At 41.3% G+C, this 56,520-nt stretch carries 58 protein-coding genes; 29 read left to right on the forward strand and 29 right to left on the reverse strand.

Translation table 11 applies throughout. The features are described 5' to 3' along the window. Positions 1 to 252 precede the first annotated feature (252 nt). Positions 253 to 5,358, forward strand: coding sequence for an Ig-like domain-containing protein (locus tag MN869_RS18000; RefSeq protein WP_243308898.1), 5,106 nt, complete (start codon positions 253 to 255; stop codon positions 5,356 to 5,358). A 225-nt stretch (positions 5,359 to 5,583) separates the two neighbouring features. Here the strand turns inward: MN869_RS18000 and MN869_RS18005 are convergent, their stop codons facing one another. Further along, the gene (locus tag MN869_RS18005) at positions 5,584 to 5,919 is read right to left on the reverse strand and encodes a TIGR01244 family sulfur transferase (protein ID WP_004804274.1); all 336 of its coding nucleotides are present in this window, start codon (positions 5,917 to 5,919) and stop codon (positions 5,584 to 5,586) included. A gap of 122 nt (positions 5,920 to 6,041) precedes the next feature. On the opposite strand from MN869_RS18005, the gene MN869_RS18010 reads away from it, so the two are divergent. The 4 genes from MN869_RS18010 to MN869_RS18025 are packed head-to-tail and all read left to right on the forward strand — an operon-like array spanning position 6,042 to position 8,290. Beyond that, positions 6,042 to 6,938 (forward strand): alpha/beta hydrolase, encoded by an 897-nt coding sequence (locus tag MN869_RS18010; protein ID WP_243308899.1) that lies wholly within the window; start codon positions 6,042 to 6,044, stop codon positions 6,936 to 6,938. Then, positions 6,939 to 7,376, forward strand: coding sequence for a thioredoxin TrxC (gene trxC / locus MN869_RS18015; protein ID WP_171553472.1), 438 nt, complete (start codon positions 6,939 to 6,941; stop codon positions 7,374 to 7,376). A 1-nt stretch (position 7,377) separates the two neighbouring features. Beyond that, the gene (locus MN869_RS18020; protein WP_171548552.1) at positions 7,378 to 7,794 is read left to right on the forward strand and encodes an acyl-CoA thioesterase; all 417 of its coding nucleotides are present in this window, start codon (positions 7,378 to 7,380) and stop codon (positions 7,792 to 7,794) included. Positions 7,795 to 7,810: 16 nt separating this feature from the next. Then, positions 7,811 to 8,290 carry a GAF domain-containing protein gene (locus tag MN869_RS18025; protein ID WP_243308900.1) on the forward strand — a complete coding sequence of 160 codons (480 nt, stop codon included), beginning with the start codon at positions 7,811 to 7,813 and terminating at the stop codon, positions 8,288 to 8,290. A gap of 54 nt (positions 8,291 to 8,344) precedes the next feature. On the opposite strand, the gene MN869_RS18030 is transcribed toward MN869_RS18025, so the two are convergent. From MN869_RS18030 to MN869_RS18040, 3 genes are all read right to left on the reverse strand, one after another. After that, on the reverse strand, positions 8,345 to 8,848 hold the full coding sequence (locus tag MN869_RS18030; protein ID WP_243308901.1) for an ester cyclase: 504 nt from the start codon (positions 8,846 to 8,848) through the stop codon (positions 8,345 to 8,347). 67 nt (positions 8,849 to 8,915) lie between these two features. Continuing rightward, complete coding sequence (locus MN869_RS18035) at positions 8,916 to 9,410, reverse strand: DUF4442 domain-containing protein (protein WP_243308907.1); 495 nt, start codon at positions 9,408 to 9,410, stop codon at positions 8,916 to 8,918. A gap of 14 nt (positions 9,411 to 9,424) precedes the next feature. Next, a complete protein-coding gene (locus tag MN869_RS18040; RefSeq protein ID WP_004655922.1) occupies positions 9,425 to 9,913 on the reverse strand; it encodes a YajQ family cyclic di-GMP-binding protein in 489 nt (162 codons plus the stop codon). A 90-nt stretch (positions 9,914 to 10,003) separates the two neighbouring features. On the opposite strand from MN869_RS18040, the gene MN869_RS18045 reads away from it, so the two are divergent. Next, complete coding sequence (locus MN869_RS18045; protein WP_004804287.1) at positions 10,004 to 10,318, forward strand: rhodanese-like domain-containing protein; 315 nt, start codon at positions 10,004 to 10,006, stop codon at positions 10,316 to 10,318. A gap of 85 nt (positions 10,319 to 10,403) precedes the next feature. On the opposite strand, the gene mnmC is transcribed toward MN869_RS18045, so the two are convergent. Genes mnmC through MN869_RS18065 form a run of 4 tightly spaced genes read right to left on the reverse strand, consistent with a single transcriptional unit; the run spans position 10,404 to position 13,720 of the window. Continuing rightward, complete coding sequence (gene mnmC, locus MN869_RS18050; protein ID WP_243308909.1) at positions 10,404 to 12,302, reverse strand: FAD-dependent 5-carboxymethylaminomethyl-2-thiouridine(34) oxidoreductase MnmC; 1,899 nt, start codon at positions 12,300 to 12,302, stop codon at positions 10,404 to 10,406. A 17-nt stretch (positions 12,303 to 12,319) separates the two neighbouring features. Further along, a complete protein-coding gene (locus MN869_RS18055) occupies positions 12,320 to 12,778 on the reverse strand; it encodes a hypothetical protein (protein ID WP_243308911.1) in 459 nt (152 codons plus the stop codon). A 3-nt stretch (positions 12,779 to 12,781) separates the two neighbouring features. Continuing rightward, the gene (locus tag MN869_RS18060) at positions 12,782 to 13,084 is read right to left on the reverse strand and encodes a YciI family protein (RefSeq protein WP_171553467.1); all 303 of its coding nucleotides are present in this window, start codon (positions 13,082 to 13,084) and stop codon (positions 12,782 to 12,784) included. A 24-nt stretch (positions 13,085 to 13,108) separates the two neighbouring features. Beyond that, on the reverse strand, positions 13,109 to 13,720 hold the full coding sequence (locus MN869_RS18065) for a septation protein IspZ (RefSeq protein ID WP_004655913.1): 612 nt from the start codon (positions 13,718 to 13,720) through the stop codon (positions 13,109 to 13,111). Between the two features lie 45 nt (positions 13,721 to 13,765). On the opposite strand from MN869_RS18065, the gene MN869_RS18070 reads away from it, so the two are divergent. Then, on the forward strand, positions 13,766 to 14,629 hold the full coding sequence (locus MN869_RS18070; protein ID WP_243308912.1) for a PHP domain-containing protein: 864 nt from the start codon (positions 13,766 to 13,768) through the stop codon (positions 14,627 to 14,629). Between the two features lie 136 nt (positions 14,630 to 14,765). Here the strand turns inward: MN869_RS18070 and MN869_RS18075 are convergent, their stop codons facing one another. Continuing rightward, complete coding sequence (locus tag MN869_RS18075) at positions 14,766 to 15,659, reverse strand: LysR family transcriptional regulator (protein WP_243308913.1); 894 nt, start codon at positions 15,657 to 15,659, stop codon at positions 14,766 to 14,768. Positions 15,660 to 15,762: 103 nt separating this feature from the next. On the opposite strand from MN869_RS18075, the gene MN869_RS18080 reads away from it, so the two are divergent. Further along, positions 15,763 to 16,809, forward strand: a complete 1,047-nt coding sequence (locus MN869_RS18080) for an aldo/keto reductase (protein ID WP_243308914.1) — start codon at positions 15,763 to 15,765, stop codon at positions 16,807 to 16,809. Positions 16,810 to 16,854: 45 nt separating this feature from the next. On the opposite strand, the gene MN869_RS18085 is transcribed toward MN869_RS18080, so the two are convergent. Together MN869_RS18085 and radC are read right to left on the reverse strand one after the other, a co-directional pair. Continuing rightward, positions 16,855 to 17,766, reverse strand: coding sequence for a bestrophin family protein (locus MN869_RS18085; RefSeq protein ID WP_004655906.1), 912 nt, complete (start codon positions 17,764 to 17,766; stop codon positions 16,855 to 16,857). Positions 17,767 to 17,810: 44 nt separating this feature from the next. Continuing rightward, positions 17,811 to 18,533, reverse strand: coding sequence for a DNA repair protein RadC (gene radC / locus MN869_RS18090; protein ID WP_016543076.1), 723 nt, complete (start codon positions 18,531 to 18,533; stop codon positions 17,811 to 17,813). A 196-nt stretch (positions 18,534 to 18,729) separates the two neighbouring features. Between radC and coaBC the strand changes: the two genes are divergently transcribed. From coaBC to MN869_RS18120, 6 genes are all read left to right on the forward strand, one after another. Then, positions 18,730 to 19,986, forward strand: coding sequence for a bifunctional phosphopantothenoylcysteine decarboxylase/phosphopantothenate--cysteine ligase CoaBC (coaBC, locus tag MN869_RS18095; protein WP_005319215.1), 1,257 nt, complete (start codon positions 18,730 to 18,732; stop codon positions 19,984 to 19,986). A gap of 154 nt (positions 19,987 to 20,140) precedes the next feature. Continuing rightward, positions 20,141 to 20,518, forward strand: a complete 378-nt coding sequence (locus MN869_RS18100; protein ID WP_243308915.1) for a cytochrome b562 — start codon at positions 20,141 to 20,143, stop codon at positions 20,516 to 20,518. A gap of 167 nt (positions 20,519 to 20,685) precedes the next feature. Further along, positions 20,686 to 21,531: a methylated-DNA--[protein]-cysteine S-methyltransferase gene (locus tag MN869_RS18105; RefSeq protein ID WP_243308916.1), complete on the forward strand. Its 846-nt coding sequence runs from the start codon at positions 20,686 to 20,688 to the stop codon at positions 21,529 to 21,531. Then, the gene (locus tag MN869_RS18110; RefSeq protein ID WP_243308917.1) at positions 21,518 to 22,255 is read left to right on the forward strand and encodes a 2OG-Fe(II) oxygenase; all 738 of its coding nucleotides are present in this window, start codon (positions 21,518 to 21,520) and stop codon (positions 22,253 to 22,255) included. Before MN869_RS18105 ends, MN869_RS18110 begins: the two co-directional genes overlap by 14 nt. Positions 22,256 to 22,259: 4 nt before the next feature. Further along, a complete protein-coding gene (locus MN869_RS18115) occupies positions 22,260 to 22,505 on the forward strand; it encodes an Ada metal-binding domain-containing protein (RefSeq protein ID WP_243308918.1) in 246 nt (81 codons plus the stop codon). Next, positions 22,492 to 23,100, forward strand: coding sequence for an alpha-ketoglutarate-dependent dioxygenase AlkB (locus MN869_RS18120; RefSeq protein ID WP_243308919.1), 609 nt, complete (start codon positions 22,492 to 22,494; stop codon positions 23,098 to 23,100). Before MN869_RS18115 ends, MN869_RS18120 begins: the two co-directional genes overlap by 14 nt. Before the next feature lie 12 nt (positions 23,101 to 23,112). On the opposite strand, the gene MN869_RS18125 is transcribed toward MN869_RS18120, so the two are convergent. The 5 genes from MN869_RS18125 to rsgA form a co-directional block, all read right to left on the reverse strand. Further along, the gene (locus MN869_RS18125; RefSeq protein ID WP_243308921.1) at positions 23,113 to 23,601 is read right to left on the reverse strand and encodes a hypothetical protein; all 489 of its coding nucleotides are present in this window, start codon (positions 23,599 to 23,601) and stop codon (positions 23,113 to 23,115) included. Between the two features lie 88 nt (positions 23,602 to 23,689). Further along, positions 23,690 to 24,148, reverse strand: coding sequence for a protein-export chaperone SecB (gene secB / locus MN869_RS18130; RefSeq protein WP_004804306.1), 459 nt, complete (start codon positions 24,146 to 24,148; stop codon positions 23,690 to 23,692). A gap of 32 nt (positions 24,149 to 24,180) precedes the next feature. Beyond that, positions 24,181 to 24,441: a glutaredoxin 3 gene (grxC, locus tag MN869_RS18135; RefSeq protein ID WP_004804307.1), complete on the reverse strand. Its 261-nt coding sequence runs from the start codon at positions 24,439 to 24,441 to the stop codon at positions 24,181 to 24,183. An 11-nt stretch (positions 24,442 to 24,452) separates the two neighbouring features. Next, entirely contained in the window at positions 24,453 to 24,869 is a 417-nt protein-coding gene (locus tag MN869_RS18140; RefSeq protein ID WP_004804308.1) for a rhodanese-like domain-containing protein, read from the reverse strand. 94 nt (positions 24,870 to 24,963) lie between these two features. Then, the gene (gene rsgA / locus MN869_RS18145; protein WP_243308922.1) at positions 24,964 to 26,022 is read right to left on the reverse strand and encodes a ribosome small subunit-dependent GTPase A; all 1,059 of its coding nucleotides are present in this window, start codon (positions 26,020 to 26,022) and stop codon (positions 24,964 to 24,966) included. A gap of 124 nt (positions 26,023 to 26,146) precedes the next feature. On the opposite strand from rsgA, the gene orn reads away from it, so the two are divergent. The 3 genes from orn to MN869_RS18160 all read left to right on the forward strand — a co-directional run bounded on the left by orn (position 26,147) and on the right by MN869_RS18160 (position 28,514). Further along, positions 26,147 to 26,707 carry an oligoribonuclease gene (gene orn / locus MN869_RS18150; protein ID WP_005184949.1) on the forward strand — a complete coding sequence of 187 codons (561 nt, stop codon included), beginning with the start codon at positions 26,147 to 26,149 and terminating at the stop codon, positions 26,705 to 26,707. A 126-nt stretch (positions 26,708 to 26,833) separates the two neighbouring features. Beyond that, complete coding sequence (locus tag MN869_RS18155; RefSeq protein ID WP_005146880.1) at positions 26,834 to 27,568, forward strand: Bax inhibitor-1/YccA family protein; 735 nt, start codon at positions 26,834 to 26,836, stop codon at positions 27,566 to 27,568. 142 nt (positions 27,569 to 27,710) lie between these two features. Beyond that, the gene (locus tag MN869_RS18160; protein ID WP_243308924.1) at positions 27,711 to 28,514 is read left to right on the forward strand and encodes an enoyl-ACP reductase; all 804 of its coding nucleotides are present in this window, start codon (positions 27,711 to 27,713) and stop codon (positions 28,512 to 28,514) included. Between the two features lie 151 nt (positions 28,515 to 28,665). On the opposite strand, the gene MN869_RS18165 is transcribed toward MN869_RS18160, so the two are convergent. Next, positions 28,666 to 29,298: a hypothetical protein gene (locus tag MN869_RS18165; RefSeq protein WP_243308926.1), complete on the reverse strand. Its 633-nt coding sequence runs from the start codon at positions 29,296 to 29,298 to the stop codon at positions 28,666 to 28,668. Between the two features lie 189 nt (positions 29,299 to 29,487). Between MN869_RS18165 and MN869_RS20435 the strand changes: the two genes are divergently transcribed. After that, positions 29,488 to 29,622, forward strand: coding sequence for a hypothetical protein (locus MN869_RS20435; protein ID WP_279324162.1), 135 nt, complete (start codon positions 29,488 to 29,490; stop codon positions 29,620 to 29,622). Positions 29,623 to 29,646: 24 nt separating this feature from the next. Here MN869_RS20435 and MN869_RS18170 read toward each other — a convergent pair whose 3' ends face one another. From MN869_RS18170 to MN869_RS18205, 8 genes are all read right to left on the reverse strand, one after another. Next, positions 29,647 to 31,047: an efflux transporter outer membrane subunit gene (locus MN869_RS18170; protein ID WP_243308928.1), complete on the reverse strand. Its 1,401-nt coding sequence runs from the start codon at positions 31,045 to 31,047 to the stop codon at positions 29,647 to 29,649. A gap of 11 nt (positions 31,048 to 31,058) precedes the next feature. After that, the gene (locus MN869_RS18175; protein ID WP_243308929.1) at positions 31,059 to 33,050 is read right to left on the reverse strand and encodes a MacB family efflux pump subunit; all 1,992 of its coding nucleotides are present in this window, start codon (positions 33,048 to 33,050) and stop codon (positions 31,059 to 31,061) included. 1 nt (position 33,051) lies between these two features. Next, entirely contained in the window at positions 33,052 to 34,395 is a 1,344-nt protein-coding gene (locus MN869_RS18180; RefSeq protein ID WP_243308930.1) for a MacA family efflux pump subunit, read from the reverse strand. 108 nt (positions 34,396 to 34,503) lie between these two features. Further along, on the reverse strand, positions 34,504 to 35,334 hold the full coding sequence (locus MN869_RS18185; protein ID WP_243308931.1) for a Sir2 family NAD-dependent protein deacetylase: 831 nt from the start codon (positions 35,332 to 35,334) through the stop codon (positions 34,504 to 34,506). 42 nt (positions 35,335 to 35,376) lie between these two features. After that, the gene (gene holA, locus MN869_RS18190) at positions 35,377 to 36,372 is read right to left on the reverse strand and encodes a DNA polymerase III subunit delta (protein ID WP_243308932.1); all 996 of its coding nucleotides are present in this window, start codon (positions 36,370 to 36,372) and stop codon (positions 35,377 to 35,379) included. 9 nt (positions 36,373 to 36,381) lie between these two features. After that, entirely contained in the window at positions 36,382 to 36,891 is a 510-nt protein-coding gene (gene lptE / locus MN869_RS18195) for an LPS assembly lipoprotein LptE (RefSeq protein WP_016543094.1), read from the reverse strand. Between the two features lie 157 nt (positions 36,892 to 37,048). Continuing rightward, complete coding sequence (leuS, locus tag MN869_RS18200; RefSeq protein WP_243308933.1) at positions 37,049 to 39,673, reverse strand: leucine--tRNA ligase; 2,625 nt, start codon at positions 39,671 to 39,673, stop codon at positions 37,049 to 37,051. A gap of 143 nt (positions 39,674 to 39,816) precedes the next feature. After that, complete coding sequence (locus tag MN869_RS18205; RefSeq protein ID WP_243308934.1) at positions 39,817 to 40,164, reverse strand: DUF4124 domain-containing protein; 348 nt, start codon at positions 40,162 to 40,164, stop codon at positions 39,817 to 39,819. Between the two features lie 508 nt (positions 40,165 to 40,672). Here MN869_RS18205 and MN869_RS18210 point away from each other — a divergent pair. The 4 genes from MN869_RS18210 (at position 40,673) to MN869_RS18225 (ending at position 46,580) form a co-directional block, all read left to right on the forward strand. Continuing rightward, the gene (locus tag MN869_RS18210) at positions 40,673 to 42,397 is read left to right on the forward strand and encodes an acetolactate synthase 3 large subunit (protein WP_243308942.1); all 1,725 of its coding nucleotides are present in this window, start codon (positions 40,673 to 40,675) and stop codon (positions 42,395 to 42,397) included. Beyond that, positions 42,397 to 42,888: an acetolactate synthase small subunit gene (gene ilvN / locus MN869_RS18215; protein ID WP_004804329.1), complete on the forward strand. Its 492-nt coding sequence runs from the start codon at positions 42,397 to 42,399 to the stop codon at positions 42,886 to 42,888. The genes MN869_RS18210 and ilvN overlap by 1 nt, the downstream gene beginning before the upstream one ends. A 124-nt stretch (positions 42,889 to 43,012) precedes the next feature. Continuing rightward, on the forward strand, positions 43,013 to 44,029 hold the full coding sequence (ilvC, locus tag MN869_RS18220) for a ketol-acid reductoisomerase (protein ID WP_005210468.1): 1,017 nt from the start codon (positions 43,013 to 43,015) through the stop codon (positions 44,027 to 44,029). Positions 44,030 to 44,516: 487 nt separating this feature from the next. Next, entirely contained in the window at positions 44,517 to 46,580 is a 2,064-nt protein-coding gene (locus MN869_RS18225; RefSeq protein ID WP_171553446.1) for an EAL domain-containing protein, read from the forward strand. 67 nt (positions 46,581 to 46,647) lie between these two features. Here MN869_RS18225 and MN869_RS18230 read toward each other — a convergent pair whose 3' ends face one another. After that, positions 46,648 to 47,793 carry an alpha/beta fold hydrolase gene (locus tag MN869_RS18230; RefSeq protein ID WP_243308947.1) on the reverse strand — a complete coding sequence of 382 codons (1,146 nt, stop codon included), beginning with the start codon at positions 47,791 to 47,793 and terminating at the stop codon, positions 46,648 to 46,650. 223 nt (positions 47,794 to 48,016) lie between these two features. On the opposite strand from MN869_RS18230, the gene MN869_RS18235 reads away from it, so the two are divergent. Both MN869_RS18235 and MN869_RS18240 read left to right on the forward strand, forming a co-directional pair. Further along, the gene (locus tag MN869_RS18235; protein WP_243308948.1) at positions 48,017 to 48,391 is read left to right on the forward strand and encodes a hypothetical protein; all 375 of its coding nucleotides are present in this window, start codon (positions 48,017 to 48,019) and stop codon (positions 48,389 to 48,391) included. Further along, positions 48,388 to 48,585 carry a helix-turn-helix transcriptional regulator gene (locus MN869_RS18240; protein WP_243308949.1) on the forward strand — a complete coding sequence of 66 codons (198 nt, stop codon included), beginning with the start codon at positions 48,388 to 48,390 and terminating at the stop codon, positions 48,583 to 48,585. Before MN869_RS18235 ends, MN869_RS18240 begins: the two co-directional genes overlap by 4 nt. 18 nt (positions 48,586 to 48,603) lie before the next feature. Here MN869_RS18240 and MN869_RS18245 read toward each other — a convergent pair whose 3' ends face one another. Continuing rightward, a complete protein-coding gene (locus tag MN869_RS18245) occupies positions 48,604 to 49,035 on the reverse strand; it encodes a GNAT family N-acetyltransferase (RefSeq protein WP_243308950.1) in 432 nt (143 codons plus the stop codon). A 110-nt stretch (positions 49,036 to 49,145) separates the two neighbouring features. Next, a complete protein-coding gene (locus MN869_RS18250) occupies positions 49,146 to 49,379 on the reverse strand; it encodes a hypothetical protein (protein WP_216078116.1) in 234 nt (77 codons plus the stop codon). A 237-nt stretch (positions 49,380 to 49,616) separates the two neighbouring features. On the opposite strand from MN869_RS18250, the gene MN869_RS18255 reads away from it, so the two are divergent. From MN869_RS18255 to arsB, 4 genes are all read left to right on the forward strand, one after another. Continuing rightward, positions 49,617 to 49,844 carry a hypothetical protein gene (locus MN869_RS18255; RefSeq protein WP_243308951.1) on the forward strand — a complete coding sequence of 76 codons (228 nt, stop codon included), beginning with the start codon at positions 49,617 to 49,619 and terminating at the stop codon, positions 49,842 to 49,844. 192 nt (positions 49,845 to 50,036) lie between these two features. Beyond that, entirely contained in the window at positions 50,037 to 50,462 is a 426-nt protein-coding gene (arsC, locus tag MN869_RS18260; RefSeq protein WP_243308957.1) for an arsenate reductase (glutaredoxin), read from the forward strand. A 39-nt stretch (positions 50,463 to 50,501) separates the two neighbouring features. After that, positions 50,502 to 50,822 (forward strand): metalloregulator ArsR/SmtB family transcription factor, encoded by a 321-nt coding sequence (locus tag MN869_RS18265; protein ID WP_243308953.1) that lies wholly within the window; start codon positions 50,502 to 50,504, stop codon positions 50,820 to 50,822. Between the two features lie 6 nt (positions 50,823 to 50,828). Beyond that, positions 50,829 to 51,881 carry an ACR3 family arsenite efflux transporter gene (arsB, locus tag MN869_RS18270; RefSeq protein WP_243308955.1) on the forward strand — a complete coding sequence of 351 codons (1,053 nt, stop codon included), beginning with the start codon at positions 50,829 to 50,831 and terminating at the stop codon, positions 51,879 to 51,881. A 331-nt stretch (positions 51,882 to 52,212) separates the two neighbouring features. On the opposite strand, the gene MN869_RS18275 is transcribed toward arsB, so the two are convergent. Then, positions 52,213 to 53,307 (reverse strand): AraC family transcriptional regulator, encoded by a 1,095-nt coding sequence (locus tag MN869_RS18275; protein WP_171553438.1) that lies wholly within the window; start codon positions 53,305 to 53,307, stop codon positions 52,213 to 52,215. 268 nt (positions 53,308 to 53,575) lie between these two features. On the opposite strand from MN869_RS18275, the gene MN869_RS18280 reads away from it, so the two are divergent. Further along, a partial coding sequence (locus MN869_RS18280) for an ESPR-type extended signal peptide-containing protein (RefSeq protein ID WP_279324161.1) occupies positions 53,576 to 56,520 on the forward strand: 2,945 nt, incomplete at its 3' end.

A 56,520-nucleotide genomic window follows, 5' to 3' on the forward strand; every position in this document is an offset into this window, starting at 1 on the left:
ACTTGCCATGTGAGAGTAAGTCATCGCCAGCTTTTAAATCTAAACACCCCCTCCGCTAACGCAGAGGGGGTGTTTTTTATGGCAAAAAAAAATTAGATAAAAATTAAACATATTAATGTTAAGCAGTTCACTTTCCTAAAGAATAAAGCTGGTATTACGAATTGATAAAATATATTATTTCGAGTAAATTTTTGTACAAAAGTCTTAATCGTATTGTAAGGCTAAATATTAAATAAGATGGAAATTATTGTTATGACATATTTCAAGGGTTTAAAAAAAATCGGGGTAAATACGACAGTATTAGCAACTTCTGTTGCATTGGTCGCTTGTGGGGGGGGCGGTGGTGGATATTATGGAAATAATAATTCATCTGGGGATAATAATAGTAATGGAAATAATACAGGGGGCAATCAGTCGGAAACTGATACTTCGAAAGTAGCAGATAGTCTTAATATTATATTGCAAGATACGGAAGGCAAGACTTTACAAATTGCACAGGACAATAGTCAGGTTAAAGTTGCTGTTAAAGTTCTGAATGTCGATAAAGGTGGTGTTGCTGGTAAAGATGTTCGTTTAAGCATTTCTGATCCTGATAAACTAGGAGTAGAAAGCACCAATTCAAAAGTAACTTCTGATGCAAATGGCGTTGCAGTATTTACTTTGAATATTCCTATGTTACAAGCTGAAGCCGGTAAAGTTCAACTCACAGCTGTTGTTGATGGTACAAAGATTTCTATTCCATATACTTTAAATATTAAAAAAACAACTACGATTGTCAGTGATTATAATCTAAGCGTTCCTCAAGGGGCGATACTAAATTTACCAAATGGTTCTGTTGAGCTTCCTGTAGTTGTTACGGATACTAAAGGTGGAGCAAAAGCAGGACAGACGATTGAATTAAGTCTTCCTCAAGAAATGAGTGGGAAGTTTGTTATAGAGCCAGGTTCATCTTTTACAACTGATGCGCAAGGTAAAGCAATATTTAAAATAATTCCAAATGCAGGACTTACGGTTAGTGATATTTCAAAATTTATTGGAAGTTCACAAAAACTAACGTTTAAATTGATTGATGAAAATCGTGCTGAAAAGCAAGAAGTGGCTTCTTTAACTTTTAAAGATACCTCTAAGATTGTTAATGTTTTAGAGGTTATTACACCAGAAGCTTCGATTAAAGCAAAAGCAGGTACGGCAAAAGTTCGTGTCTTTGCTAAAAATAGTAATGGTGATGTTTTATCAAATACTAAAGTAAAGTTAGCTGTTGATGCTATTGCAGATTCTTATGGTGTGAAACTTGATAAGGTAGAAGCGATAACCAATACACAGGGTTATGCAGAATTTATGCTAACTAGTAATTCAGATTATCCAATCGCTTTAGCTCAACATGGAATTGAGCTTACAGCGACTTATACTGAAAATAGTCAGAATATTAATGGTAAGGCAACCGTTCAAGTTGTAACTGCAGATGAAACAGTTGAAGATCAAGAAGCAATTCAACGGTTAGAAGTTGCCTCATCATATAAAGTTAATGCTGTTGATGATGTTGTTGAAGTTAAAGTCAAAGCAGTTAACTTTAAAGGATTAGGAGCGTCAAAGGGTAAAGTAACACTAAGTTTAAATTCGGAAGCTCAATCAAATGGGGTAACGTTTGACGGCGCTGCAACTCGTGATGTAAATGAAAATGGCTTTGTTATCTTTAAATTAAGAACAATTGCTTCAATACCAAAACCGACACAAAAGACAATTGATGCGCTAGTAAATGCTGGAATTACTGCAACATTTAAGGCAGAAAATAATGTTGAGAATAAAATAGAAATTTCTGTAGAAGATGCAGCAATTTCGACAGAGGCTCTACAATATTTGCAGATAGATCCTATTCTTGAATCATTTGATCCGAAAAAAGATCAAACAATTACAGTTAAGGTAAAAGCTATTGGTATTAAAGGTAGCCCATTAAAGAATGAGAAAATTATTTTTAATTTTTCAAATGAGCAGTTACAACGTTTAGGTTTAAGCTTGAAGGATCAGGCCGAGAAACAAACGGATGATACCGGTTATGCTACTTATACTTTTGAATATAAATATAATACAAAATCTGAGCAACAAGATGCTGCAAATGAAGGAATTATTTTAACATTTTCTTCTCTCTCTAATTCTGCAAAGACACAACCAGTTCAGTTAAATTTTGCTACACGTGATTTGCCAGAACTTGATTATTTATCAGTTGATACGGATGGTGTTAAATCTATTGTTTTAGGTGTGGAAAAATTAATTACAGTAAGAGTAAAAGCAGTTAATAAACAAGGTAAGGCATTGATTAATCAAGAGGTTGGTTTAAGCATTACAGATAGTATTTCACTCACAAAAGGAGTGTCATATGGATCACCAACAAAGGTTACAACTGATAGCAATGGTACTGCTATATTTAATTTAAAAGTTAAACCTCAAAATCAAAGCGATTTTAATACTTTAATGCAAGGTATTGATATAAAGATTACTCCTACTGGAGTTGCTGATACTAAATCTGTTTCGAGACATATTGAGTTATCGGCTTTAACTGTTGATGCAGAGGTGGATAGCAAAGTTGAACAGTTGATGATTGATCCAATTGTGAATGCTTATAGCTCGGTACAGAATCAAAATATTGTAGTTAGAACAAAAGCATTAGACAGTAAAGGTAATCCTTTAGTTAACGCACGTGTAAATATTACGCCATCATTATCGAACGCTGATATGAAAACGTTACAGTTAAGCTTAGTGAGCCAAGCTGAGCAGATAACTGATGCTGAAGGTTATGTAACATTTACATATAGTTATAAATATGATGGCACACCACAGCAGGCAGTATTAGCACACTCAGGTGTGGAGTTTACTGTAAGTTCAGCAATTACAAATAAAATAGATAAAGTTGGGATTAAGTTTAGTTCATTGCCGAAAGTATTGGATTATTTGAATGTAGCTATATCTAATTATGCTGTAACTTTAAATGGTAAGGCTAAAGTAATTACCATCACAGTAGATGCTAAGGATATAGATGGTAATGTATTGCCAGGGCAGATCGTTGGAATTGGTTTAAATGAAGCAGCTTTGCCGAATGGTGTGACATTTCTTACCCCGACTTCAAAGGCCACTGATAGTAATGGTAAGGCAACATTCCAAATTAAGATTGATCCAAAAACAGCAACTCAAATAGATAATTTAGATGCAAATGATTTGACTGTTGCAATTGTGGGTAAACGCCCAGATGGTACACAGTATTCAGCAGTACAGAAAATTGAGTTATCTAAACCTGCTGTAGTACTTCAAAATTTGGCCAATCTAGAAATTACTTCTGTGAATCCGAACCTTTCAGTTTTAGGTGGTGAAACGCGAGTTAAAGTAGTCGCAAGAGATGCAGCAGGTAATGCAATTCCGAATACACCAATCACAGTTGCTTTATCTTCTTTAGTTTCTAGTCGCGTGTCATTAAGTGGTGTACCTACAACAACTAATAGTAAAGGCGAAGCTGAATTTACTGTCACTGTTTCAGAAGGTAAATATGATGAGAGCCTGATCAAAAATGGTATTATTTTTGCCGTTGTTGGTACAAATTTGAATAATGGTGATCGTTTACAACAAACGAGCTCAATTGGTATTACTGCACCTGCAAATGCATTAAATCCACGTCTGACAGCAGACGTAAAAACAGTAACTGCGGGACAAACTGTAAAAGTTTATGCTTCTGTTAAAGATGAAATGGGGCTTAATACTGCAGCAGGCACTCCAATGCGTTTAAGCCTAAATTCAGAAGCGACTGCTGCTGGCGTAAAATTATCTAGCGAAGCTGTAGTTGTGCAAGCAAATGGTTCAGTTGCAGTAGATTTAATTATCCCTAAAGGGGTTAGTTCAGCTACATTAAGTTCTATTGTAGTGACTGGAGCAATTCGTGACCCTCGTGGTAATGAAATTCCAACGAATTTAACGTTCACTGTTCAGGATGCAATCAATCCATATCATTTAACAATTGATAGTAATCGCGTATCACTAAGTTCAGCAGGAGATACTGCGTTAGTTACTGTGAAATTACTAGATAACAATCAGGGTGGGGTTGCAAATCAACCTGTAACTTTATCTATTGCTGACCCTAGAACGGCCACTTCAATTAAAGGATCATCACAGATTGTGACGAATGAGTTTGGTGAGGCTGTATTTGAACTTTCAATGAAAGCCGTTGCTGGTTTAGTCGCTCCAATTCCAAATATTGTACTGACGGCAACTCATACCAATGAAAATGGTGTGGCAGTTTCACAGAATTCACAGCTTTTAGTTCATACTCCGACAGCCCTAGCACCGCAACTTGATTTAAAAATTAAGGCATCTAAAGATAAGTTAAATGTTCGTGGTGATGCTGTAGATGTTTCAGTCCTTGTTACTGATATGAATGGCTCAAGCCAATCAGGTAAGGCGGTTACTTTAACAATTCCAGCTTACCAACAAAATGGAGCGTATATTAAAGGAGCCTCGACACTTGAGAGTGATACAAATGGTTGGGTGAAATTTACTGTAGTAATAGACGAATCTTTACGCGCAACGGGTTATGATTTTGTAACGAACGATCTAGTTGTTGAAGCTGTAGTAAAAGATACTCAGAATACAGAACGTCGTCAAAGTTATACAGTAGATGTTGTCCCATCAGAGGCTCCTGTAACGATTGGCTCAATTGATGTTAATGTGAATCCAACACAAATTGGCTCAACCAATAATGGTATTTATTATACTTTAGAAGGTTCTGTTCAATTATTGGATGTAGATGGTAAACCTGTCGCAAATCAGGATGTAGTATTAGATACTCGTCCGACATCATATTCATTAGGGAAGTGGCTGTTTGCTATTCAAAAAGATCCTTGGGATCGAACAGTAACCCCATTCAAACTAAAAGGTGAATATCCATTTAATGATTTAAAAGCTTGGGTTAAGCCTGGAGATGATTACTATGCATTAAGTGGAGCTACTCCAGATTTAGGTACAACAAATAATACAGTATACGGTTGTGCAATTAATCCAGCTTCTACTTCATGGGTAGCAAATGGTAAAGCGTTACGTGTTGTCCGTTTGATAGGTAGTGACGCAAATCATCCTGCAACTGCTACTTACCGCACAGATAACTATGGGCGTTTTGACTTCCAAATTGAATACCCTAAAGCAAATGCACATTGGTTGAATGTCCAAATTGGTGCAAAAGCAACTCTTGCGCAAACCCCAGTTCGTGGCTATACCAATTTTACTTTACCTGCATTGAAATCTGATTTTGCTACGGATGGTAGTTATGCACCAAATGAAACTAGTCCTTACAATACTCAGTCAATGATATGTTCTGACTAAAAAAAGAATAAAAAACAGCACTTCGGTGCTGTTTTTTTATAAACTTGTACCTACACTCACTGTCGCTGTCGGGCGAACTTGGAAAGAACTACAAGCTGAGATAGAGAGAATACATAACAGGACAATGGCGAGTTTTGACATGGTTCTTGATCTATTGAAAAAGAACCATCATCTTATAAATACAAAGGTTTAACTATTTGGATCAGGTAATAAAATGTAATGAATTTAATCGTCCAGTAAATCCATTTGTTTAGCAATCTGATATAAATTATTTGAACGGTTACCAGTACGGCAGAACATTAAAATTGGTTTTGGCAGTTCATTATAATGATTGGCGAATGTACGGACATCGAGTTCAGTGATTTGCCCGGCAACAACGGGTTGATAGACATAGTCTAGACCTGCACTGCGCGCAGATTCTTCGATTTGGGCACTTGTAGGTTGTTCAGGACCACCTTCCAGATCTGGACGGTTATTAATAATCGATTTAAATCCTTTTTCAACCACTTGCTCAACATGCTCAGGGCCAATTTGACCTGCAAAACCAACATTCTCTGTCATCTTGTCACTCCAAAAACAAACAAAACATTTTATGCTCTATCATAGCATTAAGCTCGATCTTGAGTTTAAATGTCTATAGTAAATAAGTGATGATAATTAAAAGATAAGGCAATGGAGCGCGCATGCATACCTATACCGTTGAGCCGTTGTATGTTGCAAGTGGTGATGAAACCATCGCTGCGGATTTCTATCTACCCAAAACTAATATTAAACCTGCCGTGATTATCATGGCGCATGGCTTTGCGGGTTTGCGTCAATTTAAACTGGTTCAATATGCGCAGCGTTTTGCTCAAGCAGGTTATGCTGTGATTTTATTTGATTATCGCTATTGGGGTGGTAGTACAGGGAAACCACGTGAATTGGTTTCACTCAGTGCTCAGCTTGATGACTGGAAAACCATTGTTCAATATGCTTCGAATTGCAGACTGATTGATAGTCGACGGATTATTTTATGGGGAACTTCACTCAGTGGTGGATATGCCTTAAGTCTAGCAACAGACCTGAAAAACATTCAGGCGGTCATGGTGCAAGTCCCCTATGTTGATGGGGCTGAGACGGCCAAGCTTTACCCTCTACAACGTTATCCTGAAGCATTAAAGCGTTCCAGTCAGGATTATATGGGCTCTAAGATGGGCTTGGTACCTAAAACCTTACCTGTCGTCGATCAATATCGGCTGTGTTTCTTACCCACCTCAGACAGTTACTACGGATATCACTCGATTGTAAATCCAGATTATTACTGGAGTGGGGAAGTTCCTGCGCGAGTCTTCTTTAATTTAATGCGTTATCGACCAATCCAGTTTGTACGGAAAATTAATATCCCTGTTTTATTTATTGCAGCAAAGCATGACACGTTGATTCCAATCGCATCGAGTCGGGAAGCTGCGACCAATATTGCGCCATTTGTGAGCTATCATGAGTGGGAAATGAAACATTTTGATGTTTATCATGGTTCTTGGTTTGAAAAAGCAGTCACAACCCAATTAGAATTTTTACATCAACATATTGGAGTGATGTAGATGATTATTGTCTGTGCATCATGTGGTGCAAAAAATCGTGTACCCGAAGAAAAGTTAGCGGTTCATCCAAATTGTGGGCAATGTCATAAAGCGTTATTGCTATTAGAACCGATTGAATTAAATGAACAAAATTTCAGTAACTTCATCAGCAATTCAGATCTGCCGGTACTGATCGATCTATGGGCAGAATGGTGTGGTCCTTGTAAAATGATGGCACCTCACTTTGCTCAGGTCGCTAAGCAAAATCCATATGTAGTTTTTGCCAAAATTGATACCGAAGCCAATCCGCGTTTAAGTGCAGCTTTTAATGTGCGCAGTATTCCGACTTTGGTCTTGATGAATAAGACCACCGAATTGGCAAGAATCAGTGGGGCATTACGTGCACCCGAATTACAGCAATGGCTAGACCAGCAATTACAGCAACACCAAGGACATTAACATGAGCGAACGCCCAACTCATCCAGAAGGGACTTTATCACTACAAAACATTGCCATGCCAGCAGATACCAATTGGAGTGGTGATGTTTTTGGCGGCTGGATTGTCTCTCAGATGGATCTCGCAGGAGCGATTCATGTTGAACGTTTTAGTAAAGGTCGTTGTGCGACGATTGCGATTAATCAGATGACCTTTCTGGTACCTGTTAAGGTTGGGAATGTGATTAGCTGTTATACCAAAATTTTGAAAGTTGGCAGTAGTTCAGTACAAGTCCAAATTGAGGTATGGAACAGTCATGATGACTCCCGCGAACCAGTGCGTATTACCGAAGGTGTATTTACCTTTGTTGCGGTGGATGTGAATGGCAAGAAACGTTTGATCTCAGAAGAGATTAAACAGGCATTTGCCGCAACACTATAACTGAGTATCTCTAAGCATGGCAGAAGAATTAGTTTTACAGCAAGGTCATAAGGCTGAGCAATATCAAAGTATCCTTCCTCAGATTCAAGCGATTGTTGAGGATGAGTCAGATGTAATTGCCAATCTTGCCAATATCTGTGCAGCATTAAAACAGCAATTTGGCTGGTTTTGGGTTGGCTTTTATCTAGTCAAAGATAATGAATTGGTGTTAGGCCCATTCCAAGGCCCAATTGCCTGTACCCGTATTGGCAAAGGTCGTGGCGTGTGTGGCGCAGCTTGGCAACAGCAGCAAGTGATCGTGGTACCTGATGTGGATCAGTTTCCAGGGCATATTGCTTGCAGTTCTGCATCAAGATCGGAGATTGTCTTGCCAATCATGAAAAATGGTCAGTGTGTTGGTGTGTTGGATGTCGATAGTGATGAGCTGAATCAGTTTGATCAGATTGATGCGGAATATTTGCAGCAGCTGATGCTGATCATTGAAAAATTTATTTAAGTATTTAAAAAATAAAGCCCAAATCAGTTTGGGCTTTATTTTTTTGTGTGCTGTTTAAAACATGCTGTTGGCATTCTGGCTCTTTTCAGGAATATTTTGTATGACATCCCAATGCTCTACAATTTTTCCATTTTCTACACGGAATATATCGATAATCGCTCGACCTCGATCGCTGTCATTTTCTGTAGAATGCACATGCAGGACGACTAAATCTCCTTCAGCTATTGCTTTTTTGATGACATTCTTTGCCTGAGGGTTAATGCTAAATTTTTGGCTAAAGAAGTTTACAAAAGGTGCCTTACCGTCAGGTACATTCGGATTATGTTGAATATATTGATCCCCAATATAACGATCGGCATATTGTTTTACTTGGTGTTTCAAGAAAACACCTTCATAAAAATCAGTAACAATTTTCTTGTTTTGTTCAGCTAAAGAATGGATATGTTTTGAGTGCGTTGGTGCTGAAGAATCAGCGGCGAGCACTTGACTAGAATATGTTGCTAGATTGAGTGCGATAAAAAAATGAGAAAGGAAGAGTATTTTTTTCATTTTTATCATCAGAATACAAAGAGTGATCTTTGCATCCTGATGATAATACGGTCACTAGAGTAGCCTAGATCGGTTATTATTTTTTACGTTTTGGTAACCAAGCCCAAAGCATTTGGCATTGGATCGGTTCATTACCAGAATCATCAATCACGGTCACTGGCACCAATAATTCACCTTTATCATTATCTGCAATAAACTTTTGTTGATCTGCTGATAATGTTGCAGTTGCTGTTAAACCGCCTTGAGCAACTTTTAAATAGTCAACATGCAATGATTTGATCAACAGAATTCGATCGTCTGGTACATGTAAACCGGTTAAAAAGCCCGTTGCTGTTTCTGACAATAAAGCCATCGCTGCCGCATGAACGCCTTTAATATGATTCTGCATATTGCGTTGGTTTTCAATGCGAACAGTGACGTGGTCTTTATCCACTTCTAAATAGCGAATATTTGCTGTTCCAACCATTGGAACCACACGACCAAAAGCTTTGCTCCAGAGCGTGCTACGGATGCCTTTTGGAAATTTAGACGTGGTTTTAACCAGCTTATAAAGTCGGTTATCTGTTGCCATAGTGAACCTATTGCTTAATCTTTGAAATTATTAAATTGCAGTGGCAGACCAAATTGTTGTTCACGTAAAAAGTTCATGACTTGTTGCAAAGTATCGCGCTTTTTATCCGTGACACGGATTTTGTCTCCTTGGATAGAAGATTGCGCTTTGATGCCACTTTCTTTAATGGCTTTATTAATTTTTTTTGCGGTATCTGAGTCAAGTCCATCTTTCAACTTGATCACTTGCACGACATTTTTACCCGAAGCAGTCGCTTTTTGTGGGTCTAAAGCTTGTACATCAATTTTGCGTTTATAGAAGTGATTTTCAAGCATGGTATAAACTTGCTCACATTGGAAATCGCTTTCAGTTGAGATTTTGATTTCTTTATTTTTCTCATTTAACTCAATTGAAACGTCTTGTCCACGAAAGTCAAAACGTGTTGCGATCTCTTTTTCTGTATTTTGTACAGCGTGATTAACTTCAAATAACTCTAATTCAGAAACAATATCAAAAGAAGGCATGGTTAGACCTTTACAAAGGGAAAGAATATTTGAGATGCTAAGGGGGTTTTCTTCATTTGCCAAGTGTTGTTTACATCAAAGGAGTGCACAATGATCCGTAAACAAGAAATTACAACATTTGAGTTCCCAGAAGGTGCTGTCATCTGGGATGTCCGAGATACCAAAGCGTATACAGAGGCTCATGTTAAAGGGGCGGTGAATCGTCCAATTACTGATATCACTGCGGATAGTTTGACTCAAGTTGCAGCGGATCAGCCGATTTATATTTTATGTGGTGGCGGAAGTAAAGCACCGCGTGCAGCAGAGCTGTTAGACGGTATGGATGGTTCTCGTGAATATGTTGTGTTAATGGGTGGCACACGCGCAGCGCGTGATGCAGGCTTGCCTTTAGAACAAGGCGCTTAAAGCACTCAAAAGATTGGCCAAAATACAGCTGTATTTTGGCCAATTCAAAATTTTAGATATCAGTTATTTTAAAATTAAAAAATATTTAACCAGAATAATACGGTTTCTTTGCCTTCATCTTCTTTTGAAAACGCTGTGGATTGAGTTTATCCAATAATGATTGCGGAATTGGACAAAGTTCTCCGAGTACTAAAGCCGCTAATACTTCGCTACACAAGGGCGCAAACAAGAATCCTTTTGAACCTAAACCTGCAAAAGTATAGATTTGCTGGTGATTTTGCATTTTTCCCAGCAACGGAAAGTAATCCAGACTTTGTGCACGCACAGACGCACGGCCTTGCCATGTTTCAGTGGATGCTAACTGTTGTGCATATTCAGGGAAAACACTGTGGATAAGTTCGTAGTTATGCACATGGTCTTCTGCTAATACTTCAACATCCTCTCGATTGGGATAAAAAGATGCACCTAAGATCAGTTGCGCGGCATCCAGTTGCATACAATAACCGCCATAACTATAGGCTTGATCTAAAGTTAAAGCTTGCTCGCGATTTTCAACCCAGCTGACTTGTCCACGAATGGGTTTTAACACGGGGTAGTTTTCAAATAGTTCAGCACTTTGCTTGGCACAACACACAATCACATCATCGACTGTTGCGATGAGTTGTTGTTCTTGCCAAAGCTCAGTTTGCTTGTCAACGTTATTTAAGCGAGAAATTTTTGCCTTTTCGATTTTGATATTCGGATGTAGCAAAATTTCATCACGCAGTTGCTGTGGAGAAACAGCCCCTGCCTGATGTAGCGTCAAGCTTGGATAGCCTGTTTCAGGTGTTACATCCTGCTGATCTTGAGTCGATAACACCGCAACAGGATACTGATCCGCTAAGCCGAGTAATTCATCCGCATTTTTTAAAGCTATTTGCTGGACTTGAATGGGTCTAAATGCTTTGAATTTAGGATAAAAATTCAATGCATGTTGCCAGCTCAAGGTCATCAAGTGTTCATGTGCTTGTTCAATTGGACACAGCTTCGGATTGAGTAGAGCAAGGGGATTGCCTGATGCACCTGAGAGAGGCTCATTTTGCTCGTAAACGGTGACTTGATGGCCACGCTGGGCAAATGCCCATGCTGCGCTTAAACCAGCAATTCCCGCGCCAATAATCGCAATCTGGCGTGGTATTGTTTTCAATGCAGCTTGCGAGCTTGCATGGTTTTGTTCTGAATCAGCTTGGTCAGATGTTGTGGATGACGTATCTAACCAAATGGCTTTCAGCATTTCACGTTTATGACCGAAACCTCGTGGGCGGCTAATGTGCACACCATGTTGTTTCAGTCCCCGTTTCAGTACACCAGCAACACTAAAGGACGCAAAGGTCGTTCCAAACTCAGATAAACGCACCATGTGATTGAGTACATTTTCCTGCCACATATCTGGATTGCATGATGGGGCAAAACCATCGAGAAACCACGCATTCACGGCTTGGGTTTTCGGGATACTTGGAAAAATATCCTGAGCATCACCCAACCATAAATCAATACTAAAACGTTCTTCTGGAAAACTTAAGCGATGGCAGCCCGCGATAGGCAGGGGATATTGCTGAATCAGCTGTTCTGCAAGTGGCTTAAGCTCAGGCCAGACATTCAGTGCACGAATCAGATCGACTTTATTCAGTGGAAATTTTTCAACACTGATGACATGTAAGTGGCTGTGATTATCTGGACGAACCTGCTGCCAAAGTTGCCACAGGGTCAGAATGTTTAAGCCTGTACCAAAACCTGTTTCGCCAACACAAAAGTATTGGAAATCTTTTAGTTCTGATAGGCGTTCAGTTAGGTCATTACCATTTAAAAACACATGGCGTGTTTCAAGTAAACCGTTATCTTTGGAAAAGTAGACATCGCCAAACTGTTTAGAAATGGGAACTTCGATACCATCGACCAGTTCCCAGTCTAATTCGGCTGTTTGTAATTTTGCAGATTGAGACATAAATAAAATATTGGGATTTACCACTGACGACGGCGTTTAGTGTGAACATAACTGGCAAGTAAGAAGCCGAGAATGACGCCCACAGCAATGGTCATTGCGCCATATAAAAACATTTGCGCACTGCGTTCACTTTGTAACACTTGAACTTGTACGGTCAGGTTGTCATTTTTTAACTGTAATTCTTGGTTCTGCGAAAGTGCTTCTAAATTGGCATGTTCCAGTTGTTTCAAGCGGCTAGCTTGATCTTGAATCATAGCTTTGACTTTTGCATCTTGCTGCTGTTTGGCTTTGGCAATTTGTTCAGCGGTCAACGGTTTGGCTGCTGCGGTAGTTGCATTGGCTGGCGCAGCAGTTGTGGCATTGGGTTGCACTGGGGCTGTGTTGGCTGCTGGTGCCGCAGGTGTTGTGGGCTCAACTGCCCATGCAGTAGAACTAAATAAACATAAAGCCAATACGCTTTTTACGACAACTTGCATGATTTACCCTTTTGGAAAAGCTTTGTTGAAAGGTTTTACCTCAATATTTGAGTAAATCCCTTCTTTTAAAAATGGCTCTTCCTGAATCCAAGCATCTAAGGATTCACGACTATCAAACTCGACAATTATAGTACTGCCAAAAAAACCAGCTTGTGGATCATTTGGATCTTTCGGATGTGCACCTGCCGCAATTAAACGTCCCTCATCATCTAACTTTTGCAGACGTTGAATATGTTGTGGGCGGGTGGCTAAACGTTTTTCCAAAGTACCTTCGCGATCAGTACAAGTCAGCACAAAATATGGCATGGCAGTAGCTCGATGATTTAAAATCTATTCAGTGGTTTTAAAATGCTTTCTTAAGAAAAACAGTATAGCAGCTAGGTAACTGATAGAAACGATAATATCGCCGAAAGCGGTGAATTCGCCCCAATATTTTCCTTGCATGTAGACAAAACCAAAGAAGAAATGCAAAGCCGCAAGCAAAAAGAATTGTCCACACCACGCCCAGTTCAATTTGATCCAACCTCTTGGGCTAAGTTCTAATAACGAGCCTAAAAGTTTTTGGATAATTGGCATACGTTCTTTATTAAATAATGGCGTCACCAAGAAGCCTAATCCAATGCCGATATTGATAATGATGGCTTTCATTTTGATGTAGGTCACATCGCTGAAAATCAGTGTGATTCCACCAAAAACGACCGACATGACGACAATAAACCACTGCATTTTTTCCAATTTAAATTTTTGGAAAAAGAACAGGCAGCCATACACCACAAGCGTCGAGATCAGTAATGCACAAGTTGCAACAAGAATATGATTTTGATCGAGATTTCCTGAACTACCCACCAGCTGTAGCAAAGGATGATGACTATCTTTAGGATCGGTGGTTTTATAAAAATAAAAGAAGATAATAATCGGTAGATAGTCGAGCAACGCTTTCATGTTACAGTACGATGATGAAATAGGTCAGATAGCATAATACAAACCATGTTCGGTGTCGATTTACACACACATACACTCATTTCCGATGGTACCTTCTCTCCAGAGCAACTGGTACAGACGGCTGTCGACTTAAAAATTCATACTCTTGCCATCACAGACCATGACACCATGGATGGCTTGCTGCGAGCAAAAGATTATGCACAAGCACATGATATTCAAATTATTTCTGGGGTAGAAGTTTCCAGCCAGTGGTCTCGACCGAATACCAAAAAGAGTTATGGGGTGCATATTGTTGCCTTGAATATGCAAGATGACGCGCCGATCAAAGCCATGTTGGAACAGCAGAAAAAAGTCCGTGCTGAACGGGCAAAAGTGATTTGTCAGCTCTTAGAAAAATGTATCGATTTTGATATTTATCCTGATGTGATTGCCCAAGTCGATGGGGAAGCAGATCGTGTCACCCGAACCCATATTGCCAAAGCCTTAGTCGAAAAAAATATTGTCAGTCGCCCGCAACAGGCCTTTGACCGTTTTCTGAAAGAAGGCAAAAAAGCCTTTGTGAAATTTGAAGGTATGGGACTTAAAGAAACCATTGATGTGATTCATGCCAGTCAGGGTTTCGCCGTGCTTGCTCATCCGACCCGTTATGACCTGTCTGCCACCAATATCCGTTATTTGATTGAGCTATTTGCTGAATCAGGTGGTGATGCCGTGGAACTACCGCCCAGTATCGAACCTGCTTCGACACGTCAAATGGTGGATCGAATGATTCAGCAATTTGATCTAGCGGTTTCGATTGGCAGTGATTTTCATGGCGAGAATATGCCATGGATTAAATTGGGACAGACACCACGGCTTAAAGAGGGGCAGCAAGGGATTTGGGAACGCTTTCAATCCCCCGTGATATGAAAAAATTAGAACTTTGCCTCATCCTTATTTTTTTCATGCTGCTTGTATGGGGTGTGCAATGGATGTTTCATGGTTTTGCAGGAGTATAGTAATCACTGTTGCAAGGCTAAGATTAGTCTGAAGGACTAATGTTTTATCATTCACGCTGCTGAAAGTAATCAATTAAATAATCTAAAAAATGCTGCACTTTTGGCGCGATCAGCTGCCGATGTGGGAACACTGCATAAATTGCCGTTGCTTCAACAGGAAATTCCGGCAAAATCTGCACCAGTTTACCTGTCGCAAGTTCATCCGCCACATGCCAGATCGAATGATTGGAAATACCAAGACCGGCTAAGGCGGCTTGTCGAACACCTTCGCCTGAATTTGTTGCAAAATAACCCTCGACATGAACCTGTTCAACTTTCCCTTCGGCATTGACCAAGTGCCAGTGATTGGTGAGACCTTGACCATGCTGCTGCAAGATACAACGATGCAATTTGAGTTCTGCCAAGCTATGGGGCTGACCATATTTTTCCAGATAGTTGGGGGAAGCGCAAAGTACACGTGGATTGGTACTCAAGCGTTTGGCGATCAAGCTGGAACTTTTTAACTGACCAATGCGAATGGCCAAGTCCATGCCTTGCTGAATTAGGTCGATGTTTTGATCATTTAAATCTAAGTAAATCTTCAGTTCAGGATGTAAGTGGGAAAATCTGGCAATCACGGGCATTAACACCTGAGTACCAAACGTAGCTGAGGTGCTAATCCGTAAAGTCCCTGTTAAGGCTTGATTTGGGGAGGTGAGAGCTTGCTGTAAATGAACAAAATCGTTGATCCAGCCACGTCCATGCTCCAGTACGATTTTACCTTCCTCTGTTAAAGTCAATTTTCGTGTGGTGCGATGAAATAAACGCAGTTGTAGGTTTTGTTCTAAACGTTGTAATTTCTGACTGGCCACCGACACCGAGATATTGGCGTCCTGTGCGGCTTTGCTGATCGAACCCAAGTCTGCAACACGAATAAAAAACTGAAAATCTTCTGTATTCATTATCAATAAAATCAGAAAAGTATTTCTTAATTATCGTGGTTTTTCGAATAAATCCCTAGTGCTATTTTTGTACTGAAGCAATCACAGCTTGAAGAGACAGGTCATGAAATATCATTTTTTAGGAAACTCGGGTTTAAAAGTTTCAGAACTGGGATTTGGCGCAGGAACCCTAGGTGGGCAGGGGCAAATTTTCTCTGCTTGGGGGCAAGCCAGTCAAACAGAAGCCAATCAAATGATTCGTGCTGGTTTAGATGCGGGTATTAATTACTTTGATACGGCTGATGTCTATTCTGATGGAGAATCTGAACGAATGCTGGGCAAGGCTTTGGCATCTGAACGTCAACACAATATTATTTCCACTAAAGTTGGGATTCGTAGTTCAGATCATCTAAATGATGCTGGATTTAGTCGGCGTTATTTATTGTCGGCAGTTGAACAGTCATTAACTCGCTTGGGAACGGATTATATTGATGTATTACAGCTGCATCAGTTTGATAGCTTCACCGCATTACCACAATTAATGAAAACCTTAGATGAGTTAGTGCGTAGTGGCAAAGTTCGTTATATCGGCGCGTCTAATTTTGCAGGTTGGCAACTGATGAAAGCCCAAGCGATTGCGGAGCAATATGGCTATGAAAAGTTTGTGGTCAATCAGGTCTACTATTCATTGATTGGTCGTGATTATGAATGGGAGTTGATGCCCTTAAATGATGACCAGCACATTGGCGCAGTAGTGTGGAGTCCGTTGGGCTGGGGCCGATTGACAGGTAAATTTGATCGCGAGAATCCGATTCCAGCACAGAGCCGTTTACATAATACCGCACAATTCGCGCCGCCAGTCAATGAGGCACATCTCTATGCTGTGATTGATGTGCTCAAACAGATTGCAGCAGAAACTGGCTATACGGTTCCGCAAATTGCCTTAAACTGGTTATTACAGCGTCCAACGGTATCGAGTGTATTGATTGGCGCGCGTAATCAAACTCAACTGCAAGATAACCTTGTTGCCAAAGATATTCAGCTATCGATTGAACAGAGCGAATGTTTAAATCAGGTCAGTGCGATCTATCCGCCCTATCCTTATTATCCCTATTGGAATGGACAGTTCACTGAACGCTTTAAGTCCATCGTCCCGTCACAATTTATTTAACTGATGTTAAGCTGAAAAAAATGCCCTCATTGCAGGGCATTGAAATTAGAGTAAGTTATGGTCATGCGCCTGAATTGGCGGCGGGGTTGGGCGACCTAAAGTTCCAAGTAATTCAATTTCAATTGAACGTACCATCGCATCCAGCGGTAAGTCATTGCTTTGTGTGCCGAAAGGTTCTTCAATTTCAGTACTTAAAGCATCCAGACCTAAGAAGGTATAGGCTAAAATACCCACCAGTAACGGTGTCACCAAGCCCAATAACGAGCCGAGACTGAATGGCAGCATAAAGCAGAAGAAGTACACGGTACGATTCAGTAAAACCGAATAGGCGAATGGAATTGGAGTATTTGCGATCCGATCGCAGCCAGTTTGCATTTCACTGAGTGCTGCAACATGGCGGTTCATCTGGGTATAAATAATATCCGAGATTTCGCCTTCTTTCATGGCTTGTAACAGTTCCCATTGAATTAGGCTCAAGGTGTACTGCGGCGCATTATGCTGTTGATAAAGTTGCGTCAATGCTTGTTGACTCAGACCGCTGGTTTCTGTCAGCTCGGTTGGATTGGCGGTTTGATGACGCAGACGATCACGCAGTACATTGGCAAACACAATCACGTTTTGAATAATACGTTCACGACGTGCTTGGGTCAGGACGCGGCAATCTCGGTCAAAATGGCGCGCAGTGGCAATCAACACCCCCCAGAGTTTACGTGCTTCCCACCAACGGTCATAACAGGCGGTATTCTTAAATCCCAAGAAAATGGACAGTACCACACCAATCAAAGTGAAGCCGACCAAGGGAATTTCAGGGAAACGATACAGATTGACATACTCGACCCCACCTATGATGGCCGAGATCAGCATGACGAAACCAAGTGAGGGCAAAATTTTGGGTAAAATCGTTCCTCGCCATGAGAATAAAACTTTAAAAATACTCGGCTGGTCACGGACAATCATGTTATTTGAATCATTAATTTTATGTCTTGATATTCCTGTTTGATTTAAGCTTTGTCAAGGCGAGATTGCTTGGTTTTAATAGGGTTGAGTAGTTGTTGTTCAGAAAATGAAAAATAGCCTTCAGCTGAAATAATAAAATGATCAATCAAGTGAATTTCCAGCAGTTTGCAGGCTTGTTTGAGTTGTTGGGTCAGATAAATATCTTCTGTTGACGGTTGTGCTGTTCCATAGGGATGATTGTGTGCCACCACAATTTGGCAGGCTTGTTGTTGCAGGGCATAGCGTAAGGTTTGGTTCAATGAAACAGTGCAGGAATGATGTGAACCAAAGAATAGCTTTTTAAAATGTAATTTTCTCAGTTCGGCATCTAAACACAGCACCGCAAAAACTTCCTGTTTTTCACCTTGCAATTCATAACGTAAATAGTCGAGCACTAAGGTTGAAGTATCCAGACAAAGCCGCTGTTGCTGGAAATGATTATTCAGATAACGCCGTCCAAGTTCCTTCACGGCCATCAGCTGTGCATATTTAGTGGAGGCTATGCCATTAAATTGTGATAAATCTTCAAAATTGGCATCAAATATCAAATTAAGTCCGCCAAAATGTTGAATCAAAATACGCGCCAATTCCACTGCAGAGTGCTGTTTTGAACCTGAACGCAGAAAAATTGCCAGCAGTTCAGCATCGGATAAGCTTTGCGGTCCTTGGGACAAAAGTCGTTCTCTTGGGCGCTCTTGTTCAGGCCAAGTTTTAATAGATTGATTCAATCGTTAATGTCCCTTTGATTTTATTGTGATTATTTTTTTAACGGGCAAAAATAATTGCACGTCTTTTCCTTTTATATTGTGTCATGTCAACACGATTTTCGATTATAGTCAGTGCTGAAATGTTGAGGGTGCTACTTGGGTATCCACTTATTTAATGCTATTGTGAGCGCCACTGCAACAGTAAGGTATCCTGTTTGTGAGCTTCGATCTAAGTGTTATTCCCCATAAAAACATTATTTTAGCGGTTACAGGTGGTATTGCTGCCTATAAAAGTGCCATCTTGGTGCGCCGTTTAAAAGATTTCGGTTTTGATGTCCGTGTGGTCATGACCCATGGCGCACAAGCATTTATTACCCCACTTACTTTTCAAGCACTTTCAGGCAATCCTGTGCATACCGAATTGCTTGATCCTGAAGCTGAAGCAGGCATGGGACATATCGAATTGGCACGTTGGGCCGATTTGGTTCTGGTTGCACCTGCCAGCTGTGACAGCATTGCAAAATTTGCCAATGGTTTGGCAGATGATCTGCTCAGTACGCTATATCTGGCAACCAAAGCACCAGTTTGGGTTGCACCGGCAATGAATCAGCAAATGTGGGCAGCAAAAGCCACACAACGCAATTTGCAAACTTTGGTTGAGGATGGCGTGCATGTGATCATGCCAGATGCAGGCGAGCAAGCCTGTGGTGATGTCGGTCTAGGGCGTATGCCTGAACCTGAAGATCTAGCGCGCCAAGTTGCAGCCTATTTCCATAAAGCGCAACGTGCCTTGGCCGAAAAATTCGGTTTGTTAGCTGGAAAGCGAGTCACCATTACCGCTGGCCCGACCCGCGAAGCGATTGACCCGGTCCGTTATATTTCCAACCACAGTACTGGCAAAATGGGCTTTGCCTTGGCCGCAGCGTGTTATGCAGCAGGGGCAAAAGTCACGTTGGTGGCAGGCCCTGTCAGTTTGGATACGCCGAATGGTGTGCAACGTATGAATGTGAGTTCTGCCATGCAGATGCTTGATGTCAGCATGAACCAACTGAAAGACGGCTGTGACATCTTTATCGCAACCGCAGCGGTGGCGGATTATCGTGTGGCACAAGTGGCTGAGCACAAGATTAAAAAAGCAGGTGATGAGCTTGCGGTGGCGTTGGTCAAAAATCCAGATATCGTGGCGACCATTGCACAGCAGGAACAACGTCCATTCATGGTTGGCTTTGCTGCTGAAACGCAAAATGTTGAAGAATACGCTGCTGGTAAACTGGTAGCGAAAAAACTGGATATGATTGCCTGTAATGATGTGTCACGTCCAGATATCGGTTTTGCCTCAGATGAAAATGCCATGACCGTGTTCTTTGCCCAGTCTTATCACATGAAAAAGCGTGAGCTGGAAAAGGCATCAAAACAAGAGATTTCGCAGCAATTGGTTGAGTCGATTGCGGATGCTTTACGCCGTCGCTTATAAAACCTAAACACGATCTTTTTTTATCAAAATGCAACGATTCCGTTGCATTTTTTATGTATGCTAAATCAGCAATCGCCATTGGTGCTTTGAACAAAGCACGATGTTTTGCGCCAAGAAATTAAGCCATAGCCACAGTTTTTGATAGGATATCCTAATGATTAAAAAAACTTTAGCCACCGTTGTGATGTTATCCGCGTTTGCATTGAGCCATACGGCAATGGCTGCGGGTTTAGAAGATGACATGAAAACGCTGGGGAAAAATTATAAAGCGTTTAACCAAGCTGCAACGCCACAGGCGGCAACAGCTGCTTTGGATAATATGCGTGCTGCTGCGACCCATTCAAAACAATATAAGTTGGCGCCGAATACCACTGAAAAAGTGCCAGCATCTACTGCTTTATTCGACCAGATTGTCGGGGAAATTGATAAAGCCAAATTGTTGGTGCAAGCAGGCAAGCTGGATGAAGCTAAAAAACAAGGTAAAAAGATTGCTGAATTACGTGACCAAGGACATAAGTATTACACCCATTAATCTATAAAGATTGGTCATCGAAATGATAGCGCCGTATTTCAAGAAGTACGGCTTTTTTATCGGGATTTGAGACACTACAAAGACAAAACGAAGACTGAGCATGATTCAGATTTTCACAGAATGGCAAAGTTGCTACAGTGAAAACATGAATGATGAGAGGTGATGATATGTCCTCACAACAACGTAATTATGAACGCATTGCTCAAGCGATTCAGTATATTCAACAAAACTTTCAGCAACAGCCGCAACTGGATGAAGTGGCAGCACATATTCATTTAAGCCCAGCGCATTTTCAGCGTTTATTTACCGAGTGGGTCGGCACCAGTCCAAAAAAGTTTTTGCAGTATATAAGTGTTGAACATGCCAAGAAGATTTTAAAACAAGAGCAGGGCAGTATTTTTGATGCAACCTTTGCCACAGGACTGTCCAGTACCAGTCGATTGCATGATCTGTTTATTCAAATCGAAGGGATGACCCCAGCCGAATATAAACATGGTGGACAGAGTCTCACGATTCATTATCAATTCGCAGAGACCTTGTTTGGTGAAGTGTTGATTGCATCCACACATAAAGGTATTTGTGCACTGAGTTTTGTGGAGAATCGGGCTGATGCCTTGCAACAGCTAACAGCACAATTTCCTCAGGCCGTGATTATTGAACAGAGCGATGCATTTCAACACAGTGCTTTGGCCCTGTTTCAAAAGGATCAACCTCAACTGGCAGAGATTAAACTACATTTAAAAGGCACCGAGTTTCAGCTGAAAGTATGGCAAAGTCTGCTCAAGATTCCGATGGGGCAGCTCTCAACCTATGGTGAGTTGGCCAAAGCCATTGAGCATCCCAAAGCTGCACGAGCTGTCGGCACCGCCATTGGCAGTAATCCTGTGGCATTTTTGATTCCCTGTCATCGGGTGATTCAGTCTACAGGTGCTTTTGGTGGCTATGAGTGGGGAACATTGCGTAAAACAGCCTTGATTGGTTGGGAAGGTGCACAAACCCATGCAGCCACCTGAATTGACACAAATCCAAGCGGTGATCGACAAGATTCAAGCTGCGGATTGGGAGGCCATCACTGAGCAAATGCACCAACAAGGCTTTGCCCTGATCGAGCAGGTTCTATCGACCGAGTTATGTGAAATGCTGAAACATGCATATCCGCAAACCGAACTGTATCGTAAAACTGTAGAGATGCAGCGTTATCGTTTTGGTCGAGGTGAATACAAGTATTTTACTTACCCATTACCGAATCTGATTGAGCGGATACGGCATGAGATCTATCCATATTTGGTACCGATTGCCAATGCATGGTTTCGGGTGTTGAAGTTAGAACATTCATTTCCATCCTCTCATCCTGAATTTCTACAGCAGTGCTATCAACAGGGACAAACGCTGGCAACGCCACTGATTTTGAAATATGCACAAGGCGGCTTTAATACGCTTCATCAGGACTTATATGGTGAGGTGTATTTCCCTTTACAGCTGGTAATTGTGCTGAGTCAGCCGAATGTGGATTTTAGTGGTGGAGAATTGGTCTTCACCCAACAAACCCCTAGAGCGCAATCTAAGGCCATGGTGATGCAACCACAGCAAGGTGATCTGTTGATTTTCACCACTCAATTTAAACCTGAAAAAGGTAGTCAAGGCTATTATCGGGTCAATATGAAACATGGTGTCAGCCCCATTCATCAAGGGGAGCGTTATAGCTTAGGCATCATTTTCCATGATGCGGTGAGTTAATCTGATGTGGCGACATTGTGAATTAACACAGCCTGAACTGCATCAAAAATTAAAACGGCAGCAGATTCTGTTTGCAGGCAATGCACAGCTTAAAATTTATGGCAGATTGACCTGTGCATCAGGGAAGCGCATGCTGAAAAAGAATCGGGTATTTTTTGTCGATGAGCAAGAAGCAATTGCACAAGGTTTCCGACCATGTGGACATTGTATGCAGCAAGCCTATAAGAAGTGGAAAGATGCAACTATTTGATATTGAAGCTGATCCAAAGCAGAATCATTTGCCCTATGACGGCACGGTACAGTACTACGGCAAAGTGGTGCAGACCGAGGCAGCAGATCATTATTTTGATCAACTGATGCAAAGCATTGCATGGGAAAATGATCAGGCGCTGATCTTTGGAAAGTTATTGACGACCAAACGTAAAGTGGCGTGGTATGGAGATCGACGCTTTGAATATACCTATTCCAATATGAATAAATATGCTTTGCCTTGGACACAGGAATTACTGGAGTTAAAACAACTGGCCGAAGGGTTAACAGGTGAGACATTCAACTCTTGTTTGCTGAATCTTTATCATAGTGGTGAAGAAGGGATGGCTTGGCATAGTGATGGTGAAACGGATTTAAAAAAAGATGGTGCGATTGCCTCATTTAGTTTTGGCGCAGAGCGTAAATTCGCATTTAAACATAAGCAGAGCAAAGAGAAAGTAGAATTATATCTAGAGCATGGCAGTTTGCTGGTGATGAAAGACACTACACAGACTTACTGGTTACATCGATTACCGCCGACCCAAAAAGTCAGTACAGCGCGGGTGAATCTGACCTTTAGAACCATTGTGGAATAAGGCTACTCAATATTAAACATAGTGATAGAGCTCAACATCGGAAAACGTTGCATTAAAAGCTTCAATCAGGCGATTAATCTGCTCAGTCTGGTCGGGAACCAGCATCCAATAAGGATTCTCATTCGAGATCAGCAGCAAGGCCAGACCATGTTGTTCTGCAACGGCATAGATATTGTCGAATAAAATCGCATAGATATGTTCAGCAAAATCAATTTCATTCTGCTGTTCTGGGGCGCTCTCTGCATATTCAGCAAAGAGTTGCTCAACTTCAGTTTCAATACGATTATTCAGTTGTTCAATATCAACTTGGGCTTGTTGTAGTTGATAGCACTTGTCGGTGTCATTGTCATAGTATTCTTTTAACTCAACATATTGAATGTTGGAATGTAAGGTATTGACCCAATTGATAAATTGATGAAAATCGTGTGCATGAGCAGGATAAGGAACCTGTGTCAGTTCAGGAAAGACCTGCTGGCATAGCGGATAAAGTGTTGTGGTCATGGTTTGTTCTCGTTTTATTCGGATCTTTTTTTATTATGATAAAAAAACCACAGCAATTGCTGTGGTTTTTTTGCTTCGCGATTAAAGCTTATGCTTGACCTTGCGCATCTGCATCCGCTTGGAGGCGTTGCATGTTTGCTTCAAATTCAGCATCAAAGTTAATTGGTGTAAGCAGCAATTGTGGGAAGCTACCTTTAGTCACTAAATCATTGACTGCTTCACGTAAGAACGGGAACAGGATATTTGGGCAGTAAGCGCCTAAGATGTATGGAAGGCGATCTTCTTCTACACCATCAACCAAGAAAATCCCTGATTGAGTTACATCAACGATGAACGCAGTTTCATTTTCGTTGTTTGCTTGAACCACAACTTTTAAAGACACTTCATAGTGTGTCGCATCAATTTTTTCTGCAGCAGAAGATAAATTGATGTTCAACTCTGGTTGCCATTGCTTGGTAAAAACTTGTGCACCTGGAACTTCAAAAGAAATGTCTTTGGTATAGATACGTTCTAACGCGAGTTGTGGTTGAACTTGTTCTTCGCTCATTGTTTTTCCTTAAATCTTGGATTTAGATGTTGTTAAGCTAATAATTGGTCGAGTTTGCCTTCACGCTCTAAAGCATAAAGTTGATCAAAACCGCCAATAAATTGGTCTTTGATAAAAATTTGCGGCACAGTACGGTGATTGGTACGTTGCATTAACTCAAGACGAACTTCTGGTGCTTCATTAGAAAGATTAATTTCTTTATAAGCAACGCCTTTACGCTCAAGTAATTGTTTTGCGCGTACGCAATATGGGCAAGAAAGCGTTGAATAAATGGTGACGTTTTGCGTAGTCATTTTATCTCTCCTTAAGCTTTGGTTTTGCTTTTCACTAAAGGTAAGCCTTGAGCTTTCCAGTTGCTAATACCGCCGTCTAAACGGTAGCTGTCGGCATGGCCAACTTTCTGCAATGCTGAGCCTGCAACCTGACCTAAGTTACAAATGAAGACCAGTGGACGATCACTTGCTTTTAATTCATCGATATGACTTGTAATCTGGCTGTATGGAATGTTACGACTACCACTGATGTGTCCATCACGGAAATCTTTTCCATCACGTAAGTCGATCAAGATGGCATTTTTTGCCTTGACCAAAATACCTAGAGATTGTGGTGAAATTTTACGACCATTGCGTTGCCCTTCTAAAATAAAGAACAACACGATTAACACGCCGAGCGCACCAAATAAGAAGGGGTGATTCCCCATAAACTCTAACCAGCGTTCCACAAGTCACCTAAAGTTAAAATCAAAATTGACCCTGAGTATAACTTATCTCAATGGTGATCAAAATCTTTAGTTCAAGGGCAAGCAGCGAAGAAAATTAACTTTTTTGCTGTGCTTCCTGAATTTCATCCAGTAAACGTAAATAGCTGTCTAAACGGCGCGGCAAAATTTCGCCAGCATCAACCGCTTGTTTCAGCGCACAATTTTTCTCATGTGTATGGGTGCAGTTACGGAACTGACACAGCCCTAAATGTGCTTCAATCTCTGGAAAACCGGTACGAACCTTTTCTAAACTGAGATGCCACAGCCCAAATTCACGAATCCCTGGGGAGTCAATCAACGCACCGTTTGTTCCAAATTTAATCAAACGTGTTGAGGTTGTAGTGTGCTGACCCAGTGCCGAGTTCTCCGAAATGATATTGGTTTTCTGTGCGGCATCGGGAACGATGGTATTAATCAGTGAGCTTTTTCCGACACCTGATTGTCCCACGAAAGCCACCGTTTCATTATCAATGCGGTTTGAAAGCACAGATAAGTCACCTTGTGAATGACAAATCAAGGTTTCATAGCCTAAAGATTCATATTCGCTGAGCAAGGTGAGAATCGGGTCATTTTCAGTGAGTAAGTCGGATTTATTCAACACCAATAACGCTGGAATATTGGCATCGGCACAGGCCACCAGATAGCGGTCAATTAATGTTGGCGCAGGTTCTGGCAGCGGGGCAAATACAATCACAATTAAACTGATATTGGCTGCCACAGGCTTCACTTTGTGATAGCGATCGGGGCGGGTCAGTAACGATTGTCTTGGATAAATCGCGGTGATAATGCCCAAACCCGTAATTGGATCAGCCTGCCATTTAACCCGATCGCCTGTGACCAAAAGTTCTAGGTTGGTACGGGTATGACAACGCCAAACGCTGTCGAGTTCAATTGGTTTCCAGAACGGTTCTGGTTCGCCTTCAGCCACGTGTGGTTTTTCAGGGTGCTGTTCAGGCACAGATAAAGCTTGTACTTCGAGTTGACGACCATAATGCTGAACAACCAGTCCATCCAGATCTTGCGATGTATCAATGTCGTCTTGACGTGATTTATGCTGTTTCTCAATACGACGTTGCTGTTGTTCGGTTAAACGACGCTTACGAATTAAAGCCATTCATATCCCAAAAAATCCACACTTTGAAGACCGCAAAAATAGCACGAAGCCACTATAGAATTACAGCCAAGATGTAATTAATTTGCTACTATTGATGTTTTTAAGCACTTTAGAATCGCCATCCATGAGTAGCACCCCTGATACACGATTAATTTGGATCGATCTGGAAATGACCGGTCTTGATACCGATAATGACAAGATTATTGAAATTGCAACAATTATTACAGATGACCATTTGAATATCTTGGCTGAAGGACCTGTTTTAGCGGTACATCAATCTGATTTGATTCTAAATGCGATGGATGAGTGGAATACCAAACAACATGGCCAGTCGGGTCTGATTGAGCGAGTACGACGCAGTAAGTTAAAGGCTCAAGATGCAGAACAGCAAACGCTTGAGTTCTTAAAGAAATGGGTGAGTCCAAAATCATCACCAATGTGTGGTAACTCGATTTGCCAAGATCGCCGTTTCTTGCATCGTTTGATGCCTGAATTGGAACAGTTTTTCCATTATCGTAATTTAGATGTTTCTTCGGTGAAAGAGTTAGCGAAACGCTGGAGACCTGAAATTATGAGTGGTTTAAAGAAAAATGCATCACACTTGGCGATGGATGATATCCGTGATTCGATCGCAGAATTGAAATACTACCGCGAATACTTTTTTATCATGAATAACGACAAGTAATCAGTTTATGAACAATGTATAAAAAGGAGCGTATGCTCCTTTTTTAATATGTGAAAAAATTTGGGCTTGCTCAAAAAATCGCTTAAACTCGGCTTTTAATTGCAAACTATAAAAAAGAGAGCGTACATGCAAAGTACTAACCCCATTTTAACGCGGGTAGAAACTTATCAGGATTTGGCTGAACCCATGACCATTCAGGGTGCGATCCAAAAATCTGTACTTCTAACCGTGATTGCTGCCGTTCTAGGTATGGCCTTATTTTTCTACTGTGCGATGACAGCCAATCTTTCGATTGCCTATGCTGCAACGATTATTGGTGCAGTGGGTGGATTAATCCTTGCCTTGATTACCACATTTAAATCCAATACTGCACCAGCTTTAGCCATTCCTTATGCTTTATTTGAAGGGGCATTCCTCGGTGGCGTATCGTTTATTTTCCAGTTGAAGTATCCAGGTGTTCCTTTGCAAGCATTGCTTGCGACTTTCGTGACCACATTGGTTTTATTTGCCTTATATAAATTTCAGATCATTCGTGCCACTGAAAAGTTTAAAGCAGTTGTGATTTCAGCTTCGATTGCGATTGCTTTGGTGTTTGTGGTGCAAATCATTTTACGTTTAGCATTTGGTTCAAGCATTCCTTATATCTTTGAAAGCAATTGGTTAGGTATTGGCTTTGCTGCCTTTGTTGCGGTCATCGCATCATTAAACCTGATCTTGGATTTTGACTTGATTGAAAATGCGGCTGCACAACGTGCACCAAAAGCATTTGAATGGATCTGTGCCATCGCCTTATTGGCAACTTTGGTGTGGATGTATTATTCATTCTTGCGTTTATTGAGTCTGCTTCGCGGTGACGATTAAGTTCTGATTTAAGTAAAAATACAAATCGTCTTCAAGTGAAGGCGATTTTTTTATGCAAGATTGTAAAAAAGATGGATTATGCAATTCCGCAAGCGGCGGAATATTGGCATGATGTGGTGAAAATTTTTCGAGTGAGAATAAGATGTCACAAGGACTTTTAGCTGGTAAACGTTTTTTAATTGCCGGTATTGCAAGTAAATTATCGATTGCTTTCGGTATTGCTTCTGCCTTACACCGTGAAGGTGCGGAGCTTGCGTTTACTTATCCAAATGAAAAGCTGAAAAAACGTGTCGATGATTTTGCAGCACAGTTTGGTTCAACACTGGTTTTTCCTTGTGATGTTGCGATTGACGCAGAAATTGACAATGCTTTTGTTGAATTGGCAAAACACTGGGATGGTTTAGACGGTATGGTACATTCAATCGGTTTTGCACCTGCGCATACCTTAGATGGTGATTTTACTGACGTGACTGATCGTGATGGTTTTAAAATTGCGCATGATATTAGTGCCTATAGCTTTATCGCGATGGCGCGTGCGGCTAAACCATTATTGCAAGCGCGCCAAGGTTGTTTATTGACTTTGACTTACCAAGGTTCTGAGCGTGTGATGCCGAACTATAATGTGATGGGGATGGCGAAAGCATCACTTGAAGCGGGCGTACGTTATTTAGCATCAAGCTTGGGTACAGATGGTATCCGTGTCAATGCAATTTCTGCTGGCCCAATCCGTACTTTGGCAGCTTCAGGGATTAAATCTTTCCGTAAAATGTTAGATGCCAATGAAAAAATTGCGCCACTGAAACGCAATGTGACCATTGAAGAAGTGGGTAATGCCGCATTATTCCTTTGCTCGCCGTGGGCTTCGGGTATTACGGGTGAAATCATGTATGTCGATGGTGGCTTTAATACCGTAGGTATGAGTCAGTCGATGATGGATGATGAATAATTAGATTGCTCTAAATTATTTGATAAAGCCGCTTTTATAGCGGCTTTGTTTAAAATAAAGATGTGAGAATTAAACAGTATAATATCGAACTCTGAGAAGATAGAAGATACATCTTAAATATTGTGATTTATGATCATTAGTCTGTTAGTTTTTATCTTTTGTTAGTTAACGCGTAAAAGAATAATAAAAACCATAAAATTAATGAATATTTGATTGAATAAAACCACCCTACATCAGGGTTTAGAATCCAATAAACATTGCCAGCAATAAAAAATGCCCAAAAAACCATAGCCAATACGGTAAATGCTAAATATTTAACTTCATTTACAAACGTAAATCGAACAGCAATTGTGGTTATGAAATCAGCTATGAGCTGAGATAACTTCCAGAAAGCACCATAGGCTAGGATGCCGAATATAGCGCAAATTTTAGTAAGGTTATCCTGATTGATGATGTAGTCTATTGCTAATCTAGAATCAATGAGATTTACAGTAGGATTAAAAAGTCCTCCATTTAAGTAAAACGGAATCAAGAGTGCCATAAACATAGCGAGATAGGCGAAAGCATAAAAAAATACTTTGCTGACCATAGCTTCTAATTTGGCTCGATTCTGAGCTCTCCACTCTTCGATATTTGAAGAATCAGGTTCCATTATTTGCTGTTCTGGAATATTTGGAACTGTAACAGGTTTTATTGTAAATAAGTTTTGAACGAATGGAGTTAGTAAATTAGCAATCATACCTAAAGCTATTGCTACGATACCTCCATAGATTATTTCGATCATTGAACATCCTCGTATTTTGTAATGCTTAAAATTTAAATGAAGTTAAATGACGCTACACTGTTATGTAACAGATTGGATTTCCTATCTTATTTGGAATTATTTTTTAATATATGAAATGATAATATTTAAGTCAATATAAAATATATAATTAATATAACTTCATAATTATAACTAGATATGTATTAGTTTATGGGAAGTAATTGGCTCCCAACTGAGATGTATTTCAATGGTCAGCAACTTTCGTATGAAGTTGTGTTTGATGATCAGGACAAGATTAAACATATTCAACAGATCCAGAATAATCCTGATCTGGTGAAAGAATAACAGCGCAAAACAATAGCGCTAGGGCTATTGTTTTGGTAGTTCTTTTACAGGACTTCCACCCATGGCTTGCATTAATGTCACATAGGCATTGTATTGATTCTGCTTGGTTTCCACCAAGCTGAGTCGGGCATTACGTGTGGTTTCCTGCGCATCCAGTAAATTCTTTAACGCAATCGCTCCATTGCGATAACGCACTTCGGTTAGTCGTTCAGTTTTATCTGCCAGCTCGACATTACGTTGCTGTAACTGCACTTGCTGATTTAGCTGAGTGCGATTTGATAGCGCATTTTCAACATCAGCAAAAGCTTGGTATAGCGTTTGACGGTATTGGGTAATGGCTTTTTCATACTCAAGATCACTGATCGCAATGTCTTTCTTCATATCATTATATTGAAGGAAAGGTAGGCTGAGACTTGCACCGAGTGTCAAAGCAGGATTCTTTAACAGTTGAGTTAAAGAAGTGCTTGAAGAACCAACATTCCCCGTCAAATTAATCGAAGGATAATAGCTGGCTTTGGTCGCATCTTTATTGGCTAAGGTCTTACGCAAACGTAATTCAGATGCTTGTAGGTCTGGGCGGCGCGATAAAATATCAGCAGGGAGTCCAACCGCGATATTTGGCAGGGCATTGCGAGGTAACTGCGCAGGCTCTTGAATGTTCAGTTGTTGTACGGGTTCATGTAGCAAAACGGCAATCGCGGTACGTGCTTCGACGCGTTGCTGTTCGATCTGGCTAAGGCTGGCTTTTTGGCTTTGCACGGATTGTTCCGCTTGGGTTAAATCCAAACCAGATACTGCACCTGCTTTGTATTGTGATTGCACCAAAGAGTAGGTTTTTTGGGTCGAAGCCAAGTTTTGCTGAATGGTTTGATAGCGTTCATTCAGATAGCCCAACTGCCAATACAGCTTTGCTGTCGTGCCAACCAAACTTTGTGCAGTCGCTTGTAAATCTTGTTCAGTGGCTAAGGCTTCCCATCGGCTTGCTTCCGTTTGATTGGCGAGCTTGCCAAATAAATCGAGTTCATAGCTGACGCCAACGCTGGTGGATAAACCACGATCAGAACCATCGCCAGAACGCAGATCAATATTATGACCTGCGGAAACACTAGAACTGGTTCGAATTCCTTGTTTATTTTCAGCGAGCCCTGCCTGTAATCGGGCTTGTTGCAGGGTGATACCTGCAACAGTTAAATCACTATTTTTAGCCAATACTTGATCGACCAATTGATTCAACTGGGTATCGTTAAATAGCGTCCACCATTGATCAGTTAAATTGATACTTTTACTTTTTTGTGCATCGTATTGGAACTGTTGTGGCACTTGGACGGTTGGTGCGTTATAGGGTGTTTTGACGACAGCAGAACAGCCAGCTAAGGAACCAGTGAGTACCAGTGCAAGTCCTAATTTTGTGAATTGAAAAGACATACTCAAATTCCTTATTCTCTCGCTAAAGCAGCAACTGGATCGAGTTGTGCTGCATTTCGTGCTGGCAAGAAGCCAAATACAATACCAATCATGCTTGAGCAGACAAAGGCTGCAACAATTGAAGTGGTCGAATAACTCATTTCAATGATGCCTTTGGCAAAGTGTCCAATAATCTGTCCAATGCCTAAAGATAGCAGCACACCCAAGATACCGCCCAATAAACAGACCAGAATTGCTTCAATCAGGAATTGCTGCAAAATATCACTTTGACGAGCACCAACTGCCATGCGTACCCCGATTTCTTGGGTCCGTTCAGTCACAGAAACCAGCATAATGTTCATCACGCCAATACCACCCACCACCAACGAAATGACCGCAATCGCTGAAATCAGCAAGGTCATGGTGGCTGTAGTTTGCTGAATGGTTTCACGAATACTGTCAGAGTTTTGGGTAAACACATCTTGTGCGCCGTGACGTTGTTCCAGCAAGGTCAGAATCGCGTTTTCAGCAGCACTACTTGGATATTCATCTTTGATACGCACGATGATGCTACGTACATTGGATTGACCTAGCATACGGCTCATAACAGTCGAATAGGGCAGATAAACATTCAGGCTGTCTGAATTTCCCATAAAGCCTTGCTGGGCATCAATCACGCCGATAATTCGACTTGGAACACTACCTAATAGCAGCACTTGACCGACAGGATTGGTGCCATCTGCAAAGAAGGTCTTTTCCGTATTGGTATCAATCACCACATCTTGTGCGCGTTCAGTCACACTTGCCTTATCAAAAGGTTGCCCTGATTTAAAGGTCATACCACGGACATAGAAGAAATCAGCACTGACGCCATTGACTGTTGCCGCTGCCTCAGTATCTTTATAACGCAGGGTTAAACTGGTATTGGCTGAAGGACTCACTCCATCAACATAGGGCTGTTCGGCCAGTGCTTCGGCATCGGCAGGTACTAGTGTTTTGACTTGTGAGGTCCGTGAGTTATCACCAAAGCCACGACCTTGATAGACGGTAATGGTATTGGTACCCAGACTACTAATATTTTCTAAAATTTGCTTTTGTGAACCATTCCCCAGTGCCACCACGGAGACCACGGATGCAATCCCGATAATAATCCCGAGCATGGTCAAAAAAGTCCGCATACGGTGCGCATTCATGGCGAGTAACGCCATACGGAAGGCTTCACCAAGACGGTCAAAGAAAGAACGCCAAGCGGAGGTTTTCTTCTGCGGGTTACGCTCTAGGGTTTGATGCTCAAGTTCTGGATCATTATGTTCAGGCTCATTGGCACGGTCGGAAATAATATTACCGTCACTGATCTCGATAATACGGGTCGCATTTTTGGCGACATTGAGATCATGGGTGACCAGAATAATGGTATGGCCCTTGGCATTCAGCTCACGCAAAATGCGCATCACTTCAATACCACTATTCTTATCCAAGGCACCTGTGGGTTCATCGGCAAGAATCACATCACCACCATTCATCAGCGCACGTGCAATCGAGACACGTTGTTGCTGACCACCAGATAGCTGGCTTGGTCGATGATGCAAACGTTCTTCAAGTCCTAGTTCGGATAACAATTCGGCAGAGCGTTCTTGACGAAGATGGCTGTCGACGCCTGCATAAATTGCAGGAACTTCAACGTTACCTGAAGCACTCAAATCGCCGAGTAAGTGATAACGTTGGAAAATAAAACCAAAATATTCACGGCGCAGTTGTGCCAGTTCATCAGGTTCAAGCTGACGGGTTTCTCGACCATTGACCCGATAGCTGCCTGCGCTGGGTTTATCCAGGCAACCCAAGATATTCATCAGGGTGGATTTACCTGAGCCTGATTGCCCGACAATGGCAACCAACTCACCTGCATAAATTTTTAAATCAATGCCTTTGAGGATCTGTACGGTTGCTTCACCTGCGGGAAATTCACGGGTGAGCTGACTGACCTCAAGCAATGGCTGTGATGAATGTGTTTGATTTTGAGTCATATTACATTCTCATTGCACGTTGGTTGCTACGTTTGGCTGCTTCATTTGAGCTGTCAGAGGCATCTGCAATCACCACTTGATCGCCTTGTTTTAAGCCCTTCAGCACTTGTGCAGTGACACGGTTATTCAGACCAATCAACACAGGTTGCGGTTGCGCTGTACCATCCGCTTGTAAAACACGGACCATACCCGTTGATGCTTTACCTTGTGCAACCAAGGCTTTTTCTTCTTCACTCAGTTCTAGACGTTTTGGACGTTGTGCTTGGTCAGTATCGGATTTTTTTGCAGATTCTGAAGACTTATTGGCATTGGCTTGGTCACCTTTAGCACGGTTGCCACGTTGGGTTTGAATGGCTGCCGCAGGCACAGTCAGTGCATTTTTTGCATCTGCAAGCACAATATAAACCTGTGCGGTCATATCAATACGAAGTTTGCCATCTTCATTCGGTACATCAAATAAAGCGTTGTAGTACACCGCAGCATTCGACGTTGATGAACTGCTGCTACTGCTGGTTTCGGTATTAATGGAGTTTGGTGCAGGTTCTACTTGGCGTAATTTAGCGTAATGTTTTTTATCGCTATTGCCTAAAGTAGTGAAATACACGGTTTGACCTTGTTCAACTTTCATGACATCGGCTTCAGAAATCTGTGCCTTGATGGTCATGGTATCTAATTTTGCTAATTTCACGATGGTCGGTGCAGTTTGGTTGGCGTTTACGGTTTGGCCTTCTTCCGTCACAATCGCCACAATGGTGCCATCCATCGGTGCCACGATACGGGTATAACCTAAATCTTCTTTTGCCGTAGCCAAGGTCAGGCGAGATTGCTCGATTTGTGCATTAATCGAGGTAATTTGTGCCTGAGCTGTTTTAAAGTTTGCCAACGCACTTTCGAGTTCAGCACGCGAAGTGGCATCTTGGCTATACATGGCTTGTTGGCGTTTATATTCCGCTTCGACCTTAGCTAAATTGGCTTGCTGTACTGCCAGCTGCGCTTGTTGATTTTTAATACTGGCATCGGCTGTTTTGAGTTCGTTCTCTTGGCGAATCGAGTCAATTTGCGCAATCAACTGACCTTGTTTGACTTGGTCACCCAATTGCACATACATTTTTTTCACCTGACCCGATACCTGTGCACCAACACTGACCATTTTGGTGGCTTCCAATACCCCAGTTGCCAATACCGAATCTTCGATATCGCCGCGAGAGACTTCAGCGCTAATATATTGTGGTGCTTGGGCTTTAGGTTTGAAGAACATCCATCCGAGCGCTGCAATGATCAGCACCCCGATAGCGATCATAATGATTTTACGAGGTTGGATTTTTTTTGCGTTTGTTTTTGGCATGGCAGCAGGTCAAAAGTGAAAAACTGGACTTAGTATAAAAGTGAAATAAGGATAAAGCGTGAATATTTTTAATCTAGAATGAGAATTATTTGCTTTTTTGCCGATAAGTTATTCTATAAAAATCTGATAAATACTGCGCACTCCTTGTTCGGCTGTTGTTGCAAGGGCAATACCCCCTTGTGCAGGGAGCGTATATTCACGTAGGTTAATTCGAATCAGACCTGGCGCAAATTGCTCACTAAAATAACGCACGGTTGGAATGGCTGTACCAGCGCCCATTTCGATCACAACAGAACGCTGATGATCTTTTAGAAAAGCTTTTAAGCCTTTTGCCTGCTGATCATGTTGATGGCTTAACCAATTCATATCATTGAACATTAAAATATTCGGTCGTGCCAGTGCATTACAGTGCGGACATTGTGGCAATTGCCCGAGCCATTGACAGTCTTGAGCATCAATTTCTGGCCTTAATTCATCTGCTGGCCAAATGATCTGTGTACACGCGTCCAGACATTGCAGATGGTGAATTGAACCATGACATTCATAAATGTGATCAGGATTAAATCCCGCTTTTTGAAATTGGCCATCCACATTCGAGGTAAATACAAAAGTGGGCAGTTCTAATATTTCAGCCAGTTGCTTCAGTTGTTGAAAGCCTGAATGGGGTGTGGTCTGACGATACAGTGCCAAGCGATGCCCATAAAATCCCCAAGCCAAACGTGGATTTCGTTTAAACGCAGCTGGATTAGCAATTTCGGTAAAATCGATGCGTTGTTTGCCAAGTTCAGGGTAGGCTTGCCACATGCCCTGATTGCCGCGAAAGTCAGGCAGACCTGAATCGACGCCCATACCTGCACCCGCACTGATGATCAGGCTGTCGGCTTGTTGGAATAGACTTTTGATCTGCTTGATTTGGTTGGGGCTTAAATGGAATGACATGCGTTGATCCATTATTCTTATTATGTGATGGAGATGAATGCTCTAAGCAGGTTGAGCAAACAGTGTAGTACCACACAGTTCAGCTAAGGCTTGTAGCATCAGATGTTCTGGATTTTCTTTGGACATACCTTTGATCGCTGCATCAATACGCAACAATAAATCAGACCAAGTTAGGAATTGTCTCGGATTTAAACGACGTAGAGCTTGTTGATATTGTGATACTTTGGTTTTCCAGATTCCGAGTTGAATCGCATTATGTGGCTGTTCAAACAATTGCATCAATAAGCGCATTTCTTTGCTTAGGGTCCATAAAATCAAACTATCAGGCTCACCCGCAGCGATCAGATATTGGTAAATCTTGACGGATTGCGCCAAGTTTCCAGCAAGTAAGGCATCACTTAAATCATAAGTCGTGTAACGCGATTGGTCCTGTAAGCAGGAATACAATTGTTCAATCTGAATCTGTTGTATATCGGGGAAAGTATCCGCAACACGCATTAAACTGTTTTTAGCAGCCAACAAGTTATGTTCATGATGCTGCATCAACCATTGCCAAGCATCATGATTCAGTTGAATCCCCAGTTTTTCGGCTTCGATGCTTAAGATGCGTTGTCGGTCTTGTGGGTAGGTCGCCGTCAGCGCAACCACAACACCATTGGCTTCGACCACTTGGAAAAAAGCCGATTTTAAACTGCTGCTGTCTTGCTTCGGTAAAACAATCAGTAAGAGGTTATGCTCATTATGTTGAATGTAGCTCTTAAGCAGTTTTAAGCCGTTGGTATCGGGCTTGATATTGCCATGCACTTCAATTGCAAGTTGTTGTGAAAATAGCGATAAACTGTTGAGTGCATTAAAGACATTTTTCCAGTCATTGACACTACTAATGTCATAACGTTGCCGTTCAACTTCTTGTTGTTGCCAGCTTTTACGGAAAGTGTCGAGCAGATTTTGTTCAAGCAAAGGCTCTTGTCCATGCATGATCCATGCACCGCGAGCCTCATCAACCCGTTTTAACGCTTGCACATAATCCAGTTTCATAATGATGAATTAAGGTTGTGCTTTCGGCAAACGATTGGCTGCAATCTGACGCGTGATTTGCTGTGCCATATCATCAATAAGAATGCGATTCAAATATGCTTCTTGTTGATTATCGGTATTCACCGTTGCCACGTCGTATTGATAGGTACGAGAAGCAGTTAAGGTACGCGGTTCAGTAATTTGCTTACCTTGGCGGTCTTCAATCTGGAAAGTCACGGTTAAACGCAATAAGGCCTCAGTCAATTTACCATTCAACAGTTGACGGCGTGGAGTGTAATCCAGCACACGAAGCACATAGGCATCATTGGCATTACTGAGTTGTACGCCCGTTGCACCAAGATAAATGCTGAGCTGGTTTTCAAACTGATCCGTATTGTCAGGTAGGACTAAAGTCAGCTTGTTGTAGACCAAAGGTGCCGCTGTCGGGTTACTTCCCTTTAGATGAAAGCCACAGCCGACCAAGCCTGCACTTAGACCTAAAGTTAAAACGATAGTAGCTAAACGTTGAGCTAAATGCATGCTTTGTCCTTTATGATATTCCATTCAATATGGAAGATTTAATCTTGATAAATTGACCACATTTTAGAATCAAAGCCCGATGAATGACAGCGGGCTTTGATGAGGTTTTGTTTCTACAAATTCCGTCTGCTAGTCGCAGGGGAATTTAAGCAGCACATTAAACCACTAAATTAACAAGTTTATTCGGTACTACAATTTCTTTCTTGGTTGGGCCAGTCAAGAATTGTTGCACTTCTGGTAATGCTTTTGCCAAAGCCAATAACTCATCTTTTGAGATATCGACTGCGACGTCTAACTTAGCACGAAGTTTACCATTCACTTGTACAACAATCGTTTGCGTATTACGGGTTAACGCTGACTCATCCACTTGTGGGAATTCAATCGTTGTTAATTCCAAACCAAACTGAGTTAACAACGTTTGACTCAAATGTGGTGCAAATGGGGCAAGTAGCGTCAATAAGGTGGTGATTGCTTCACGTGCAACAGCAACATCATTGTCATCTTTTGCTTCGAACTTGTTACTGGCATTGAGTAATTCCATCAATGCGGCAATTGCCGTGTTGAACGCATGGCGACGTTCGATGTCATCACCCACTTTTTGGATGGTTTCATGGGTTTTACGACGTAAATCTTGCGCATCTTTCGATAAGTTTGCAGTATCAATCGTCGTTGCTTGATTGCCTTTTTCCAAGAAGCCAGCAGCCAAACGCCATACACGTTTCAAGAAGCGGTTAGCACCTTCAACACCAGCATCAGACCATTCTAATGATTGATCTGGTGGAGCAGCAAACATCATGAAGACACGAGCAGTATCTGCACCGTATTGATCAATAATCGCTTGCGGGTCAATGCCGTTGTTTTTCGACTTCGACATTTTTTCTTGTCCGCCAATCACAACTTCCTGACCATCACCTGAATATTTCGCAGACAGGATACGACCTTTTTCATCACGCTCTAATTCGATATCAGCAGGATTGAACCAAGTTTTTTTGCCATTCTCTGCTTCACGATAGAAGGTATCAGCCAACACCATGCCTTGGGTAAGCAAGTTGGTAAATGGTTCATTACCTTGTACCACGCCTTCATCACGCATCAACTTGTGGAAGAAACGTGCATAAAGTAAGTGCAGAATCGCATGTTCAACACCACCGATATATTGGTTCACAGGAAGCCAGCTTTGCGCCGCTTCAGGTTTCACCATACCGCCAGTAAAGTCTGGAGATGCGTAACGTGCATAGTACCAAGATGATTCTACAAAGGTATCCAAGGTGTCTGTTTCACGACGCGCATCGCCGCCACAGCTTGGGCATTTGGTTTCATAGAATTCAGGCATCTTGTTCAATGGGTTACCTGAACCATCTGGAACCACATCGGTCGGTAATACCACGGGTAATTGATCTTCTGGAACGGTGACTTGACCACAGCTGTTACAGTTGATCATTGGAATTGGGCAACCCCAGTAACGTTGACGAGAAACACCCCAGTCACGTAAACGGAATTGAACCTTAGAGTTGGCTAATGCTTGTGGTTCTAATTTTGCAAGGAAGGCATCATAAGCAGCTTGGAATGCAAGACCATCAAACTCGCCAGAATTCACCAGTTTGCCATCTTTAGAGCCGTACCATTCTTGCCATTCAGTTGCAGAATACGCTGCATCGTCAGCACCTTTGGCATCAATCACTTGTTTGATTGGCAAGTTGAACTTATTGGCAAATTCAAAGTCGCGTTCGTCATGTGCAGGAACGGCCATTACAGCGCCTGAACCGTATGACATTAATACATAGTTAGCAATCCAAACTGGGAGGTCTTCACCTGTGACTGGATGTTTAACAGATAAACCTGTTGCCATACCTTTCTTTTCAGCCGTGGCTAAATCCGCTTCGGCAACTGAACCCATACGGCATTCTTCAATAAATGCAGCAAGTTCAGGATTGTTTTCAGCCGCTTTCAGCGCCATTGGATGTTCTGCTGCAACAGCAACATAAGTCACACCCATCAAGGTATCAGCACGCGTGGTATAAACGGTTAGGCCATCTGCATAGATTGCTGGATTCGCAGAAGGGAAGGTAATTTCCATTCCCGTTGAACGACCAATCCAGTTACGTTGCATGGTCAAGACCTGTTGTGGCCAACCATCTTTTAACGTATCTAAATCGTCTAATAATTCTTGTGCATAGTCGGTAATGCGGAAGTAGTACATTGGAATATCGCGTTTTTCAACCAATGCACCTGAACGCCAACCACGACCATTTTCAACTTGTTCATTCGCAAGTACGGTCTGGTCAACGGGGTCCCAGTTCACGGTTGATAACTTACGATAGATCAAGCCTTTCTTATAAAGTTGTACGAATAACCATTGTTCCCAGTGGTAGTACTCTGGTGTACAGGTTGCAAACTCTCGATCCCAGTCGACAGACAGACCCAATTTTTTTAATTGGTCACGCATGTAGGCAATGTTTTCAAACGTCCATTTTGCGGGTGCAACTTGGTGTGCAATCGCTGCATTTTCAGCCGGCAAACCAAATGCATCCCAACCCATGGGTTGTAATATTGTTTCACCTTTTAAACGATGGAAACGGCTGATCACGTCACCAATGGTGTAGTTACGCACATGCCCCATGTGCAGTTTGCCACTTGGGTACGGGAACATCGACAGGATATAGCGATGTTTGCCCTCTACAGTGTCTGCAACTTTAAAAACTTTGCGATTGTCCCAGTCTTGTTGAACTTGAGGCTCAATGGCACTTGCTTGATATTCGGAGTCAATGTGAGAAGTCGTCATAGGGATATGCGATACAACAAAAAAGTAAAGTTAAGATTGCTGCACAGCATAGCGCAAAATTGTAGGAAATGTCAGTTTTTAGATCGGGATTTTATCTGCAAGGCCGCCGTATTGAAGCTGACCTTGCAGGTTCAGATCGCAATTTAGCCCTCTGATGATGCTGGTGCAGGTGGAGGGCTTTGTGGTTTAACTGAGTTCGCTGGTGTGGATGGCGCTGTCTGCGGTGCTTGCGGTGTTACATTCGGTGTGGCTTCAGGATTCACTGGATGGCTTTGTTGATTCGTTGGATTGGTGCTTTGATGGCTATTGCCATACGTTGAAACTTTGTCCAAACGCTTTGCACCTTTGGGTGGCGGCGTGGTGGTGTAATGAGTAGAACCATTGGCATCGACCCATTTGTAATATTGTTGTGCATAGTTTTGGCTAGAACAAAGCAATAGAGTAGCGGCTGAAATTGTGTATAAGATTGTTTTTAAATAAGATATCTTCATATTTGATCTCCCCAAGAGAATGCTGAATATATTCGATCAAAGTGTCTAAATAAGCAGTTTACAATGCCTATTTTAAAGCAAAAAGAAAATAGTTTTTTGATAAATGGGCGTTTAACAAGACCAAATTATTCTGTGAAATGTGTTTAAAAAAACGGCAGCTAAAAAATATTCGTTAAAATCCTTTTCTTTGTTCTTGACATTGCTTATGAAAGAAACAAGAATGCTTTCTCAAGTTTTATATGTGTTTATTTGATCACCCTTCGAATAAATGTCATGGCTTGCAATGGACATTCTTTCTAGCCGAGAGAATGATTTTTTGAAATATGCTTATCCCAGCACATTTTGATTCGAGATGTCATCAAGTTTATACGGCTGATGAGTCTCAGAAAATTTTTCCTATTGCAGCAAAAACGAGTAGAATACGCACACTTATAAGAAGTGCAAAAGTTAATGAATGAACACAATTTATGTCTCCCATAAATTGTGCAAAATACTAGGGTGAATCACGTTGGAACTTTTATCTGGTGGTGAAATGCTCGTTCGTGCGCTTGCGGACGAAGGCGTAGAGCATGTTTTTGGGTATCCAGGCGGCGCTGTATTACATATTTATGATGCGCTATTTCAACAAGACAAAATTAACCATTACCTCGTGCGTCATGAGCAAGCTGCTGGTCATATGGCAGATGCATACTCACGCGTAACAGGTAAAACAGGTGTGGTACTGGTCACTTCTGGACCAGGCGCGACCAATACCGTCACTCCAATCGCAACAGCCTACATGGACTCAATCCCAATGGTGATTTTGTCTGGTCAGGTTGCAAGCCATCTCATTGGAGAGGATGCGTTCCAAGAAACAGATATGGTTGGTATTTCTCGTCCAATCGTAAAACACAGTTTCCAAGTGCGTCACGCGAGTGAAATTCCTGCAATTATTAAGAAAGCATTCTATATCGCGTCTTCTGGCCGTCCGGGTCCAGTCGTTGTTGATATTCCGAAAGATGCGACCAACCCTGCAGAAAAATTTGCCTACGAATATCCAGAAAAAGTGAAGATGCGTTCATATCAACCGCCTTCACGTGGTCACTCAGGTCAAATTCGCAAAGCGATTGATGAGTTGATTACGGCTAAACGCCCAATGATCTATACGGGCGGTGGTGTCGTTCAAGGTAATGCATCTGGCTTATTGACAGAACTTGCACATTTATTAGGTTATCCAGTCACCAATACCTTGATGGGCTTAGGTGCTTTCCCTGGTAACGATCCACAATTCGTGGGCATGTTAGGGATGCATGGTACTTATGAAGCCAACATGGCAATGCACAATGCAGATGTGATTTTGGCCATTGGTGCGCGTTTCGATGACCGTGTAACCAATAACCCTGCAAAATTCTGTCTCAATGCCAAAGTCATTCATATTGATGTTGATCCAGCAACCATTTCGAAGACGATTATGGCGCACATCCCGATTGTGGGTGCAGTAGAGCCAGTACTTCAAGAAATGTTGGCACAACTGAAACAAATGAATGTATCTAAGCCAAACCCTGAAGCAATTGCGTCATGGTGGTCTCAGATTAATGAGTGGCGGAAGGTACATGGCTTACGTTATGAAGCAGGTCAAAATGGTGTAATGAAGCCACAGCAAGTGGTTGAAGCATTAGATCGCGTGACCAATGGCGAAGCGATCATAACTTCTGACGTGGGTCAGCATCAAATGTTTGGTGCGAACTACTACAAATACAAACGTCCGCGTCAGTGGATCAATTCTGGTGGCTTAGGCACCATGGGTGTTGGTTTACCGTATGCAATGGCTGCAAAGCTTGCATTCCCAGATCAACAAGTGGTTTGTATTACAGGTGAAGCATCTATTCAGATGTGTATCCAAGAATTATCGACATGTAAGCAGTATGGCTTGAATGTGAAGATCCTTTGCTTAAATAACCAAGCTTTAGGCATGGTAAAGCAATGGCAAGACATGAACTACGAAGGACGTCATTCAAGTTCTTATGTAGATTCATTACCAGACTTTGCCAAGTTAATGGAAGCTTATGGTCATGTTGGTATTCAGATTGATCATGCGGATGAGCTGGAATCTAAGTTAGCTGAAGCGATGGCAATTAATGATAAATGTGTATTCATTAATGTCATGGTAGACCGTACAGAACATGTATATCCAATGCTGATTGCTGGGCAATCAATGCAAGATATGTGGTTAGGCAAAGGGGAGCGTACATAATGAGACATATTATTTCTGTACTCGTTGAAAATGAAGCTGGTGCGCTTTCTCGTTTGGTGGGGTTGTTTTCTCAACGTAATTACAACATTGAGACACTGAATGTTGCGCCAACTGAAGATGAAACCTTATCTCGTTTAACCTTAACGACTTATGGCGATGATCACAAAATTGAACAAATCACCAAGCAACTGAATAAATTGGTTGAAGTGGTAAAAGTGGTTGATTTGTCAGAAGGTTCACACATCGAACGTGAATTGATGTTAATCAAAGTGAAAGCCTTGGGTGCAGCACGTGCGGAAATTAAACGTACAGCTGACATCTTCCGTGCCCAAATCGTTGATGTAACACCAACGACTTATACCATTCAGATTGCAGGTACAACGGACAAGATTGATGGTTTTATTGATGCGCTTGCAGAAAATACCATCCTTGAGGTTGTACGCTCTGGTGTATCAGGCATCGCGCGTGGCGAAAAAGTTTTAACAATTTAAAAACCTCCTCCAACCCTTCTTTGAAAAGAGGGGGATCACCTTTAAAGGTAATCATGGGGGAGCCTACAAAAGATCTGTCCTTGCAGAACAAGGGAAATGACAAAAATTTTAGCGGAGAAAACAGATGCAAATTTTTTACGATAAAGACTGTGACTTATCAATCATCCAAGGCAAGAAAGTTGCAATCATTGGTTATGGTTCACAAGGCCATGCACATGCACTTAACTTGAAAGATTCTGGCGTAGACGTAACTGTTGGTTTACGTGCTGGTTCTACTTCTTGGAAAAAAGCTGAAAACTCAGGTCTTAAAGTTTCTGAAGTTCCAGCTGCTGTTGCTCAAGCTGACTTAGTCATGATTTTGACTCCAGATGAGTTCCAATCTCAACTTTATCGTGACGTGATTGAACCAAACATCAAAGAAGGTGCAACTTTAGCATTTGCTCATGGTTTTTCTATTCTTTATAACCAAGTTGTTCCACGTAAAGACTTAGACGTTATCATGGTTGCGCCGAAAGCACCTGGTCACACCGTACGTTCTGAATACCAACGTGGTTCAGGTGTTCCTGATTTAATCGCGATCCACCAAGATGCATCTGGTAATGCACGTAATGTTGCACTTTCTTATGCTTCAGGCGTAGGTGGTGGTCGTACGGGTATCATCGAAACTTCTTTCCGTGAAGAAACTGAAACTGACTTATTCGGTGAGCAAGCAGTTCTTTGTGGTGGTGCGGTTGAATTGGTTAAAATGGGCTTCGAAACTTTGGTTGAAGCTGGTTATGCACCAGAAATGGCTTACTTCGAATGCTTACATGAATTGAAGTTAATTGTTGACTTGATGTTCGAAGGCGGTATCGCAGACATGAACTACTCAGTTTCTAACAATGCTGAGTACGGTGAATATGTGACTGGTACTGAAGTCATCAACGAACAGTCTCGTGAAGCAATGCGTAATGCATTGAAACGTATCCAGTCTGGTGAATACGCGAAGATGTTCATCCAAGAAGGTGCGTTGAACTATCCATCAATGACTGCTCGTCGTCGTCAAAATGCTGCACACGGCATTGAAGTAACCGGTGGTAAGTTACGCGCGATGATGCCTTGGATTCAAGCAAACAAAATCGTAGACAAAGAGAAGAACTAAGTTTTAGTTTAATCTTTAAAAGGCCCTTGTTTGTACAGGGGCTTTTTTATGGGCTGTGATAACAGAGTTATAACAATGTAGCTTGAAAAATAAGCTTATATTGTTTATGTTTTGATCATGTTGCTGCTCATTTGCAGTACTGATTCAAACTAAAAAGTGTTGCATGCTTTGGGGTGTCTGCACGATTAAAAACAAACAAATTGAAATAACTTAAAAATTAAAATGATTTAGCAAAATAAAATGAGTCTTTTGGTAAAAAAAATGTAATAAAAAAACAAGACTTTTCATTGGTTTGAAATGAAAATGTGCTTTTATTCTATTGATTTATAAAGTGAAAAAGACTTGACCTTATGCTAGATGATGTTATTGTTAAGGAAAGTTTATGAATACCATATTCATGGCTTCTTTGGGTGTAAAACGTCGTTCGGATTTCGGGCATTTTGCTCATCATATAAAAAAAAGTACTGAATAATCATGGAAGTCCTTTATGGTTCACGTTGATTACGATAGCACATTGGTCATCGTTTCCATTTTGGTTGCAGTCGCGACATGTTACGCTGCAGTTTCGATGGAAGAACTCGTTTTTAAAGGTGCTTATAAAAAGTTTGAAAAAAGCATTTTGGTTGCGAGTGGGCTAATCTTAGGGTTAGCGATATGGTCAATGCACTTTGTGGGAATGCTGGCTAGCCATTTGCCGGAAGGCTATCACTTTGATGTTAATTTAACTGTACTTTCTTATTTGATTGGTGCAGCGGCTTCTATTTTTGCTGTCTGGCTGACCTCAAGACCGACTTTGCCGATACCACGCTTAATCCTTGGTGCTGTATTTATGGGACTCGGTATATCGGGGATGCACTATACCGGTATGGCCGCATTGAGCATTGAAAATCATGCCATGCATTATGATCCCTTACTGGTGCTGTGTTCTGTATTGATTGCGATCAGCGGTTCAGGTTTAAGTTTCTTTTTCATTTTTAAATATAAAACCGCAGTGACCTATCGTACTTTACTCAAAGCCGTGGTTGCCGTGTTAATGGCGCTAAGTATTGTTGGCATGCACTATACTGGTATGGCTGCGACTTATTTTGATGAAAGCCTAGCGCAAATCCTAATCTCTGAGCAGACAGAGCAAAGTGTCTTATTATTCACGATTATCTTTATTACCAGTCTGGTGTTGGTTGCAGGCTTTGCGGTTGCCGTACTCGAAGCGCGGTTAGAAGAACGCAATGAGCAACTTACACTCATCAACAAAGAGCTTGCTACCCAGTCCTTACATGATACGCTTACAAAGCTACCGAATCGTTTATACCTGACTGAACATGCCGAAGTGGTGTTTAATCATCATCGCTTAAATGGTCAGAAAGCAGCATTTTTATATATTGATTTAGACCGTTTTAAATCCGTGAATGATGCTTTTGGGCATCATATTGGTGATCAATTACTGATTCAGATGGCAAACCGTTTATACACTAAGCTTGGTGATAATCATAAGCTGTTTCGTATTGGTGGTGATGAGTTTGTTTTAATTTCGGAAGATACCGATTTCAATGAAGCAATGCAGCTTTCAGAAGATATTTTGCATTGCATCCAAGAAACCTATTTGATTGCGGCAAAAGATATTAATATTTCTGCCAGTGTCGGGATTGCCATGTATCCTGAACATGGCACGAATGTTCAAGATTTACTGATTAATGCTGATGTTGCCATGCTGATCTCAAAAGATCAGGGCCGTAATACCTATACCATGTTCCATTCGATGTCAGATCAGCAAGATGTACGGAGTCAGTCTAAACTGATCAATGATCTGTACAAAGCCGTCGATGAGCAACAATTTGTACTGTTCTATCAACCTAAATTTACATGCAATTATGAAGTCTGTGGTGTTGAAGCCCTGATTCGCTGGAAGCATCCAACACTGGGACTGCTGACCCCGCAAATGTTTATTGAAGGGGCAGAGAAAACGGGTTTGATCATTCCAATGGGGTATTGGGCACTGGAACAAGCCTGTCAGCAAATCCAGAAATGGGAACGAAGTAATAGTCCGTTTTATCCAATTGCTGTTAATCTCTCTGCATTACAATTCGAAAATAAAAAGCTATTTAGTGTCCTCGAACAATTATTAGAACAATACCAAATCCAACCACATCATCTTATTCTTGAAATCACTGAATCCACGGCCATGCATCATATTGATTCCAGTATTCGTACTTTGGAGCGTTTGCGTAAGCTTGGCATCCGCATTGCGATTGATGACTTTGGTACTGGCTATTCAAGCTTTTTATATTTAAAAGATTTACCTGTCGATGAACTTAAAATTGATCGTGGTTTCTTAATTGATCTCAAACCAAATTCAAAAGAAGAAGCGATTCTGGAAAGTATTATCCATTTGGCTGCAAAATTGGGTTTAATTGTTACTGCAGAAGGGGTAGAGACCCAACAGCAAGCAGATATTTTGACCAGTCTCGGCTGTAACCAGTTACAGGGCTATTTGTTGGGCACACCAGTCAATGTCGAAGGTTTGGTATTGCATCGTTATCAGCATTTTGCATAATCAAGCGAGATAGAGATTAAAAAAGCTGCCGATGATGGCAGCTTTTTTGTTTTTAGCATGAAGTCGATTAATCAGAACGTGGCGCTAACCATTGTGTGACTACAGGCCAGACCAACTGTGGTGCTTGACTGCCTGAGACCAGACCCATATGCCCACCCGGCACAATTTCAAATTGCTTGTCGCTGCTGCCAATTAAATCCATGAGTGGGCGCACTGCTTCTGCGGTAACGATAATGTCGCTGCTGCCGCCAATTGCAAGTACTGAACAATCAATGTCTTTTAGATTCGCGCTTTGCTCACCAAATTGAACAGAACCTGTCGATAACTCATTATCAATCCAGAAACGCAGAATAATATCGCGCATGACACCACCGGGATAAGCCAGCATATTGTCCACAAATGAGCTTGAAGTGGCATGGTTAATTACAAATTGACGATCATCAAGGTTCTTTAACAACTCCCAATAGTTTTTAAAGTTTCCAATGGGATCGGTGAGTTTAAACCCCAAAGTATTTTGCCAGCCATGAATATGAAAGACACGGCTGGGTACTTGATGAATACGGAATTTGGTATTACTGCGAATCCACTGTGCAGGAATGGTGAGACGCTGATAAAACTTGCCCATATAACCTGATTTATGCGTGTTAATCGGCGAGGCTAAAATCATCAGGTTCTGGATATTCTTATCTTGTGATAAAGCGGTATAGCAAAGCGATAACGCACCACCCAAGCTCCAGCCGAACAGCGACAGTTGTTGTTGACCACTGTGTTCTCGAATCTTTTCGATAAATTCAGGCATAAAAGTTTTAACGTAAGTGCCAAGATTATATTTGGCTTGGCGTAGGCTCGGTGTGCCCCAGTCAATCAGATAAACATCGAAACCTTGCGCTAGAAAATAACGGACTAAGCTACGATTTGGAAATAAATCGTAGATCAGCATATTGGCTGCCAATGGTGGCACGATTACCAATGGAATACGATGCTTGACCGTGCTGTCAGTCGCAGCTGTGTAGTGACGCAGGCTGATGATTTCACGCTGGTACACAATATCAAAAGGTGTTTTGCCTGAGAGCGCAAGTTGCTGTCCACGTAAAATACGATCTCGCGCATTAGAGAGGATTTTGCGTGCTTGATGGCTTGCAGGGCTATTCAGCATTTTTTGCGCGGTTTGTGTTTTGAGAAAACTGCGTTTAACTTTTGGCGATTGAGTCATGTGAACCTAAAGCTCGAAGGTTACTATTCAGTAGGCGCATATTAGAAGAAAAAGTAAATTTGCTCAGTGACTCATTTGCTTAACTTGTCTTTCAAAATGATCAATTCAGTTAGAACCAGATGACCAGCTTTTTTTGTTTAAGAATAAAGAATATGTAAAGTAAGCTTTACATTTCTGGGTTAAATTTATATATTGATGTAAAGTTTACTTTACATGGTGAGTTATGAAAAACTATCGGAATTTATTTGAGCTGATTGCTGCAATTGCGCTGTATATCGTGGTTTTAGTGGGATCATTAAAGGCATTAAATTTTATTGAGATACAATGGCTTAAAATTGTTGTTTCATTAATGCCCATATTGCCTGCATTGATGATTGCATTGATCATTATTCAACAATTCAAACGTTTTGATGAGTTGCAGCAAAAGATACAATTGCAGGCTCTGGCGATTAGCTTTGTAGGAACTTCTTTGATTACTTTTAGTTATGGTTTTCTAGAAAATGTTGGATTTCCAAAATTAACCATGTTTATCATTTGGCCGATGATGGCAATGCTTTGGTCTATTGCTACAGCCGTTGGAACTTGGAAATATAGATGAAAAATAATCTACCTGAATTGAGAAAAGGCAAAGGCTGGTCGCAAAGCGACTTAGGGGATTATGTCAGCGTGTCGAGGCAAACCATTAATGCTATAGAAAAGGGGCGCTATGATCCTAGTCTGTCATTAGCCTTTAAAATCGCACATGCATTTGGGCTCAGCATTGAACACGTATTTATCTATGAGGAGGAGTAAGTCTGAAAGCATTGCTGCTTAGGGGCTTATTTGTAGATGTAAAAGTGGATAAGGGTTTCCTTGACCATCGAGTTCGGAACGACTCACAGTATGGAATCCCATTTTCTGATAGAAGTTAACCGCTTGCAGATTTTGCTCATTCACATCGACTTTATAGATCTGAAGTTGTTTGACTGCAAAATCGAGCAACGCCTTACCAATCCCTGATCTTCGATACTCAGGCAGAATAAACAACATTTCAATATTGTCATCACTGGTACCTAGAAATCCTACAATCTGTTGATCAATCACGTATTTATTCAGTAGAACATGATGGAAATATTCATTCAAAATTAAAGGTTTTAATTCAGCAATCATGGTTTCAGGTAAAAAATCATGGGTCGCTCGGACTGATTTTTCCCATATATTTAATAAAGTAAGATGGTCATCCTGAGACGCTTTGATAATCATGTCGTGACTACATTTAAAACATTTAGAGCTGTTAATTTTCTACTATTTGATTCGGGATTTCTATGCTTTGGTTCCGATAGAGAAATGATACTGAAGCTGAGTGATTTAGATTATTCTAACTCGAGTTGATGATCATCCTTGGTGACTTTAATTTTCAGTTTCTTATATTTACGCTTATTGGGATCAAGGGCTGAGTTTATGACCTCATCGGCAAAACGCTGATCCTGCATCAGTGCGCCATAGGTCTTATAACCTAGAATAATTCGGGTCGGCCGATAGCCATTTCTCGTCACATAATAATTAATGATGAGATCTAATTCTGTTAAAAGACATGTATCGTTCATTGTGAGATATCGCTTTTAAATAGCTTAAGCAGCATAATCTATACAGGAAAACTTATCTAGCTGATGTTCATTGATTTTTGCTGAAAGTTACAGCTGTCATAAAAGTGTCATCTAAAAACATTATCGTGATTTATATAATAAAAACTGCAATAACAAAAATTGAGAATGACTTATCCAAAGAACTTTAGATTATTTTAAATAAAGGGGCGGGACTTAGAAAATCGAGGAGTTGTTTATATGCAGAATAAAGTGCCCACAATACGAGATCAAAAACCGCTGAATCATCGTTTGAATGTGTTACTTTCGGCTTATCAGGCCTTCTTAGCTGCTAAAGGTCTGGTCAACAGTGAATTTAGTCGTCTCATCTTTGTTGATAATTATACCCAAACCTTAAAATTCAAACTTTATGATGATGAGCTAAAGAAGCAACTGATTGATGAATTAGAACGATTTAGCTCGTTTTAGAATGTGTTTTAATGCCTTATCCATCTAAAGCTCTCTTTGCCTGATAACAATAATTGAAAATTTATAAAACCTTATCCGTATGATTTTAATCATATATTTTTAGGTGCCATTATTTGATTTAAATATATGGATTTACATATATATGGTAAAACATATATATTGGCTTTATTCAATTTATCAGATCAACACGTCATGACGGACATCATCATTTATCACAATCCTGCTTGTGGTACTTCCCGTAATACTTTGGCTTTAATTCGAAATGCTGGAGTAGAGCCAATCATGATTGAATACCTTGTTACTCCACCAAGCTATGATGAGTTAGTTCAATTGATTCGGGATGCACAATTAACTGTCAGAGAGGCGATTCGCCAGAATGTTGAGCCTTATCGTGATTTGGCACTTGATCGTGATGATTGGAGCGATGCTCAACTGATCGAGTTTATGCTTGAACATCCTATCCTCATTAATCGTCCTTTTGTGGTTACTACGTTGGGCACACGTCTTTGTCGACCGTCGGAACGTGTACTCGACATTTTACCATTCCCTCAGAAAGGTGCATTTCGTAAAGAAGATGGCGAACAGGTGATTGATGAACATGGTCAGCGGATTCAGTAAATACCTGCCATGAGATTACAGATTTAAGGGGGAAGAGAAATGCAAGCTGTTGATTTTTTTAAATGCTTATCAGATGAAACAAGGCTAAATATTGTCATGTTGGTAGCCCAACATCAGGAGTTGTGCGTCTGTGATCTGACTGAAAAACTACAATTAAGCCAACCGAAAATTTCGCGTCATCTGGCGCTATTACGTGCTTCGGGTGTGTTGCAAGATCGTCGTCAGGGGCAATGGGTGTATTACCGCATCAATCCACAACTGCCCGCTTGGGGGCATGAGATTCTATCGGTTTTGGATACGCAAGCCGTGACCTTATTTCCAAGTCTGCAAAGCTTGGTATCCCAAAGTTGCTGTGATTAAAATGCCATGAAAACCCTTTCTTTTTTAGATCGTAATCTAACGCTCTGGATTTTTATCGCCATGGCTATGGGCATTGCGATTGGCATTTTTATGCCACAAGTCTCAACTCACTTAAATCAGATGAGTGTCGATACCGTTAATCTCCCGATCGCAATCGGTTTGATTTTGATGATGTATCCACCCTTAGCAAAAGTAGATTATGCGACGTTGCCACAAGTGTTTAAAGATAAGAAAACCTTAACTTTATCCTTGGTGCAGAACTGGATTATTGCGCCTGTGCTGATGTTTGCATTAGCCATTATTTTTTTGCATAGCTATCCAGAATATATGACAGGACTGATTCTGATTGGTTTGGCCCGTTGTATCGCGATGGTGTTGGTCTGGAATGGTTTGGCTTGTGGTGATAATCAATATGTCGCAGCCTTGGTTGCTTTCAATAGTATCTTCCAGATTCTATTCTTTAGTACTTATGCTTGGTTATTCCTCACGTTTTTACCGCCGTACTTTGGTATTGCAGGGCAAGTGATCCATATTGATTTTTGGACCATTAGCCATGCTGTCTTGGTGTATCTGGGTATTCCATTTTTGCTTGGGTTTCTGACTCGTTTGATCTTGGTACGCGCCAAAGGTTTAGAGTGGTATCAGCATGTGTTTTTGCCCAAGATCAGCCCGCTCAGCTTGTTGGCTTTACTGTTTACCATTGTGGCGATGTTTAGCCTGAAAGGTGGTGAGGTGGTGAGCTTGCCTTTGGATGTGCTTCGTATTGCGATTCCATTAACCATTTACTTTGTCTTGATGTTCTTTATCAGTTTCTTTATGAGTAAGTGGATAGGCAATGACTATGCCAAAACTACAGCCATTTCATTTACCGCAGCAGGTAATAATTTTGAGTTGGCATTGGCGGTTGCAATTGCCACCTTTGGTTTGGCTTCACCTGTGGCATTTACCACGGTGATTGGGCCATTGGTTGAAGTCCCTGTGTTGATTGCGCTGGTTAGTGTGTCTTTGTGGTTAAGAAAAAAATATTTTTCCAATAGATTAGATTCGCGCATTATTTAGAAAACTATATTTAAAGTATAAATTGATAAGGCTAAAAAATAAAAAGCCTCAGTTGCCTAATTCGGGGTATCGACAACTGAGGGTAAACTGGGGGCTATATAAAATAGCAAATTTTATTTAATAATAAATAATGCAATTCATTATTAATTTATGTTTTGAATAAAAAGCCTCAGTCGTCTAATTCGGGGTATCAACGACTGAGGTGAAACTCAGTTTTTATAATGTATCTTCATTTTTTAGATAATGGAATAGTTTGGGTGAAAAATGCATATTATGTATAAAATTGTGGTTAATGATGTTGAGTGCTGCTTTGATTGATATTTAAAATTTCTTATTCTTTATATAGTTTCTTGGATTGCTGTATATAAAAATTTTTAATTGAAACTCGCTGTTCCCGAATATAATCACTCGGTTTTTTCCCTGTCCAACTTAAAAATGCTCTAGAAAAGGCACTGATATGGCTATAACCGAGTAAATCGGAAATTTCTTGGATATTACGATTCGAGTCAATCAGCTTTTTTGCAAGTTCAAATTTCTTTGATTGCAGCAGAGCAGAAAAGGTCGTATTGGCAAGAGATAGCTCTCTTTTTAAAGTTCTTTCAGATAATTTTAATTTACCTGCAACATCGGTCAGGCTTGGAAAACCTAAGCCCGGGGTAAATTTTAACTGTTGGTTCACTTTTAAAATAATTTTATTATCCTGATCTTGATAGAAAAGGTATTCCTTATTCACCATTTCCATTGCAAGTTGGTAGGCACTATTCGAACTAAAGGTCAGTGGTAGGTCTAAGCATTTTTGGTCAAACGTAATCTGATTGTAGTCTTGATTAAAATGAAAATTGGGTAAGCGTTTTTCATAGAGTGAATGATAAGCATCTTTATCCCAAGTCACATGAACATTGACACCAGTTAAATTAAAGTTGGTAACCATTTGTAGGTTATTAACAATATCAATTAAAGCACTTTCAATAAAAAATTTATTTACAGTATTTTTCTTACTTTCATTTAAATGCGTAGGAAGTTGGTAAAGTGGATTGAAGCGGATGATAATTTTATTATTTTTATTGAGTACCGATAAATCCATTTTGTGGATACGCATACTATAGTATTTCTGTAAATCTACCAGTACTTTACCAATCGAACTATTGGTAATAATGACAAAACCGAGTGCACCATGCGAGGTGAGTTTACAATTTAAACCAAACTGATAGCCGACCGCTTTGTCTGGTAAAAGTTCTAATAGTCGAATAATAATATCTGTCCATTGGTCAAAGCTTATACGCTCATAGTTATTATTATCAGTCAGTAAAGATAAAGGAATTTGACCATGACGAATAACTTCAGCTTTTGGGACACCAAATGTGGTTGCAGTATCTACCAGTATTTTTAGATAATCATTATGAATATTAAGCATTTGTTTTTTCATATGTTTTGAGAATAAATTCAATAGATTGAGCTAAACATATTTATAACTCAGCTTAAATATACAATCGTAGTTTAGCCTTAAAAAGTCCTATTATGTTAATTATTGAGTCCTGTTTTGTTGCTTAGTATGCTTACTGGGAATAATGCGCGTAATTATAGAAAAATGTGAACTAATTGTTAAAAATAATCATAAATTGTTAAGTGTTTGTTGTTTTTGTTTTATTAAATTTATAGGTGTTTAACTTGCTTTAATATAAAGGCACCTAATTATGAATAAAATATATCGCTTAGTCTGGAATAAAAGTCTAAGTCTATGGACAGTCGTTTCTGAAAATGCTCGTGGCGCAACAAAAAAACGTAATGTAGCAGCAAGTATATCAATAAAAACAGAAATTGCCTCTCCTGCTTCAACATATCAACAAACTCTGCTTAAACCTACCTTAATTGCACTTACGATTAGTTCAGTATTCTGGAGCGCAGGGGCTTTTGCTGCTGCAAATACCAGTGGGGGGACTTCAAATAACGGCTCCAGTATGGCCATTTCGCCTTCTTCATCACAATGTGGGGCTGGGGTGAATGAAGCCACTATCAATGGTGGTAATGGTACGGCCGTGGGATGCGGTAATGATATCTCAGGTACTGATCCAACAAGAGCCCAAAATATGACCAATCGGCGAGGGTCTGGTGTTGTTGCCTATGGACGTGGTGTACCTGTAGGTGCATCGTCAGGATCAGTCCATAGCGCATCGACAGCAGTTGGACGCCAAAATATAATTAAAGGAGCGGGCGGAGCAACTGCAATTGGAACGGCTAATAATTCAGATACCAGTGCAGGTTTTCATAACGTACTCGTAGGCCAAGGCAATAGTACTGTCGGGACGGGGGGGTATAATATCTTGATGGGGATTGGCAATCAGGTTGTCGATGATCCTACTGGAACACCTGATGGCACAGGGATTGGTACCAATAGTATTGCGATTGGTGTTGCCAACCGTGTCACAGGTCAGACTTCAATTGCTTTTGGTCGTCAAACCATTGCAGATGCAGATTATTCCATTGCACAGGGTAACACTGCAACAGTGAATAAAGGTGCTACGGGCGGTGTTGCTTTGGGACATTCAGCAACGGTCAGTGGGCAGCGTGGTATCGCCATTGGAAGTAGTAATTCACCCAGAAATTATGATCCGGCTACTGCACCAAATGCCACAGGGGCCGATTCAATTGCAATGGGAACCAATGCAACAGGCAACGCGAATGACTCGGTGGCCATTGGTCGGCGAAGCAATGCAGCCAATAAAGGTGCTATTGCAATTGGTGCTGAAGCATCAACAGCATCATCTAACACAAACAACGGTCAAAGCATTGCGATAGGTGAGGTTGCTCAGGCAAGTGGTGATCAATCCGTTGCATTAGGTGCCAATACCCGTGCAGTCGGTGACTCCTCTATTGCTATTGGTGGTGATGATGTTAATCGCTTAGCTCTAAATTCAGCACTGAGTGCTGAATATACGCAAGTCACAGGCGGCACTTTGGTGGCAAATGTGTATCCAACCACGGAAGCTCGACAGGGAGCGACTGCGGTTGGGGTACAAGCGGTTGCAACGGGGAACTTTTCATCGGCCTATGGTTTAACCTCTAAAGCGACAGGTACAGCATCTTCTGCTTTTGGGGTGCAAGCTAACGCAGCTGGGCTGGGTGCCGTTGCTTTTGGTGCCGTTTCACAAGCGATAGGTCATGGCTCTTTAGCGATGGGGGTAAATGCGACTGCGTCAGGCAATGACTCTACTGCAATTGGATCTGGCAATGCCAAAGAGTTGTCTGCACGAGCTACGGCTGATGGTGCAACTGCAGTTGGTCATCGCTCACTGGCTGATGCTTTGAGAGCGACTGCCATTGGACAAGGTGCACAGTCGACAGCAGATGATGCAACGGCAATTGGAACGGATGCACAGGCTCAAAGTAGCAATGATATTGCGATTGGCAGTAATGCGGCTACAGCGGAGGGCACAGAGGGTGACAACATTGCGATGGGGAATGGTGTCACTACGGGTGCAACAGGAAAAAATGTCTCAATTGGTTCAGATGGCACCACAGCCAATTCTGAAACAGCCGAAGGTGGTGCGGTTGCGATTGGACGTGATCAGATTGCCAATGGTGATGGTGCGGTTGCAATTGGCGATCCAAACAGAGCCAGTGGTAGTGGTGCGGTTGCTTTAGGTAAAGACAACACTGCCGCAGGTGATACTGCTGCCTCAACCATGGCAAGTGGTGCGGTTGCGATTGGTAACACCAACCAAGCCATTGGACAAGGTTCAGTGGCTTTAGGTAATACTTCCATAGCAGCAGCCGCAGGTGCAATTGCTTTGGGTGATACTGCTAATGCTCAAGCAACACGCGGTGTGGCACTCGGTTCTGGAGCAACGGCAACTAATGCGGATGATGTTGCGCTTGGTGCAGGCTCTGTGACTGAAGCAGCTAATCCAACTGCCAATGGTACGGTGGGGGGTATCACTTATGGTTATGCAGGTACAACACCAAGCAGTGTAGTCAGTGTAGGCAGTGCTGGTAATGAGCGTCAAATTACCAATGTGGCAGCGGGCCGGGTAAGTGAAACCAGCACCGATGCGATTAATGGTTCACAGCTTTATTCAACCCAACAAGCTTTAGGAAACCTTGCAGATTCAACGGCTAATCATTTGGGTGGCGGTTCAACCGTCAATCCAGATGGCACAATCTCAGCACCTAGCTATATCGTCAATGAGACCCCAATTAACAATGTTGGTGATGCAATTGAAGCATTGGATCAAGGTTGGAACTTACAAACGAATGGTGCTGACGCGGATGCGATTAAAGCAGGTGACACAGTTGATATTGGTACTGTTGATGATGAAGAAAACCTCACGGTGACCAAGGCGGGTAATACCATTCAATACGGTTTAAACAAAGACCTGAAAGTAGATAGCGTGACCGCTGGCGGTACCGTTATTAATGATAATGGCGTAACGATTAGCAATGGTCCAAGCATCACTAAGGATGGCATTGATGCCGCAGATAACCGAATTACTAATGTTGCAGATGGTGCAGCCCCAAGTGATGCCGTAAACAAAGGTCAGTTGGATAAAGCAGCAGCGACAGCGAAAACCGAAGTGACCGAAGGTAAGAACATAAGTGTGACCGAGACGATCGGTGATAATGGACAAAGCATTTATGAAGT

The sequence above is a fragment of the Acinetobacter sp. NIPH1876 genome (genome assembly GCF_022808535.1).
GTDB classification, from domain to species: Bacteria; Pseudomonadota; Gammaproteobacteria; order Pseudomonadales; family Moraxellaceae; genus Acinetobacter; species Acinetobacter higginsii.

What these genes read in the sequence shown, in the direction of transcription:
- MN869_RS18040 (WP_004655922.1), bottom strand. Translation starts at nt 9,913, where the DNA reads ATGCCTTCTTTTGATATTGTTTCTGAATTAGAGTTATTTGAAGTTAAT.
- MN869_RS18235 (WP_243308948.1), top strand. Translation starts at nt 48,017, where the DNA reads ATGAAAAACTATCGGAATTTATTTGAGCTGATTGCTGCAATTGCGCTG.
- MN869_RS18205 (WP_243308934.1), bottom strand. Translation starts at nt 40,164, where the DNA reads ATGAAGATATCTTATTTAAAAACAATCTTATACACAATTTCAGCCGCT.
- MN869_RS18120 (WP_243308919.1), top strand. Translation starts at nt 22,492, where the DNA reads ATGCAACTATTTGATATTGAAGCTGATCCAAAGCAGAATCATTTGCCC.
- MN869_RS18125 (WP_243308921.1), bottom strand. Translation starts at nt 23,601, where the DNA reads ATGACCACAACACTTTATCCGCTATGCCAGCAGGTCTTTCCTGAACTG.
- MN869_RS18170 (WP_243308928.1), bottom strand. Translation starts at nt 31,047, where the DNA reads ATGTCTTTTCAATTCACAAAATTAGGACTTGCACTGGTACTCACTGGT.
- MN869_RS18225 (WP_171553446.1), top strand. Translation starts at nt 44,517, where the DNA reads ATGGTTCACGTTGATTACGATAGCACATTGGTCATCGTTTCCATTTTG.
- MN869_RS18030 (WP_243308901.1), bottom strand. Translation starts at nt 8,848, where the DNA reads ATGATAAAAATGAAAAAAATACTCTTCCTTTCTCATTTTTTTATCGCA.
- arsB (WP_243308955.1), top strand. Translation starts at nt 50,829, where the DNA reads ATGAAAACCCTTTCTTTTTTAGATCGTAATCTAACGCTCTGGATTTTT.
- MN869_RS18185 (WP_243308931.1), bottom strand. Translation starts at nt 35,334, where the DNA reads ATGTCATTCCATTTAAGCCCCAACCAAATCAAGCAGATCAAAAGTCTA.
- MN869_RS18105 (WP_243308916.1), top strand. Translation starts at nt 20,686, where the DNA reads ATGTCCTCACAACAACGTAATTATGAACGCATTGCTCAAGCGATTCAG.
- ilvN (WP_004804329.1), top strand. Translation starts at nt 42,397, where the DNA reads ATGAGACATATTATTTCTGTACTCGTTGAAAATGAAGCTGGTGCGCTT.
- MN869_RS18035 (WP_243308907.1), bottom strand. Translation starts at nt 9,410, where the DNA reads ATGGCAACAGATAACCGACTTTATAAGCTGGTTAAAACCACGTCTAAA.
- trxC (WP_171553472.1), top strand. Translation starts at nt 6,939, where the DNA reads ATGATTATTGTCTGTGCATCATGTGGTGCAAAAAATCGTGTACCCGAA.
- MN869_RS18230 (WP_243308947.1), bottom strand. Translation starts at nt 47,793, where the DNA reads ATGACTCAATCGCCAAAAGTTAAACGCAGTTTTCTCAAAACACAAACC.
- MN869_RS18115 (WP_243308918.1), top strand. Translation starts at nt 22,260, where the DNA reads ATGTGGCGACATTGTGAATTAACACAGCCTGAACTGCATCAAAAATTA.
- grxC (WP_004804307.1), bottom strand. Translation starts at nt 24,441, where the DNA reads ATGACTACGCAAAACGTCACCATTTATTCAACGCTTTCTTGCCCATAT.
- MN869_RS18110 (WP_243308917.1), top strand. Translation starts at nt 21,518, where the DNA reads ATGCAGCCACCTGAATTGACACAAATCCAAGCGGTGATCGACAAGATT.
- MN869_RS18055 (WP_243308911.1), bottom strand. Translation starts at nt 12,778, where the DNA reads ATGCAAGTTGTCGTAAAAAGCGTATTGGCTTTATGTTTATTTAGTTCT.
- MN869_RS18180 (WP_243308930.1), bottom strand. Translation starts at nt 34,395, where the DNA reads ATGCCAAAAACAAACGCAAAAAAAATCCAACCTCGTAAAATCATTATG.
- MN869_RS18250 (WP_216078116.1), bottom strand. Translation starts at nt 49,379, where the DNA reads ATGAACGATACATGTCTTTTAACAGAATTAGATCTCATCATTAATTAT.
- rsgA (WP_243308922.1), bottom strand. Translation starts at nt 26,022, where the DNA reads ATGGCTTTAATTCGTAAGCGTCGTTTAACCGAACAACAGCAACGTCGT.
- secB (WP_004804306.1), bottom strand. Translation starts at nt 24,148, where the DNA reads ATGAGCGAAGAACAAGTTCAACCACAACTCGCGTTAGAACGTATCTAT.
- MN869_RS18070 (WP_243308912.1), top strand. Translation starts at nt 13,766, where the DNA reads ATGTTCGGTGTCGATTTACACACACATACACTCATTTCCGATGGTACC.
- MN869_RS18275 (WP_171553438.1), bottom strand. Translation starts at nt 53,307, where the DNA reads ATGAAAAAACAAATGCTTAATATTCATAATGATTATCTAAAAATACTG.
- MN869_RS18025 (WP_243308900.1), top strand. Translation starts at nt 7,811, where the DNA reads ATGGCAGAAGAATTAGTTTTACAGCAAGGTCATAAGGCTGAGCAATAT.
- MN869_RS18085 (WP_004655906.1), bottom strand. Translation starts at nt 17,766, where the DNA reads ATGATTGTCCGTGACCAGCCGAGTATTTTTAAAGTTTTATTCTCATGG.
- MN869_RS18045 (WP_004804287.1), top strand. Translation starts at nt 10,004, where the DNA reads ATGATCCGTAAACAAGAAATTACAACATTTGAGTTCCCAGAAGGTGCT.
- mnmC (WP_243308909.1), bottom strand. Translation starts at nt 12,302, where the DNA reads ATGTCTCAATCTGCAAAATTACAAACAGCCGAATTAGACTGGGAACTG.
- MN869_RS18005 (WP_004804274.1), bottom strand. Translation starts at nt 5,919, where the DNA reads ATGACAGAGAATGTTGGTTTTGCAGGTCAAATTGGCCCTGAGCATGTT.
- MN869_RS18060 (WP_171553467.1), bottom strand. Translation starts at nt 13,084, where the DNA reads ATGCCATATTTTGTGCTGACTTGTACTGATCGCGAAGGTACTTTGGAA.
- MN869_RS18265 (WP_243308953.1), top strand. Translation starts at nt 50,502, where the DNA reads ATGCAAGCTGTTGATTTTTTTAAATGCTTATCAGATGAAACAAGGCTA.
- MN869_RS18000 (WP_243308898.1), top strand. Translation starts at nt 253, where the DNA reads ATGACATATTTCAAGGGTTTAAAAAAAATCGGGGTAAATACGACAGTA.
- MN869_RS18010 (WP_243308899.1), top strand. Translation starts at nt 6,042, where the DNA reads ATGCATACCTATACCGTTGAGCCGTTGTATGTTGCAAGTGGTGATGAA.
- ilvC (WP_005210468.1), top strand. Translation starts at nt 43,013, where the DNA reads ATGCAAATTTTTTACGATAAAGACTGTGACTTATCAATCATCCAAGGC.
- MN869_RS18255 (WP_243308951.1), top strand. Translation starts at nt 49,617, where the DNA reads ATGCAGAATAAAGTGCCCACAATACGAGATCAAAAACCGCTGAATCAT.
- MN869_RS18245 (WP_243308950.1), bottom strand. Translation starts at nt 49,035, where the DNA reads ATGATTATCAAAGCGTCTCAGGATGACCATCTTACTTTATTAAATATA.
- MN869_RS18065 (WP_004655913.1), bottom strand. Translation starts at nt 13,720, where the DNA reads ATGAAAGCGTTGCTCGACTATCTACCGATTATTATCTTCTTTTATTTT.
- orn (WP_005184949.1), top strand. Translation starts at nt 26,147, where the DNA reads ATGAGTAGCACCCCTGATACACGATTAATTTGGATCGATCTGGAAATG.
- MN869_RS20435 (WP_279324162.1), top strand. Translation starts at nt 29,488, where the DNA reads ATGGGAAGTAATTGGCTCCCAACTGAGATGTATTTCAATGGTCAGCAA.
- holA (WP_243308932.1), bottom strand. Translation starts at nt 36,372, where the DNA reads ATGAAACTGGATTATGTGCAAGCGTTAAAACGGGTTGATGAGGCTCGC.
- MN869_RS18160 (WP_243308924.1), top strand. Translation starts at nt 27,711, where the DNA reads ATGTCACAAGGACTTTTAGCTGGTAAACGTTTTTTAATTGCCGGTATT.
- MN869_RS18100 (WP_243308915.1), top strand. Translation starts at nt 20,141, where the DNA reads ATGATTAAAAAAACTTTAGCCACCGTTGTGATGTTATCCGCGTTTGCA.
- MN869_RS18175 (WP_243308929.1), bottom strand. Translation starts at nt 33,050, where the DNA reads ATGACTCAAAATCAAACACATTCATCACAGCCATTGCTTGAGGTCAGT.
- MN869_RS18020 (WP_171548552.1), top strand. Translation starts at nt 7,378, where the DNA reads ATGAGCGAACGCCCAACTCATCCAGAAGGGACTTTATCACTACAAAAC.
- lptE (WP_016543094.1), bottom strand. Translation starts at nt 36,891, where the DNA reads ATGCATTTAGCTCAACGTTTAGCTACTATCGTTTTAACTTTAGGTCTA.
- MN869_RS18165 (WP_243308926.1), bottom strand. Translation starts at nt 29,298, where the DNA reads ATGATCGAAATAATCTATGGAGGTATCGTAGCAATAGCTTTAGGTATG.
- arsC (WP_243308957.1), top strand. Translation starts at nt 50,037, where the DNA reads ATGACGGACATCATCATTTATCACAATCCTGCTTGTGGTACTTCCCGT.
- MN869_RS18075 (WP_243308913.1), bottom strand. Translation starts at nt 15,659, where the DNA reads ATGAATACAGAAGATTTTCAGTTTTTTATTCGTGTTGCAGACTTGGGT.
- MN869_RS18155 (WP_005146880.1), top strand. Translation starts at nt 26,834, where the DNA reads ATGCAAAGTACTAACCCCATTTTAACGCGGGTAGAAACTTATCAGGAT.
- MN869_RS18080 (WP_243308914.1), top strand. Translation starts at nt 15,763, where the DNA reads ATGAAATATCATTTTTTAGGAAACTCGGGTTTAAAAGTTTCAGAACTG.
- leuS (WP_243308933.1), bottom strand. Translation starts at nt 39,673, where the DNA reads ATGACGACTTCTCACATTGACTCCGAATATCAAGCAAGTGCCATTGAG.
- MN869_RS18240 (WP_243308949.1), top strand. Translation starts at nt 48,388, where the DNA reads ATGAAAAATAATCTACCTGAATTGAGAAAAGGCAAAGGCTGGTCGCAA.